Below are 57671 nucleotides of genomic sequence, written 5' to 3' on the forward strand. Positions count from 1 at the left end.
TGCACCACTGTCGAGTGCAGCATTCATGCCGTCGACGGTTCTAAAGCCACCAGTCACCATGATATGGCAATTGACTTCCTGACGGATCTTTTCGGCAAAATCGAGGAAATAGGCTTCACGGGCAATGGTTGAAGCTTTGTGTTTGTCTTCTTTTACACCAGCCATGGCAGGCGCTTCATAACTACCGCCGGATACTTCAATGATATCAATCCCGGCTGCATCCATCGCCTTAAAGACATAGATCACATCTTCTTCACTCATACCACCGCGCTGAAAGTCAGCGGAATTCAGTTTGACTGAAATAATGAAATTTTCTGAGCTTGCAGCACGGACAGCCTGATAGGTTTCCAGCAGAAAACGGGTACGGTTTTCAATACTGCCACCCCATTGATCCTGACGCTTATTGGTCAGCGGTGACAGAAACTGGCTAATCAGATAACCATGTGCCCCATGCAACTGGACGCCTTCAAAACCGGCCTTTTCACAAATTTGCGCTGAAGTGGCAAAGCGCTGGATAATCTCCAGAATTTCAGTTTCAGTCAGCGCACGCGGTGTGCCGAAGCTGACGGCCAATGCCGGACTAAAAGGCACGGCCGACGGCGCAACTGTTTCTTTATTTAAGCCTTTGGGACACTGACGACCCGGATGTGACAACTGCACCAGTTGTACCATACCCTGCTGCTTGCCCACTTCCGCCCAGACTTTAAGCTGCTCCAGATCACGCTCGGTTTCTACCACCACCACGCCCGGCTCATTCTTGGCACGAAAGTCCACCATGACATTGCCGGTAATGGCACAGCCCAGTCCACCTTTGGCCCAGGCTTCATACAACTTGAAATGTGCCTGATTGGGCTGGCCGGCATCATTGGCCAGCGCCTCACTCATAGCGCCTTTAATAATACGGTTTTTGAAATTGGTATGACGAATTTGAATGGAATCGGCCAATTGGGTCATGATCTGTCCTGATATTACTTTTATTTTGTACTCGTTTATAACGCAAGTCAGGATAATTGACAATTCAACTTGTCAAATTTACACAATTTTCATCTGCTTATTTTTACGATGATTAAAAAGTTCCGTGATTTATTGTCTTGGATCAAAAGCATCACGTACTGCTTCGCCAATATACATCAGCAAACTCAGCACAATGGCCAGACTAAAAAAACCTGATAAAGCCAGCCACGGCGCATTTAAATTATTTTTGGCTTGCAGCAACAGCTCTCCTAAAGAGGCTGTTTCCGGTGGTAGCCCATAGCCTAAAAAATCCAGAGCCGTCAGTGCGGTAATATTGGCAGTCAGCATAAAGGGAAGTTGTGACAGACTTGAACCGATGACATTCGGCAATATATGCCTGAACATGATTCGCCCATCTCCTGCACCCATACTTCGTGCCGCCCAGACGTATTCCAGATTGCGTGCACGCAGAAATTCAGCCCGTACCATGCCCACCAGAGTGGTCCAGCCAAACAACAGCATGATCAGAAATAGCCAGTAAATATTGGGACTAAACAGACTGACCAGCACCATGACCATAAATAGCATCGGCAAACTGCTCCAGACTTCAAGCAGGCGTTGCCCGATCAGGTCGATCCAGCCGCCATAATAGCCCTGCACAGCCCCCAGCAAAACTCCAATCGCCGCCGACAATAAAGTCAGTGCAAAACCAAATAAGAGTGAAACCCTCAAGCCATACAGAATCCGCGCCAGCACATCACGACCCTGATCATCTGTTCCGAGCCAGTTTTGTGTACTTGGTGGCGAAGGCACCGGAACAGCCAGTTCCAGATTCGGGCTTTGATATGAAAATGGAATAATTGGCCAGATCGCCCAGCCTTTTTCTGCAATCAACTGTTGAACGGCAGGATCTTTATACTCGGCTTCGGTTTCAAATACCCCACCAAAAACGGTTTCCGGATAAGATTTTAAGATAGGTAAATACACTGCATGATCATATTTCACCAGCAAGGGCTTATCATTGGCAATCAGTTCTGCGCCCAAGGACATGATAAAAATAAGGCCAAACATAATAAAACAGCCAAATCCCAGCTTGTGCTGCTTAAAGCGTTGCCAGCCTAATTGCATCAAGGACGACATTAGGAGGATCCCCGACGTGAACTGAAATGAATCCGTGGGTCGATCAGTTGATACAGCAAATCGCTTAATAATCGCAATATCAGACCAAGCAAAGTAAAGATAAACAGAGTACCGAAAATCACCGGATAGTCGCGCTGGATGATCGCCTCAAAACCCAAAACACCTAAACCATCGAGATTAAATATAATCTCAATAAACAGGTTGCCGACGAAAAACACCCCAATTAATACTTCTGGCAAACCTGCGATCAACACTAACATCGCATTTCGGAACACATGCCGATATAGCACTGCATTTTCATTTAAACCTTTGGCCCGCGCAGCCAGAACATATTGCTTACTCAGCTCTTCCACAAAAGAAAATTTCACCAGATAAGTCAAACTGGCAAATCCACCCAGCACCATGGCCAACAATGGCAATGCCATATGCCAGAAATAATCCTGAATTTTCCCGAAAAATGAGAGTTCGGCAAAATTTTCAGAGCTGAGTCCCTGTAAGGGAAACCATTGCAGAAAAGATCCACCGGCAAAAAATACAATCAGTAAAATCGCAAAAATAAAGGCTGGAATGGCATAGCCCACAGCCAGCATTAAAGAGGTGATCTGATCAAAAACACTGCCATGTTTTCTGGCTTTGCCGATGCCTAAAGGGATAGACACCAGATAGATGATTAAGGTACTCCACAGACCTAAAGACAGCGATACCGGTAGTTTTTCCCAGATCAGATCAGTCACAGCCTTGTCTTTAAAAAAACTAGTGCCCAGATCAAACTGGGCATAGCGCCTTAACATGTCCCAAAAGCGGATATGGGCAGGCTGATCAAAACCATATTGAATATTGATCTGCTCGATCATCTCAGGGGTGAGGCCTTGCTGCCCCTGATACTGTAATCCGGTATGTGTCAAGCCATTGACCTGTTGTGCCTGATAAATCGCTTGTTCCACCGGCCCACCCGGTGCCAGCTGGATCACCATAAAGTTAATCAGCAAAATGATCAGCAAGGTTGGAATCATTAGCAACAGACGCTTGAGTATATAAGTGCTCATGGCACTCCCTGATAGGCTTGGAGCTTAATGCTGTTTGAAATAATTGGCCACACGTTGAGCCTTTGCCGCATCGACCCACCAGTAGTCAATGCCCGCGGAGAGCTTAGGTTTAAGCTTGGGCTGCTGATACATGTTCCAGTAAGCATACCAGTATTCACCCGTACCATAAGTCGGAATATGATAATAACCTGCCCGCAGCAAACGGTCTAAAGCTCGGGTACTGTCAATCACCTGCTCCCGGTTCTGCGCCTGAATTACTTGCTTAATCACCGCATCAATAGCAGGATTCTGAATACCGGCATAATTATAGTTACCGACCTGCTTGGCAGCCTGACTGCTCCAGAACTGTTTTTGTTCCTGCCCCGGTGTCAGGGACTGTGGCATGCTGTCGACAATCATATCAAACTGGTAATTTCGTAGCCGTTCATAATACTGCGCGGTTTCGACCATACGAATATTCGCCTGAATCCCCAAACGTTTTAAATGACGTAAATAAGGCATCAGATGACGCTGCTGTTCCACCTGATGCAGCAAAAATTCAATCTTGACCGCTTGACCGGAAGCATTGACCAACTGCCCCTGTTGATAACGATAACCGGCTTTTAACAGCAATTGACGGGCTTTTAATAAATTCTGCCGGTTAAACCCTGAGGCATCGGATTGAGGATATTGCCAGTCCTGAAGTACAGCCTGACGCTGAACCGGATGAAGCTTCTGCAAATGAGGCTTTAAAATTTGCAGCTCTTGGGCACTCGGCCGTCCACGAGAAGCCAGCTCGCTATTGGAAAAAAAGCTGTTCAGACGTTGATATTCACCATAGAACATGGCTTTATTCAGCCATTCAAAATCGTAAGCGAAACTTAAGGCCTGACGGAAGCGAATATCGGCAAAGGGCTGACGCCGGGTATTAAAGACCAGACTCTGGGTCGGGACCGGATTTTGATGCCGAAAACGATAACGTTTGACTTGTCCTTGCCGAACCGCAGGAAATTGATAATCCCTGATCCAGCGATTGACCTGTTTTTCCTCATGCAAAGTAAATTGGCCCGATTTAAAGGCTTCGAACTTGATTTCCGGACTACGATAATAACGATACTGGATCCGGTCAAAATTATAACGACCGCGATTCACCAATAGATCTTTTCCCCAGTATTGAGGATTGCGCTGATACGAAATACTGCGGCCGGGATCTATGCGTTCAATCACATAGGGCCCTGAACCCAGAATCGGTTTCAGCGTCAGGTCTTTAAAATCACGCCCTTGCCATTGCCGTTTAGAATAAATGGGCATCTGCGCGACAATCATGGCCATTTCCGGATTATGCCCGGATTTAAAATGCATTTTGATTTTTAAAGGTGACAGCACTTCCAGCTTGTTTAAATCTGCCAGATACATTTGCAGACCGAAATTAGACTGGGTCTGATAAAGCTCAAAGCTATATTTGACATCTTCCGCAGTTACGGGCTGACCATTGCTAAAGCGCGCTTTCGGATTTAAATGGAAAATGATAAAGGTGGTTTTCTTGGGGTCAAAACTGACTTTTTCCGCCAGCAAGGGATAATACACCCCGGGCTCATCCAGTGATTTCGACAGCAAACTGTCAAAAATATAGTTGATCCCTTCAGTGACATTGCCTTTGCCATTCATGCTATTTAAATTATCAAAGCTGCCATCGGCCGCCAAAATCAGTGCACCACCTTTGGGGGCTTGCGAATTGGCATAAGGTAAGGATTGCAGATGGCTATATTTCGGTGGGCTATGTAGCGCAATATAAGGTGTGGTGATCAGGGCTGCCCAACTGGTATTCATTACCAGCGGGACAACCATGCTTAAAACAAATAAACTAAAAAATCTCACGATGAATGAATTAGTTTGGCACTTTAATCACATCCCCAATACGTAATTGTGTATTCGGTTTGAGATCATTCATTTCCGCCAGTTGATTGCTGTTCATGCCGTAACGTGAGGCCAGACCGATCAAGGTATCGCCGCGTTTGACTTTATAATCAGTCACCAGTTTTGGAATCTGGATGGTTTGACTGACACGCAATCCGGCACGTGGACTGAGATTATTTAACTCGGCCAGTTCGGTGACCGTAATTCCTAAACGGCTGGAAATCGCATTCAGGGATTCGCCTGACTTGACGGTATAAGATTCAGTTGCTCTAGAAGACACAGGCTTAGCTGCCACTTTCACGTCTTCTGCTTTTTTATCCGTCGGAACATCACCCACAATTTTTAAACGCTGACCAATACGGACGTTGCCATTGGCATTCAGGCCATTTAAATCGGCCAGATACTTGACCTGAAGATGATACTGACGCGCAATAGAGCTTAAGGTTTCCCCGGATTTCACCACATGCGAATCGGATTTCACATGTTTCGACACCGTTTCAGCCACAGACTCACGCACGGGTTCAGCTGCCTCACCCGTCAGCTTTAAACGCTGACCGACGCGCAGGCCGGCATGACGAGAAATACCATTCAGACTCGCCACCTGATCCATCGACAGATTGTATTTTGCGGCAATGCCGGTCAAGGTATCACCCGATTGAACTGTATAAGTTTCAGGCACCTGACTGCCGGCTGGAATCTTGATGGTCTGGCCTATACGTAAACCGCTATTGGCCGCAAAACCATTTAAAGCTGCCAGCTCAGACACACTGAGCTTGCTTTGACTGGCAATGCTATACAGGGTTTCACCGCGTTTGACCTGATAATTTTCAGTTGCTGTCTGATCAACTTTAACATTTTCAAATGTCTGTTCAGTCTTTTGGGTCGATGCGGTCAGTGCTTCAACTTCCTGAAGTGGCACATTGATTTTCTGTCCCACCATCAAACTGCTACCCGCAGTTAAACCTGAGGTGAATGACGCCAGTTCAGCATTTGACAGTCCATAACGATCGGCAATCAGTTTCAGATATTCACCGCGCTTGACGGTATAGGATTTGGTTTGAACTTTGGCAGCTTCAGCTTTTTTAGCATCTTCTACTTTGGCTTTAGCTGCAGCCGTTTCTTTCAGCGACAGCTTCTGACCGACAAATAAACCACTGTTGGTACTTAAACCATTAAAATCAGCCAGCTGTTTGAGACTTAAACCAAACTGGCTTGCCACACTGGTTAGAGAATCATTGGCCTGAACCACATAAGATTCCGGCTTTTCTTTGGCTTTGGTTTGTTCCTGCACCGGCTTGGCATCATACAAATAAATCGTGGTGCCTACATATAGCGTAGAGTTTGGATCGATCTGGTTCCATTTCGCTACATCACGCCAGTTCACCCCATTTTTTGCTGCAATCAGTGCCAGATTATCCCCCGGTAAAACCTTATAGGTACTACGCTTGCCCTTTGGTGCAACCACCACCACTTCAGAATCAGTCTTGACGTAATTTTTACCCTGGTTCAACTGGGCTTCGACCGAAGTCGCTGTGGTATTGTCAGCAACTTCTTTCGGATAAGAGAAGCCTTTGGTAAGTTCCTTGCCTTGCTGCTCAGCCACAGACAGGCTGGTTTGAATAGCCGTCAGCTTGATTTTACCATCATAAGGATCGACAATTTCTGTGCCTGCCGGCGCCAATGCTTTCAGCTCTTCAACTACCTGAGCCTGCTCTGCCGGTGTTGCAACAGGCTGCAGAACGTCATCCACAGTTTTGTCAGTTTCCTGCGCGGTGACGACCTGCTGAACTTGCTGACGCTCGGCTGCAGAAATCGGTGGTTCGACCTGAATCTGTTTCGCTGGCGCTGCCGGTGTCACTGCGACCGGAATACGTGGCGCACTTGGAATCGGCAAATCACTTTGGGCAGCAAAACTGGCCAAGGCAGATGAGCCTCTAGGCGTTGAAATCTTTTTCGTGGTCTGTGCCACTGTATTTGCCGTTGTCACCACAGGTGCAGTCGTTGCAGGCCGAGTACTGGCAAGAACGGGTGGAGTCTGTTTTGCCGGTGTAATCGTTTTCGCATTTAATACGGGAGGCGCAGCTTTGGTCGGCACCACTGGGGTGGTGTTTTTCGGCAGATTGCTGGCACTACTCGCAGATAATCCGCCGGAACCAGATAGTTTTTTCAGCTTTTCATCAACTGAAGGACTGAGGTCAGCAGGAATCAAAATACGACGCGGACTGGTAGGGTCAATATGATCACCACGATGCCCCGGGTTCAATTGATACAGCTCCGCACGGCTCAAACCGGTGATGGCTGCAATTTCATTTAAATTGGCCACGCCTACAGGCACTTCACGGAAATGCGGACGGTTGGCAATTGGTGGCAGGCTCACCCCATACTGACCTGGAGTTTTAATAATTTGTGCAACTGCCAGGAAACGTGGCACATAGCTCATGGTTTCTTGTGGCAATTTGAGTGACCAATAGTCGGTCGGCAGACCTGCTGCCTTATTGCGGTTAATCGCCTGCTGAATACGTCCCGGGCCAGCATTATAAGACGCCAGCGCCAGCTCCCAAGAACCAAACTGGTTATATAAACTGCCTAAAAACTCATAGGCTGCACGAGTCGATTCCACCACATCACGACGACCGTCGTATAAAGGGGTCTGCTTTAAACCATAAATACGGCCTGTGCTTGGAATAAACTGCCATAAACCTGCCGCTGCCGCACTACTGGTCGCTGCCGGGTCATAGGAACTTTCAATAATCGGTAATAGCGCCAGCTCGGTCGGCATACCACGGCGTTCTGCTTCTTTTACCGTGTAATATAAATAACGTGAGGCACGCGCACTTAAACGATCCAGATAAGGCTGACGTGAAATAAACCAGCCGCGCTGCGCATCAATCCGCGGATTCCAGACACTTAAATCCATCTTGAAACCCACAGTCATGCGTTTCCAGACATCACCATGTTTCAGAACCAGTAAACGGTCGCCTTCAACTGCACGCATATCGGTTGCAGAAAGCAGATCTTCCAGTCCATCCAGACCGCTTGCATCCAGATATTGTGATCCAACTTGCTTGCTTGCTGCTGTTTGGGATGTACTTTGCGTAGATGAACAGCCCGTCAATCCCAGAGAAGCAAGTGCAGTTCCCAGTACAGAAGATTTTAAAAATGTTGGTAATGTCGGCTGCCACAAGATTGCGGTTGGTTTATACATAAAGAAATCCAAACAACTCGTATATAAATTTATTTTTTAGATCTGCCATTGTAGTGAAGCATGTTGCAGACACAAGGCAATAATTTACCGTGATTTCACGTTAAATGTTACAAGAAATTAAAAAATCCGGGACATAGAGATTGATCGACTGCATTTGCGCTATACAATAAGCCTTCCAGCGTGTTCTCTTTTGATCGGATTTTAATTTATGTCACACACTATCACACTTTATGTTGATGGCGCTTGTCGCGGCAACCCGGGTTTAGGCGGTTGGGGTGCGTACATTATTAACGGCCAGCAAGAACACAAAATCTGTGGCGGTGAAGACCATACCACCAATAACCGCATGGAACTGACGGCTGCCATCGAAGGCATTCTGTTCTGTGACAAACAGGATAAGCTGGTGATCTATACCGATTCCAATTATGTCAAACAAGGCATTACCGAATGGATTCACGGCTGGAAAAAGAAAAACTGGAAAGACGTCAAAAACCCTGACCTGTGGCAAAAACTGGATGCAGTCTGTCAGGGACGAGAGATTGAGTGGCACTGGATCAAGGGTCACGCCGGGCATGCCGGCAATGAAATGGCCGATCAGCTGGCCAATCAGGGCGCCGATGAAACCCTGAAAAAATCCAAGCAAAGCCCTTCAATATCTGAAGATAAAAAAAAATCTGAACCCGACTGGCTGCTAGATGATCCTTTTGGTCTGGATCTGGCCGAGAGCGAAGAAGAGCTGGACGATATGCAGGAAGAAGAAATCATTGAATTGAATGAAGTTGCCGACACCGAGCAAAGTGATCCAGCGCTTCAAGAGGTGGATGCAACCGTTGCCAATAGTTCGCAACTACATCCCCAGATTGTGATTACCCCCGCAACCTTACAATTGCATGGCCCGCGACAATTAATTCTGGATACCGAAACCACCGGTTTTTATTATCAGGATGGTGACCGGATTATTGAAGTTGGCGCGCTGGAAATGATCAACCGCAAACTGACCGGCAGCTCGATTCATATCTATATCAATCCGAAAACACCGGTCGGCGACTCGGTCAATGTCCACGGCATTACCGATGAGTTCCTGCAAGACAAACCGTTATTTGAGGAAATCTCTCAAGTATTGTTTGACTATTTGCACGGTGCCGAAATTATCGCGCATAACGCCAGCTTCGATATGAACTTCCTGGATATGGAATTCAAACGGGCAGGTTTTAAAGCCCTGTCCGAAGTTTGTGAAGTAACCGATACCCTGGCAATGGCCAAGTCCAAGCATCCGGGGCAGAAAAACTCGCTGGATGCCTTAGTGCGCCGCTACGAGATTCCAAAGCGTGACCGTACGTTCCACGGTGCCTTGCTCGATGCGGAAATCCTGTCTGATGTTTATCTGGCGATGACCGGTGGACAGGTATCTTTTGATATCGATGCTTTGTCTCATTCTGACGATCAGAACAACCGTTCAGGCATGGCCAGAGTTGAAATTGAACTGCCGGTGATTCTCCCCTCAGAACAAGAATTGCAGGAACATGAGAAATGGATCAAACAATTCGAAGAAAAACATGGAACTGCTTGCCTTTTCTCGAAATAAAATCTACATTTCCGAGCATGCTTTAGGTTAAAAACTACAGTTCTTCAGTTATAGTAAATACAAAGAGGTTCCGCAGCTTTAAGCGGGGCTCATATATAGATAATACTTCAGGAAAGGTGCAGATCCATGTCTTACCAAACCTCTATACATTTTGATCCAACAGCCTTACTGATAATAAAAAATGAGGTTGATAACTCGATCAAGTTAGTCGAATCAGCAGTAAGCACCTTGGTAGAAGATCAGACTTTACCTTTTGGCATTGATGATGCATTAAATCAGTTCGAACAATGCGCCCAGGTTCTGGCACTCATCGACATGTCCAGCCTGGCAAAAGTCGCTCATTATTCAGCAGAACTGATGCGCAAGATTATGGGGAACCCGGCACAGGTAAATACGCAGGACGTCATTGCCCTGAGTGAAGGCACCACCATGCTGAAACGCTATATCGAATTTATCTGCCTGCGTGAAGTAAAAATTCCACAGTTCCTGCTCGACACCCTGAACCGTCTGGAAATTGCGCTGGGTAAACCGCTCACCAGTGAAGGTCAGCATATTGAATCCCTGCTCGATCTGATCACGCCTGACTTTCAGTTACCACAAGCACCCGGTCTGGAAAAATCCAAATATGTTCAGCGCCTGTACAAGCTGTCCCTGAACAAGCTGCTTAAGCAGGAAGAAAGTGAACTGGATCTGCAGGCGATTAAACTGGTGGGGGCTTATCTGGCTGGGCTCGCTCAATCGCACACCAGCAAACAGTACTGGAATCTGGTTTTCGTTGCATTCAGCAATATTGATCACTTGCTGATTAATGAGCCACGTCTGCGCACTCTGGTGAGTATCGAGCGCAACATGGCACAATATTTTGGCTCGCCGGACAGCTTCAAGGCTTCACTTGCAGACCTGGCCAATGTCCTGAGTCTGTGTATTAGCCAGGAAGATGATACTGCACAACATATCCGCAGTCAGCTCAATATTGGTGAAGACCTGCTGACCGATATGCAGTTACAGGTCTTTAGTCGCCACCTGTATGGTCCAGACTTTGAAACCATGCATACCATTAGCGAACTGGTGACCACAGAAATGGCGCAGATTCGTAATGACATCGAGTTTAACTATCAGAACATGAGTCCTGAAAAAACTCAGGAATTGCAGGCACAGCTCAATAATCTGGCCAACATCTTCAAAGTATTGAACCTGAATGAAGCCTATCATGACCTGAACCGTCAAGCTACTTCACTGAGCCAGACTGAAATCCTGAAAGATCCGGGTTTTGCCCAGCAGTTGATGAATGTGATCCTGTCTGCCATGAACTCGATTGGGGTACTGGAACGTCATCACACCTCGAGCCGTTTGCAGCTGCGCGTCAACAACATGAATATTTCTCTGGACCGCCTGGATGAAGCACATGCGGCTTTACTCACTGAAACCAAGGCCCTGATCGAGCTTTCCAGCCAGATTCTGAGCAACTATCTGCAAGATCAGGACTTGGCTGCACTCGAACCTGTGCCAGTACAATTCTGTGAAATTGGCGGGGCGATGCTGTTCCTGAATGCAGAACATGTTCGTACTGCATTCACCACCACTGCAGCATTCATCAAGAACCGTATTGATCTATCAATGGCATTAACGCCGGAAGAGATTCATCGTGCTCTGGATACTCTGGCGAGTGCCGACATGATGATTGATAACTTAAAGAACAAACAGCCTGTTTTACAGGCTATGTTTAAGGTAGCATTGGACAGTAGTGAAAAACTCAAAATAGTTGCCTAATGTCCAAATTATCACTTGCTTATATTTTTCAGCAGCAGCAACTGCTGGTCGATCAACATTTTCAGCTTCCACAGGTTGAAGCCCTCGCAAGTGATTTGTTACTCCACACGGGTGATCAAGTGATTGCCCGTGACCTGCTTCCCGATGAGCCGATTCCTGCAGGCTTGCAACTGGTACCCATCCGCCAGTTATTACAGTTCTGGAATACCCAGCAATTCGAACAGGCCAGCCGTGCGGTACAGCTTTTAGAATGGCGCCGGAATCACAAATTTTGTAGTCATTGCGGTACAGCCACCGAAGCACATCCGCTTGAACATGCGATGCTCTGCCCATCCTGCAACTATCGTCAGTATCCACGGGTTCAGCCTTGTGTCATTACCGTCATTACCAAAAACGAAGACGAAATTTTGCTGGCCAAAAACGCGCGCAACACCAAAAGCCAGATGTATGGCCTGATTGCCGGTTTTGTTGAGGTAGGCGAAACGCTGGAAGAGGCAGTACGTCGTGAAACGCTGGAAGAAGTCGGTTTAGAACTCAAGAATATCCAGTATCTGGCCAGCCAGCCCTGGCCGTTTCCAAGCAATCTGATGATTGCCTTCAAGGCTGAATATGCCGCGGGTGAAATCAAATTACAGCAAGAAGAAATTAGCGATGCGCAATTCTTTAAATTCGATCAGCTGCCCGAAATTCCGTTCAAGGGCAGTATTGCCCATGCCATGATTATGCATGTGACTCAAGGTACGGCAGTCGCAGACGATACCAAGACCTGGCTCTAGCTCTTATTGAGCTCAAGTTTGGCTGAACCAATAAAAAAAGAATCCAAGGGAGATAATCTCTTGGATTCTTTTTTATGCCTTACTACTGGGTTAAATCCCGCTATCAGTCTCGAGATCTAAATGCATCCTCGAGTGCCCAAAGCACCTGCGCTTTGGTCTGGAAATAGCGACTGAACAAACTGGAGAGCGAACCCACGATCGTAATATGGCCAAGTTTCGGAATATGAATCAAATGGCTATGATTGCCCTTTTCTCGCAATACCCGATCTAGATCCTGACTATTAAAATGGCCAACGATGTTGTCCTTTTCGGCAATAAACAGATAATGTCGGGTTGGGCTATTTTTAACAAAATAATAAGGCATGACCTGCTGATATGGCACCGTCTGATCAAAAGCATCAGCACAAATCGGATCATTTTTATAATCAAAATGATAAGGCCCCGCCAGACCAATAATCGCACGGATTAGACTGTGGTCAATGCTGGCAGATTGCGGATGATACAGTGCAGACATGACATTGAATGCCCCAGCCGAATGTCCCATCAAAACCAGGTTTTCAGCACAGATATCTAACCGGCCGGCAGACTGCTGCAAGTGGTTCAATAATAAATGCAGATCATGAATATAGGCTGGGAAAATATGTTGTGGTGCCAGATGATAATTCATCACCACCACATCATAGCCTTCTTTGGCAAAGGCCTCACCAATGAACTGATAATCCTTTTTATCCCCATGCAACCACGCGCCGCCATGTACAAAAACAATCAGGGGGCGATGGGGCAAAGGCTGCTGGCTACGGAACAGATCAAAGCGTTGCCGTGATTTTAGACCATAAGCCAGCTGAGTTTCGATCGTGTAACCCTGTTTAGGCGTTAAACGATTCAACGCATAACTGCCAAAATCATAGAGTCTAAATGCTTTATAGCGTTGCTGGACTTCCAGAATCTGATTCGACAATTGGTTTTTAAAATGACCGACCTTATGGAGCATCGGTTGGTTCAACCGTATCAGGATCTATCGCAACCGGCGTCTGTTCGATACCGGGCTGTGCATAAGCAGGTGCTGCAAAGTTCTGACTGCTCAGATTTGAAGACTGTTCAACATTATCAATCAGGGTCACAATTTTGGTGACATTGCCCACTTGCTGCAATACCTGATTCAGGTCAGCAATTTCTGCGCTGTTCAAACGTCCCATCACATACAGCACGCCATCTTCAGTATGCACATGTACTTTACTGTCCGCAACCACAGTGGCTTTCATGATCAGGCCACGGGTATTCGCTGTGACCGCAGTATCCTGCATGATGGTGCTATAGCTGATCTGGTTGCCTACAGTAATAAAATTATGTACCGCTTTGACATCGCTCATGGATTTGACATTGTCTTCTGCCAGCTGCTTGAGATGTGCATCGGGCACCTGACCGGTCAGCAAGACATTGCCATGAAAACTTTCAATATTGACCCGGGCCTGTTTGAAGCGCGAATCTAGTTTATAAAGATTAATTTTTGCAGTACGGACAATCGAGGAATCAATAAACACCTGCCCCAAGGTACGCGCCCCACTCTCAGTTCCTACAGGAGCCGTACCTGTGCCGCTAGAAATAAAACTGGCACAACCTGATAAACTTGCGACACACAGCATTGTTATTGCAATACGCTTAACCACTCAGCAAGACTCCTTCATTTTATTACGTCTTTTTCAATCTAATAATCTGTCTTCAAGCTCAGATCATGGCAACTCTGCTTGAACTTTACAATGATCTTGAGGCAAATATAAGCATCTTTAGACCTTATTTTATTCACAGATTAATAAACTCTTGATCAAAAGTAAAAGCATTTTCAATCCATTCCAGATCATAAGGGTATTGCGAAAAGTCATGCTGTAGGGTTTTTGCAAATTGCTGTTTAAAATCAAAACAAATCACGTCAAAACGATAGTAATAGTGTGCAAATTGTGGATTTTTCTGAATAAAGCACATTGCCGTCTTGAGCATCTTGCCCTGTTTTGCTTTCGACACCGACTCGATCGCTTGCGCATATCCGGTGTGTGCACGAGCTTTGACTTCAACAAAGATCAGCTCCTGTTCACGTACCAGAATCAAATCCAGTTCACCATAACGGCTGTGATAGTTAGCTGTAAGCAATTGAAATCCCTGCTGCTGCATCAGTTGGGCGGCTTGCTGTTCTGCCCATGTACCTAATTGCTGTCGCATTATTCTCTTTCCCTGTTAGAGCAGCTTTACACCTGTGCCACTGTACTGAAAACATTGCGGAGTACGCTGAACACCGTGTTCAGTGATCTGAATCCGGCCGGTTCTGCCCTGAAATTCAATCGCTTGCAGCCGCGGTTGAGATAAATACTGCTGGGTGATATGCCAGGCATCGCCGCCAAAAGCAATCAGGCGCTGATAAGACAGATTAACCGGTTCCTTGGCATAAGCTTGCAGCACATCCGGCCAATCCGCTAAGTAAAGCACTGGAACATCACAAAACTTGATCCCTTGTGGCAGCTTGTGCTGTTCGCTCATGGCATTGGCTACGGTATACATCCGTGAACGATTTAATTCAGGCATGACAGCCATCCATTCTGCATTGCCCAGAAACAATAATCCCTGCTTGGGCATTAAAAATCGTGGTGGTTTATCTACGATTTTAAATTTCAGATCACTCTGGCTCAGCAAGGACATCAACAACAGTTCATGCTCCGCTTCACTGCCCGGCTGGCGTAAAATCAGCAGTTGCCGAATCCCGTCTTTGAATAAAAGTGCTTTTAAGGCAGCGGCATCATCTTTCTTGGATAGACTGAACTGCCAGACATTGGGAGAGACATCAGCCACTTCATTCAGGCTGAGGGTACGTACTTTGGGTTTGCTGTTCAGCAGTTGTTCCACGTCGCTACGTGCCAATGGCCCCACCACCATTCTGGTCTTTTTATTGACATGCTGTTTAAGTAGCTGGGAGATATTTTTCTGATTGGTATTGACCCATTTCAGCGGAATCTTGTGTCCTGAAGCGGTATAGGCACTGAGAAAACCCTGTTTGATACTCGATGCAGCTCGCGCCAAAGGCCCGGATTCGGGTAGAATGATCAACACTTCTGCTTGAACGCTGCTGATGCAGGCCAGTAACCCCAAGCCCAAAATTTTATTTTTCATCTTCCATTTTTTATTATTCAATTTATTCCACATGGAGAAACCTATGAGTGCTCAGTTATTTGTTGTTGCGACTCCAATCGGGCACTTAGATGATATTAGTTATCGTGCAATTCAGGTGTTGAAGTCGGTGAGTCTGATTGCTGCTGAGGATACACGAACTTCGGCACAGTTGCTTAAACACTTTAATATTCAAACACCTTTGACTGCATGTCATGAACATAATGAAAGCAACAAAATTGAGCAGCTGATCCAGCGTCTGCTCAATGGCGAAGATATGGCCCTGATCAGTGATGCTGGCACGCCCTTGATTAGCGATCCTGGTTTTAAATTTGTTCGGGCTGCTCAAGCGCATAATATCCGTGTTATTCCTGTGCCCGGTGCTTGTGCTGCGATTGCGGCCTTAAGTGCGGTCGGCTTGCCGAGTGACCGTTTCAGTTTTGAAGGCTTTCTGCCATCCAGACAAAGTCAGCGCCTGCTGAATCTGGAAAAACTCAAAGATGAAACCCAGACCTTAATTTTCTATGAAGCACCGCACCGGATTCTGGAATGCGTTAAAGATATGGCGAGCATATTTGGAGCAGACCGTCCTGTTGGCTTCGCGCGTGAAATTACCAAGACTTTTGAAACCATCAAGAAAATGACTTTAGGTGAACTGGTCGAATTCATTGCTAATGATCATAATCAGCAAAAAGGTGAAATTGTTCTGGTGATTGGCGGAGCAACCGAAGAAAAAGATCTGGATCAGGAAAAGCTGGATAAATTATTGAATCGCTTATTACAGGATCTGTCAGTCAAAGCAGCTTCACAACTGGCAGCAGATTTAACCGGTATCAAAAAGAAAGTGGCTTATCAACGTGCTTTAGAACTGACATCAGCCAACGATTAATATTCTAGCTATCTATCACTTTTATTTTTGCAAAAAAACACCACAACTGATGTGGTGTTTTTTTATAAATCCAAGTCAAGGAATGACTTATTCTTTAGCTACTGACTCATCTGCCGGTACTTCAACGATACGGCCGCCACTTGCGAGGAAAGCCGCAATTTCGTCTTCAAGTGCCTGACGCTTCTTTAACTTTGCAGTCACGGTCAAAGTTTCAGCTTCTGCAAGATCGGTATCATTGACGACCTCTGTACTCTCTGTTGCGCCTTTTTCAGCTGCTTTTGCTTCATCATCGTCAACGATTGAATCTTCAACGTCGTCATCATAATCATTCATGTCTGTCATTTGCATCTCCCCCAAAATGAGCGCTCGCTTTGTATTTAAAGCCAGGTGTCGAATTAAGTGAAATTTAGCAATCTATGTGGCATTCGCCTAGTACCAAATATTAAAAAATCGTATTTTTTTTAAACAAAATCGTTACTCTTTATGGATGTTTGTTTAAAAAATTTACATTTCTCCCTTAAGCTGCATAGCGTGTGTCTTTAAGTAAACTCAGACCATTGGCCTGTGCCATAAATGCATCTTTTAACATTGGCTGATTTTCTACCTGTTTCAGACCGAAATTACGTGCCCAAACCATCGGGAAAAATGAAGTCGTTTCCATCCAGCCAATCGCAGACATGCTGTGCATCATGGCATCGTTTTGTCCTTTACGGCGGTGCTCATAACGCTTCAGGCTTTGCTCATGTGCCCAAACACCACGTGACTGATCATGCAGCAATACATCACAGAGCACGGCAGCATCCAGACAGCCAATATTCACCCCTTGACCTGCCAGCGGATGAATCACATGGGCAGCATCACCAATCAAAGCCAGACCATCTTGAACATAGTGTTGGGCGGCACGTGCTTTTAATGGAAAAGTCGCACGTGGTGTCGCTTGTACGACCTTACCGAGCATATGATGACTTTCACGGGTCAATAGCTGTGTAAAGTCAGCATCTGACAACCCGGCATATTCTTCAGCATAATCATCCGGCAAAGTCCAGACGATGGATTGCCAATGTCCCTGCTCTTCTTTTTTTAAGCTGGCCATCGGTAAAAAAGCCAGAGGGCCGGTTTCCAGAAAAATCTGGCGCGCCATATGCTGATGGGGCTGTGCAGTTTGAATCGCACAGCTGATCCCGGCCTGTTGGTAATCCAGCACATCAATATCAATGAAAGCTTGCTCACGGACAAAGGAGTTGGCACCATCTGCACCAATCACCAGTTTGGTTTTAAGCTGTGTGCCATCGGCCAGATGAATGATCCAGACACCGACTCCACGTTCTACCCGGCTGACTTTAACCTGAGTACGGTAATCCTGTACATCGTCAAGCATCTTTTGCTGAATAGCCAGATTCAGGATACTCGGTTCCACCATCGAACCTAAGGCTTGTTCTACTGAGGGTGTTTTTTCTGAAGGCTGGCCGAAATTAATGTCACCATAGCCATTTTTATTCCAGACCTGCATACCGGTATAAGGCTGCTGACGTGCCAGTTTTTCCCATACACCGACTATTTTTAATAGGTGAATGGTTGCCTGACTCAGCGCCAAAACACGTGGATTCGCCACACCTAATGCCTTATCTGCATCTAAAATTGGGGCAGCGTCTAAAACTGTAGGCTGCACACCACCTTGCGCCAGCAGAAGTGCAGTCAGTCCACCGACCAGTCCACCGCCAATAATGACCACATCCAAGATTTCGTTATTTTGATTTAAGCTCATGCTTTTAATCCCATGGCATAATTTGCAACCAAAGGTTTAATGCCTGGAATATTTTCAAAGCAGATTAAGCCTGTGTTACGCATCAGTTTGAGGAATGGATTCTGGTTACTAAAACCGCGTACCACTGAATCACAGAATTTAATGACCCGCTGCTGATCTTTCAGGCGTGATTTTTCGTAGTCCTGTAGCATGGCTGCATCACCTAAATCAGCACCCTGCTCAAGCTGCTCTGCCAAATAGCGATTAAGCACATAAGCATCGCGCATACACAGGTTAAAGCCCTGTCCGGCGACAGGATGGATGGTATGTGCAGCATTGCCCATCAATACCACACGGCCAACGGCCTGTTTTTCTGCCAGGACTTGAGACAATGGGAAGCTAAAACGGCGACCGGTTTTCTGGAATTTTCCGGCACGATCACCATAAGTGTCCTGCAAGGCATCAAGAAAATGCTGATCATTTTCATCGCCCAACCATTCACCTTCTGTGCCTTTTTTTACCGGCCAGACAACGGAACGGCGATATTCACCCGGCAATGGCAATAACGCCAAAGGGCCTAAATGACTGAAACGCTCAAAACCGACATGACCATGGGGCTTCGAGGTTTGTACTGTAGTCACGATCGCGACCTGATTATAATCGTGTTCTGAAGTACCAATGCCCAATGCTTTACGGCAGAAAGAATCACGACCGTCTGCGGCAATGACCAGTTTAGATTGTAAAGTCAGCTCAGATTCACCACGCTGCGCCTGAATATAAGCACAATCGGCATCTTGGGTCAGCGATGTGACTTGTACACCATCAATCAGTTCAATCAGCGGCTGTTGTTTCACTTGGGTCAGCAGCACACGGCCGAGCCAGGCATTTTCAATCACCTGACCGAAACTTTCGACTTTTTCCTGTTCTGCTTTTAGGCATGCCTTACCAAAGCTGCCTTGTTCGGTAATATTGACTTCCAGAATTGGTGTGGCATGTTGCTGTAGTGCATCCCAAAGGCCGAGTTCCTGATAGATCTGTACACTACGGCGCGACAAGGCACTGTTACGCGCATCAAAACTGGAATGATACGGGGCAAGATGTTCATCATCATAATCTGGATATTTGATGGCTTCCAAAAGTTTGACTGCAATATTGGTTTTCGCCAACATCAGTGCGAGGCTTAAGCCCACCATACCACCACCGACAATGATGACTTCTTGTTGCATGCTGTAATCCTTTCAATGTCGTATCTAAGTCAATAGATACTTATAATCATGATGGATTTTATATTAGCTCAAAAAAATTCTTTTTTATAATGAAATAGCGTGTCTCGCCTCTGATGTTTATTGTTTCCGGGTGGCCAACCAGCACAGAATTGCTCCAGCCGTAACCATTGCCACACCCTGCCAAAAACCAAAAGACAAAGACGTACTCAGCAATAATGCTGCAAATAAAGCAGATAACACCGGAGTAAAATAGGAAGCACCCGCCATTAATGTCATGTTTCCAGAAATAATTCCAATATTCCAGGCACCATATCCCAAACCTAAAGCTCCGGCTGCCATAATCAAAGTGACGGTATTATCATAAGTAAAATTAAGCGCTGCTCCATTCATCAGGAAATATTTGATCCAGAGCACAACCGCAGCAAGGGCAAAGAATATCGTGACCAAGTTTTTACCTTGAGAAGTTTTTACGGTCACGGAACAATATGCAGCCCATAAAACCGCTGCAGCAAAAGCTAAACCATAACTAAGAGGATTAGCTTTCAAATTGCTCCATATTTGTAAGAGATCAAAGCCGGTATCTCCGCCTAAAACCCAACAAATTCCAACCAAGGCCAATAGGCAACCAGGAAGAATTAAGAGATTGGCTTTAACGTTGTTAACAATGATTGCAAATAATAAGGTAAAAGTCGGCCATAGATAATTAATCATCCCTACTTCAATGGCTTGCCTACTATTTTGAGCATAACCAATAGAAAGGGCAAAACATAATTCATAAGCAACAAATAAAAGACTTCCCCACCATAAATAAGGCTTTGGAATAGTAGAAAGCTTGGGTAGACCGATGGTAAAAAATAAAATAATGGATGCCACACTGTAAATCAGGGCAGCACCTGCGACCGCTCCAAAACTCTCACTGACACTACGAATTAAGCCAACATTCGTACTCCAGAAGATGACCGCAGAAAGACCAATTAAAGTCGCGACATTTCGATTAAATACCGGTAGAGCGTTTAAGAGCATGGGCTATTTACTCAGAATCAAAGATATTCAGATATATGCTTTTTTAGTTTTAAAGATTAATTTTTCGACTCATTCAAATCATGCAGTGAATCAGAATGATAGTAAATAATGCAGACTTAAATTTTAGATAAGAACTGTAACTTTCAGCTAAATTTATAGTTTTGTATGACTAAAATTGGCACAACATTTATTTTTTTAAATCGTCGCTTAGCTTTTAAGGAGAACTAAGATCTACAGCTTGGAGGTAAAAAAATCATTTGTTTATGGACGTTTTTTCCTCATAACTCCGCTATTTTATGGCTATCCAAACACCCAAAATGCCGTCTCTGTCAGCCAGTCATCTAGCTCAAATCACCATAATAAAAACGGAGCCTCAGCTCCGTTTTATTGATAACTATTCCATCCACTCAAGCCGAATTTTAATTATTTAAAATCAACCTTGTAGGGATGTAAGTCATATAGATTAATCGTTGGCGTATTAACGCACCACTCGGCTATGCGGCTCAGTGTGATGCACTGTTTTTCCTAATTTCGTACCGGTATAGATCAGGTACAATGCCGACAAACCAACCAGTACATAAACAATTCGAGAAAGCGCAGTCATATCACCAAAGATTGCAGCAACCAAATTAAAGTCGAATGCACCAATTAAACCCCAATTGATGCCACCAATAATTGTTAAAGCATAAGCAATCCAGTCAATCGTATTTAGTCTCATAAGTATTCTCCTGCTGTTCTTTAAGTTTATTTAAGGATCAGAGAAAGTATGAGAAGCAAAGCACATTTAATATGTAGCTTTGATGCTAAAAACCGATTTTCTGTGTTGAATTCCTGTCAATTTTTAAGCTGCAAATTTTAACTGGGTGAGTTTTATTTGACTTGTTCGTGATAAATGTAATTGAAATCTTTTTTACTATCGTTGCGCAATCTCTCAAAAGATCTGGCTTCAAATCTATTAGAGCAGTCATAAAAAAAGCCGATCTAAGGATCGGCTTTTCATGTCTCTAAAATTAAGCAGCCTGTGCTTTCGCCATTAATGCTTCAATGTCTTCTACCGTTTTCACGACTTTCGCGGTTAACACCAACGGGCCATTTGCAGTGGCCACGACATCATCTTCAATCCGGATGCCAATGCCACGCCATTTTGCATCCACAGTTTCATCATCAGGTGCAATATATACACCCGGCTCAACGGTGACCACCATGCCTTCTTCATACGGACGCCATTCACCATCGACCTTATACGCGCCAACATCATGCACATCCATACCAAGCCAGTGACCCGTGCCATGCATGTAGAACTGGCGGAAAGCTTCTTTTTCTATAATGTCGTCGATATCACCTTGCATCAAGCCAAGATCAAGCAGACCTTGCACCAGGATGCGCACAGCAACATTGTGCGGTTCTTTATAGGAGTTGCCAATTTGCACGGCATTGATCGCAGCGATTTGGGCATCCAGTACCACGTTATACAAGGCTTTCTGTTCCGGACTGAATTTACCATTCACTGGAAAGGTACGGGTAATATCTGAAGCATAAAGCTGATATTCAGCCGCGGCATCAATCAACACCAAATCACCATCTTTCAGCGCTTTATCATTTTCTACGTAGTGCAGGATGCAGGCATTTTCACCGCCACCGACAATACTGTTATAGGCCGGAACACCGCCATTCTTGCCGAAAATATAATTCAGCTCGGCTTCGAGTGCATATTCCATCATGCCCGGACGTACTGCTCGCATCGCTTGAGTATGTGCATCTGCCGAAATATCTGAAGCAATTTGCATCAGTTCAATTTCATTGTCATCTTTATGCAGACGCATTTCGTCAATAATACGATCCAGCTGAATCACTTGAGCAGGTGCAGACGTACCACGCCGGCTTTCACCACTTGCAGTCGCAATCCATTTCGCTACACGTGCATCAAAATCCGCGTTGTGGCCAATGCGATAAAATAACTGGTCTTTATTTTGTAATTTTTCCAGAATTCCTTCATCTAGCAGATCAATCGGATAGGCTTCATCTGCATCATAATCCTGCATCGCCCCATCAATCCCTGCACGATAGCCATTCCAGATTTCCATTTCCCGGTTACGTTCCCGGCAGAATAAACTATAGCTATAGCCTTCTTCTTCAGTGTCAAAGGTTTCAATCACAGCCACAGCTTCAGGTTCTGAAAATCCGGTTAAATAGAAGAAACTACTGTCTGCACGGTATTTATAATCTGCATCACGGTTACGCATCGCCACCGGACTGGTCGCGATAATCGCAATACTGCGTAAACCAATTTCCCCTGCGAGAATACTGCGACGTTCCTGAAAATCAGCTTGTGTTAATTTCTTCATTACACCTTACTTCTTGTCAATTCATGCTTTTATTGAAATATTCTCTTGAAAACAGAACATATATTCTAATGAAACAGCAAAATATATGCCTGATTTCAAGCAGTGTGATGACATAGCTAACTATTTAGTTAGCTTGGACGTTTAGGCGAGAAAATTTCGACCACGCTTTGCGCCTCTGTAGCAGAAACCTGAGGCTGCACTTTTTGTGTCAATTGCTGCAAGAGTGGCGTTTCCTCAACCTCCACTTTCTTACGTCCCAAAGACAGGCTCACTGGAATCAGGCGCACAAATTCATACAATTCCTGATAGCTTTCTTCACCTTCGGCATCATCGTCTGAGTCTTCAAACTCAACCGCGGCTACATCTTGTAAATGTTCAATCAGTTCTACTTCGTCCTGACGAATATGACCAGAAGCCAGACCAAAACCTAACACCACGCCTGCGCACCAGTCCGCCAATGCCTGCACACGTTCTGAGAGCACATGCTCATCATCTGGAAGCAAAGGTAAATAATCCAGTTCATCTTCAGACAATGCATGGAAAACATCTTCAGCTTCGCCAGTCAACAGTTCTAATGCTTCGGCATCCAGTTCAGGCACATCCAGTGTTTCTAAAATCTGTAACCATTCTTCACTGCTCGGTGCCTGGGTGACACAAACAATCCCGGTCAGCAAACCATGCAGTTCACTCGGGCTAGAAATTTCCTCAATTGAAGAAAAATTGCGGTGCCATTCGGTCCAACCTGAAATATCGTCTTGCATTCGTTTATCCAATCTCTATACTGCTTATATATTACCTCTGTTTGCAACACTGTGCGACCTCGATATGTTAGAAGAATTACAGCGTCTACAAGTGCAGATTGGCGTGTTAAAAACGCGACTCGCACGGCTTGAAAGTGAGAATTCCAGTTTGCGCGAAGAGCAAGACTCTTCCATGGTGCAACATCAACAGCAAATTGAACAAAAGAACAGCGTGATTGCGCAAAAACAACAAGAAAATGAACACCTGACCGAACAGCTGACAGATTCTCGTGCCCAGTTTCAACTGCTCAATAATGATGCAACTGCACTGGCAGACCGTTATGGCCGTCTGGAAAAAAGCTGTACCGATCTGAAAAACCGTTTTCAGGAAATTCTGGCTGAACGAAATGAACTGCGGGTTTTGAAGGAAAAGATGCTGATCGAACAGCGTCATGCCCAACAGGAAATTCAGCGCCTCAATCAGGAATCTGAGCGTTTAACCCAGAAAAATGAAAATGCCAAAGCCAAAGTTGAGGCGATTATTCAACGTCTGGCAATTCTCGGCACTGCGCAGGATCATCATGCACAAGAAATCCAACAACTGGCCCATCCGACTGAAGTAACTGAGGAAGCCTCATCATGAGTGAACAAATTGCAATTGATCTCAGAGTATTGGGGCATAGTTTCCGTTTGGCCTCTACTCCTGACAAGCAGGAAGAATTAGAGCGCGCGGCACAGTTATTGAATGATAAATACGATGAATTTCGTCGTAAAGCACCACGCATGGAACCCAGCAAGCTGATTATCATGGTGGCACTTGAGCTGATGCAGGAAGTCTTGAACATGAACAGATCACTTCAACAATATGCGCATTGCGAGCGTTTGTTACAAACCATTTTAGAAGAAGTTGAGGAACTAACAGAATAATCTCATATTCTGTTTAAACTTCGGCCATTTGGCTGAACTGTTTACAGTTCATGAACAGCATAGAGTTGCCACACCGACATTATCGTTTATAATTAACTTATCTCTGAGGTGTTCGCCAGCGGGTCTATATCCCTGCCGATACTTATATCTCCGGATGCGTTCTGCATATTTAGAGTGTATGCCTGCCTTCGTGCAGGAAACCCAGCAAGTATGCGTCGCGTCCACCTTGAACTCATCGGGTTCAGGGTAACGACATGCAGCGGCATCTTCGGAGTACTTTAATTTTTTGCTTAAAATATACTTATAATTCTCTTAAAATCCTTTCTAAACTTTCTCTCAGTTTTATATTTCAGTATTTATCTCGGTCATTTCTCAAAGTTCATTTTATTCATACCATTATCTGGTAGGCCTATAAAATGCTTAACAAGAAAATCGCTTTAACTTTCTTTTAAATACACATTGAATTTTCAAGTTATTTGATCTCGATCTAAAATAAACATGGCCCAGATTGCGGCAGGAATCCAGCCTAAAATTGAAATCTGCAGCATGAGACATATTGTTGCTTCAACCGGTTTGTGAATGGTCATAAATAAGGACCAGGGGAAAATAAAGGCAATCATCAACTTCATTTTAAATACCCTCTTGTGTTCGTGTTTGCAATTTTAATATCCAGTTTTTACTGGACTCTGTGTTCGCTCTTTTTAGTGTTATCAAAAAAAATATGCATGCTGTATCATTCTAAAAAACATCTCAAAAGCCTAATTCAGTTAGCTTAAATGCAGCTTAAAAATTATTTTAAATCAGCTTAGCGAACTTATATTTTCAATTATCGTCTTGACGTTTTTATGAAAAAGACCTTGCTTTCACTCGCGCTGCCCAGCAGCTTTTCACTCGACTGAAACCCCTCATCTTTGGGCTGTTTAGGTGAAAACTGATTGCTACTTGGCAGCCGTATTCAAGGGTGATACCCGCCAAATCACGTCACCGACATCATCAGCTACTAAAATGGCGCCTGCAGAATCTACGGTTACACCAACAGGGCGCCCAAATGCTTTGCCCTGCTCGCTTAAAAATCCGGTTAAGACATCTTGAGGCTGACCGAAAGGCTGGCCATTTTGAAAGGGAACAAAAATCACTTTATAGCCACTATGCGGTTTGCGGTTCCATGAGCCATGCTGGCCAATTAGTGCACCATTTCGATAATGAGGCATTAGATCTGCTGTATAAAAACTTAAGCCCAATGATGCTGTATGATTACCCAAAGCATAGTCTGGTGGAATTGCCCGTGCCACCCGTGCAGGGTTTTGCGGCTTGACCCGTGTATCTACATGTTGGCCATAATAACTATAGGGCCAGCCATAAAAAGCACCGTCTTTAACCGAGGTGAGATAATCTGGAACCAGATCATTGCCGAGCTCATCACGCTCATTGACTACCGTCCAGAGTTTGCCACTCTGTGGTTGCCAGTCCATACCATTCGGATTACGAAGTCCGGTCGCAAAAGGTCGTGCTTGAGCATTAGCCAGGTCAAATTCCATGATCAGTGCCCGGCCTTCTTCTTGATCCAAGCCATTTTCAGCCACGTTACTGTTGGAACCTACCGTAATATAAAGTTTGCTGCCCGTAGGATTGGCAATGACATTTTTGGTCCAGTGATGGTTTAAACGACCCGCCGGTAAATCCAATACTTTGGTGCCGGTTGCAGTAATTTGAGTAGCACCTGCTTGATAAGGAAAGCGCATCAGGGCATCAGTATTGGCCACATACAACATATTGCCGACCAGTACCATGCCAAATGGAGAGTTGAGATTCTGTAAAAATACAGTTTTTTGTTCAGCGACTCCATCACCATTATTGTCACGAAGCAGACTAATGCGGTTAGCACTCGGATGCGATGAGCCGGCTCGCTGCATTACCCATTTCATGATTTTGCCTTTAATTCCTTTGCTATCATCAGGCTTAGGTGGTGCATCGGTTTCGGCCACCAGCACATCACCATCTGGCAATACATAGATCCAGCGCGGATGCTGCAACCCTTTGGCAAATGCCTGAACTTTTAAACCTGTAGCGGGAGTGGGCATTTTGCCCTCAGGCCAACCTTTGGCAGGTGCAATATTGACTGTAGGCAGCAAGCTGGATTTTGGTTTGGGTAACTGTGGCTGGGAACCATAACTGTCAGCAATTGGCGACTTGGAGGGCATAGTACAAGCCGTCATCGCCAGCAGAAGTGCCAAGCCTGCACCAGGCAAAAAAAAGTGAACCGGCTGAATAGGCATTTTTATCTCTTGTTATTTTTTATCGTCATCGACTTACTTTAAAAAACAATTAGAGATGCCACTAGTGGCTTGATGTTTTTTCTGGTTATGAATTGGTTATCAATTTTGAAGTAGATTTGTTTTTTTGTCGTAGCAGCATGATGCACAAGAGCTAAAAGAATTCTGATCAGCCATTCGATTCAGGGATTGTTGTAGTTCATCCAAGCACAGCTCCGTTTTAAGGTTTCATATAACTGTTCAAAATAAAAGCCCATCTTTTGATGAGCTTCTACGTGCAAATCAGACCTGAATGATCCTAAACCTAGAGAATCTATGAATAAGAGAGTCGGATATTCGTCTGAAATACTTCAAAAAACAATTAAGGGAAGTCCTCCAAACAGCTGGGTAAGATTGTGCTACACAGCCAGATCCACTGGAATGAAAGATAAGATCCGTGGCTCTCAACCACGAAATGCCGCTTCAATCGCGGAGATGTCAATTTTCTTCATGGTCATCATTGCATCAAAGGCGCGTTTGGCGGCGGCACGGTCAGAACTGGTCACTGCCTGAATAAGCACAATTGGCGTAATCTGCCAGGAAATGCCCCACTTGTCTTTACACCAGCCACACTCGCTTTCCTGACCGCCATTGCCAACAATTGCATTCCAGTATCGGTCGGTTTCTTCCTGATCTTCAGTTGCCACCTGAAATGAGAATGCTTCGTTATGCTGGAATGCCGGGCCACCATTTAGTCCAATGCAGCTAATACCCAGCACCCTAAAATTAACGGTGATGACATCGCCTTCTTTTTCCAGAAGGATAGTCTCCGGGTGCAAGGTTGATCGCGCCAATTGAGGAGTCAGGAAATGTCTCGGCATAAAATCGTGCAGCAGCTTCAGCGTCATTATCATACCAGAGGCAGATGGTGTTCTTCGCAATATTCATCATGTTCAATCTCCATTGATTTAGGTCTTACGCGCTCTGCCTAGGCACAATGTGTTAGATCTATTGGGTTAATCAGAGATCTGATCCCTTATCTATAATTCACTCAAAAACACAAAAAATCGATTTTAGATTTGTACCTTTATTAATCAAAATCTGTTTCATGATCATCAAAATGATGACTTAAAAACGCATGCTTCACAGAAAATAAAAAAATTATGACATTTTAAGCAGCCAATAATTCAATGCCTTTAATTGACCAATTTTAATCAAGTTTTTAGAGATGAGATTCATTATGAAATTTGCTGAACTTAACCAAGTTGCTACCTCGTCATATGAGAATCAAGATCACAATTATTTTTTACTTTTCCCGAATTCCCACTTAGACTAGAGCACACTTTTGTCAGATCTGCTTTTGCCCTATGACCATTCAAGAATTAAGAAGATACCTGCGTAAAACACGTCGTCATCTTTCTAAATTTGAGCAAAGGCAAGCTTCACAAAAAGTTTTAAATCGCCTTATACGTAGCCCGCAATTTATTCATGCCAAGCACATCGGCATTTATCTGCATGCTTTTGGTGAGATTCATACCCACACCATTATTGAACGCTGCTTTAAACTGGGCAAACAGGTCTATCTGCCTGCGATTTGCGACATGAATCAACAGCTAGTCTGGATCCGAATCAGCCAGCATCAATATCGCAACAAGCGCTTTGCCTATCATCGGCTGGGAATGCGGGAGCCCATGACGACACGTGGTACTCATGTTTCTAAGCTGGATTTATTGATCATGCCGCTGCTGGCCTGTGATCATTCAGGGACACGAATCGGGATGGGTGGCGGTTTTTATGATCGAACCCTGGCTTCTGCGCCCGGGCTTCCATTCCGTCTGGGACTGGCGCATGACTTTCAACTGCTTAGCCAGTCCTTAAAACGGGAAAAATGGGATCAACCCTTGGATGCTCTTATTACCCCGACAGTTTTTTTAGCTTTCAAACGCTAATTTTTCAATTTCCCTGTTGTGAACTACTTTAAAATCACATAATTAGTCATTTTTCATACAATTTAATCTTAACGCCCCTTGTATTTTTTAAATTACCCATCACTATTAAAACATGGCAACACCGTTGTCACTCATTAGGAGTGCTCATGTCTGAAATTATTATGAATCAAGAAACCTTAGAGCCTCAGGTTCCAAGTGTACTACCCCTTTTGGCGCTGCGTGATGTGGTGGTTTATCCGCATATGCAAATTGCGCTGTTTGTCGGTCGTGAAAAATCGATCAATGCAGTTGATGTGGCTCGTAACAGTGACAATCTAGTATTTGTAGTTGCGCAAAAAGATTCGCTTACAGAAGAAATTGATCACGACAATTTATATCAATACGGTACTGTCGCGAAGATTGTGCAAGTTGTGAATCACGAAAATGATGAAAACTGTATCAAAGTCCTGATTGAAGGACTGCACCGTGCCAAACTGAAAACCATCATTGACGAAAATGAGTATCTGACAGTAGAACATGAACTCAGCCCAATGACCGTTACGGTGGATGAAGACACTCAAGCCGTGCGCTTGCAAGAATTACGTGCGCTTTTTGCTCAATATGCAGAAGCGAAACTTCGTAATGCGCGTGAACTGATCACCGCAGCCAACAAAATTGAAGACCTGTTACAGTTATTATTCTTCGTGGCGACCCGTGTTCCATTGAATATTGATGTCAAACAAAAATTCCTGGAACATGATGAATTCGAAGCGCATTTAACTGAGCTGATGACTTATCTATTGCAACAATCTGAAGAACAGCAGATTGAGCAAACCCTGCATGACTCTGTTAAACGTCAGATGGAAAAGAACCAGCGCGAATACTTCCTGAATGAAAAAATGAAAGTCATTCAGCGCGAGCTTTCTGATATGAACGGCGGCGCGGAAGATGATGTCGCTGAAATTGAAAAACGTCTTGCTGAAGCTGATTTGCCTGAGCATGTACGTAAAAAAGCAGAAGCTGAATTCCGTAAACTCAAAGCGATGCAGCCTGCCTCAAGTGAAGCAGCAGTTGTTCGCAACTATCTGGAAGTGATTCTGGATACACCGTGGAATAAAGCCAGCAAAGTCAGCATTAACCTGAACAAAGCACAGGAAATTCTGGATGCAGACCACTATGGTCTGGACGATGTCAAAGATCGTATTGTGGAATATCTTGCGGTTCAGTCGCGTGTGAAAAAATTGCGTGGCCCAATTCTATGTTTAGTCGGTCCTCCGGGTGTTGGTAAAACCTCACTGGGTGAGTCGATTGCTAAAGCAACTGGTCGTGAATTTGTGCGTATGGCCCTTGGTGGTGTACGTGACGAAGCCGAAATTCGTGGTCATCGTCGTACCTATATCGGTGCGATGCCAGGTAAAATCGTGCAGTCATTGACTAAAGTTGGGGTGAAAAACCCGTTGTTCCTGCTCGATGAAATCGACAAGATGGCGCAAGACTACCGTGGCGATCCGGCTTCTGCAATGCTTGAAGTGCTTGATCCATCACAGAACAATAAGTTTAGCGATCACTATCTGGATCTAGATCTGGATCTGTCTGAAGTAATGTTTATCTGTACCGCAAACAGCATGAACATTCCTGAGGCCCTGCTAGACCGTATGGAAGTGATTCGTCTTCCGGGTTATACCGAAGAAGAGAAAGTCAATATTGCAGACCGCTACCTTGTTCCTAAAGCCATCAAGAACAATGGTCTACGTGCCAAAGAATTGACCGTGCATGAAGAAGCGATTCGTGACATCGTGCGCCGCTATACACGTGAAGCCGGTGTACGTAACCTTGAACGTGAAGTGTCAAAAATTGCACGTAAAGTGGTCAAAGAAGCGGTTAGCAAGAAAGCCAAAAACCTTCAGGTTGAAGTGACCGCAGGAAATCTTCCAGAATACTTAGGTCCGCATAAATTTGACTACGGTATGGCGGAAGAAGAAGCGCAAATTGGCCGTGTAAATGGTCTGGCTTGGACTTCTGTTGGTGGTGAATTACTGACCATTGAAGTTGCAGCAGTTCCAGGTAAAGGCAAGTTCATTACCACCGGTTCTCTTGGCGATGTCATGAAAGAATCGATTACCGCTGCGATGACTGTAGTGCGTACCCGTGCGGATGAACTCGGCATCGAAGCCTCGCGCTTTGAAGAAACCGACGTGCATGTGCATTTACCTGAAGGCGCAACACCGAAAGATGGTCCATCAGCAGGTTTGGCTTTGACTACAGCATTGGTATCTGCTTTCACAGGTATCCCGATTCGTCCGGATATCGCGATGACAGGTGAAACCAGTCTGGGTGGTCGTGCATTACGTATTGGCGGTTTGAAAGAGAAACTTCTTGCAGCCCATCGTGGTGGCATCAAGCTGGTCTTCATTCCACAGGAAAACGTACGTGATTTGGCGGAAATTCCTGAAAATGTAAAAGATGGTTTAGAGATTAAAGCCGTGAAATCGATTGATGAGATTTTACCGCTGGCCCTCATCTCTTTGCCAAAAGCCTTGGTGAAAGCACCGATTGTAAAAACCAAAGAAGAAGCGAAAGCAGCCCGTCATTAAGATAAGCTGATTTGCCAAAACCCTGCTCCGGCAGGGTTTTTTATTGTGTAAAGAAATTGATTAAGGTTGCAAGGCCATCGCTACCAGCCCATCAATCACATAGGTCATCTTCCTCAGATCCAGTTTATCCAAGGTGTCCAGCTCAGTATTATAATAAGGGTTACGATAATGCGCCGTATCAGTAATTAACATGGTCGAATAATTGAATTTGGCATAATTCAGATAACCAGAAAAATTCATGTCCTGAGCAAAAGTTGGACTGATAAAACGTTGACATTCCAGACGGTTAAGACTTTGCATGGCAGTACAATAATCTCCGGTCATTCCGGTCGAGGCCAAATGACCAATCGCGGCAATAAAGTTCCCATGATCTGGATAAATCCATTTCAACCCCACCGGATAAGTCTGCACCAGATTTTCATCAAAATAGCCAATTGAATCCAGAATCACCACACCTTTCAGCTTCTGCTTTTTTTTCTTGAGCGACTTGGCATGAATATAGCTGCCCATATGTTCTGTCTTGAAAAAAGGCGGCTCTTCCAAGGTATAAAAAGCAAATTCGATCTCATGTTTGAGCTTGGATTTTTGCAAGGCCAATAATCTTGCGGTTTCCAGTAAACCTGCCACTCCCGAGGCATTATTGTCAGCACCATATCGATCACTAAAGACATCATAATGCGTGCCCATGACCATTTTGGTTTTGGCCTGAGCATTTAAATGGCAAATGACATTTCGATAGCTTAGGCTATTAACTATATAGACCTGAAACTGACAGGGAATGCCAAAACGCTGCATCTGTCCTTTAATCCATGCAGACACTCGATTCAGTTCTTTAACATTCTTGTAATTTCGAAATTCATCGACACTCATGATCTGGCTGAAAAACAATTCCAGATGAGAAATTTGAGCGCGTGTGTTGGTATTGGCGGTACTGAGACTTGAGCCGATTAGACCGGTGACCAACAGCAGCAAAGTACAACATCCTTTTATGATGACCTTAGTCCGCATTTATTATTATCCATTCCTTTATCAAGCGGAGACTTGAACTCAGGACATTAAAGCAGCACTAAATCCTTCATTTCAATTTCAATTTGTTTCCTGACTCAACTTCGTGTTGTTTGATCGTTATAATGAAGTATCCAATTATTGATCTGTCTGTATGAAAATCCGTATCCTGACCATTGGTCAAAAAATGCCAGCATGGGTGCTGACTGGTTTTGAAGATTATTTCAAACGTATTCAGCCCTTTGTACAGACCCAGATTATTGAACTGCCCATGGCCAAGCGCGGCAAAAACGATTCTGAAGCGGATATCCTGAAATATCGAAATATTGAGGGTGACAGCATTTTAAATGCACTCAAGCAGAACGAAATCCTGATTGCGCTAGAAGTGGGTGGACGTGAGTTCAGTACCGAAAAACTGGCTGAAACCATGAAAGGCTGGATGCTGGAAGGCAATGATGTGGTACTGGCGATTGGCGGGCCAGATGGTCATTCGGAAGCAGTACGTAAAGCTGCTGCATGGCATTGGTCCCTGTCTAAGCTCACACTTCCCCATCCCATGGTTCGGGTGATGCTGATTGAACAACTGTACCGTGCAATGACCATTAACCATAACCATCCCTACCATCGTGCAGGTTAATGACGTTGCTGAAGCGTTCTGTTTATGCAACGTTTTGTTGAATAATTCCTCCTGCTTTTTTCGCTATTTTTAATGCATTATTGAGACATCTTCTAGATGTGGTTTGACTTATGAACTTACAAACGTTGCCCGGCTTATTTATTTCTCATGGCTCTCCTATGCTGGCGCTGAATCCTGAGCAAGTGGGTCCTGCCTTGCATCGTTTAAGCGAAAACCTGCCACGCCCGGAAGCGATTATTATCATGTCAGCGCACTGGGAAAGTGAGGCACTGGAAGTCAGTAGCGGTATTCGACCAGAGACCTGGCATGATTTCCGTGGTTTTCCGCCAGAGCTGTATCAATTACGCTATCCTGCACCAGGAAATCCTGAACTGGCCGAGCAGATCTTGGGTTTGCTGGCCAATGCCGGTTTTGCTGCACATGCCAATAGTACTCGTCCACGTGATCATGGCGTATGGATGCCGCTGCTGCATATGTATCCGGATGCGGATATTCCAGTGGTTGAAATTTCCTTGCCCATGTCGATGAGTGCCGATGAAATCTATAAAATTGGTCAAAGTCTGGCACCGCTACGTGAGCAGCAAATCCTGCTGATTGGTTCAGGCAGTATCACGCATAACCTACGTGAACTGTCTTGGGATGGAACGGCGGCTGATGTACCGGTATGGGCATCAGATTTCCGCAATTTTGTCGTCCATAAACTGGCCCATAGCGATTATGATGCGATACTGGACTGGTCCAATATTCCACACATGGCGCGTAATCATCCAACACTGGAGCATTTTGCCCCGATCTTCTTTGCGATGGGGACCGGAAGCCGCTTTAGTCTGGTGCATAGCAGTTTTAGCATGGGTTCTCTCGGCATGGATGTCTACCGCTTCGATTAATCTTGATTGAAAACTCAAAATTTTAACTTTTAAATTTGGATACATTTTGCAACCAAAATCTGCGATATGTATCCATATCTTTTAGAAATGCATCCGTTATCATTTCAATTCTTTGTTCTTTATTATAAATCCATGAAATTAAAATTTATTGTACTGGCATTATTACCTTTAACTTTTGCAGCCTGTCAGTCGGGTGATATCCAGCAGGCTGGAGATCGTACAGTGGCTACCCTACAACAAAAAAGTGCAAATCAGCTTCTTTCTGCCTACCACTGGCAACTAGATCGCGGGCTGGAACGGCCAATCGTGCTCAGTTTCGATGCTCAAGGCCGCCTGAGTGCCGTGACGGGCTGTAATGGACTCAGTACAAACTGGTCAGTGAAAGATAATATTATCAGCACCAGCGAAGTCATAGGAACCGAAATGGCCTGCGATACCGCACTGATGCAACAGGAACGCTTTGTCAGCCAGCTTTTACAAAAACGTGCAATTCCTTTTGCGCTCAATACCACGAACCTTGACCAGCCGACCCTAACGCTTTCCGCTGCCGATGGTCAAAAATATGAATTTACCGGGAAAATGACTCCGGAAACCAGACATCAGGGGCAAGCTGAAACAATTTTTCTGGAAATTTCCCCAGATACAAAATCATGTACCGGTGTGGCTCAGCAAAGCTGCTTGCAAGTTAAACAGGTTAAATATGATCAAAACGGTCTGAAGACCCAGGTCGATAAGGACTGGACATTATTCTATGACCAGATTGAAGGTTTTCAGCATTCACCGAATGAACGCCAGATTATTCGGCTAAAACGTTTTGAAATTAAGAACCCTGCGGCAGATCAATCTAAATATGCTTATATTTATGACATGGCAGTCGAGCGCGAAGCCGTGAAAGGTTCATTATAAAATATCTATCCATAAAAAAACCGAGGCTATGGCCTCGGTTTTTTTAAAGCGACACTCAATCAGACTTAGAATACGCCTTGAGCAAGCATTGCATCAGCCACTTTTACGAAGCCTGCAATGTTGGCACCGTCTACATAGTTCACAGTACCGTCTTCTTTGGTACCGAATTTTACGCAGTTACGGTGAATTTCTTTCATGATCGCATGTAAACGCTCATCAACTTCCTCAAAGGTCCAGCCTAAACGCAATGCATTTTGCGACATTTCCAGACCAGAAGTGGCAACACCACCTGCATTTGATGCTTTACCTGGCGCATAAAGCGTTTTCGCTTCAATGAATTTCTCTACAGCAGCCAAGGTTGAAGGCATGTTTGCACCTTCAGCGACACAGATCACGCCATTTGCGAGAAGCTTTTCAGCATCCTCCGCATCCAGTTCGTTTTGAGTCGCGCATGGCAGTGCGATATCACATGGAATACCCCAAGGACGTTGTCCTTCCAGATATTCAAAACCATGTTTAGAGGCAAATTCTGAAATACGACCCCGTTTTACGTTTTTAAGTTCCATCACTTCAGCAAGCAATGCTTCAGTGAAACCGTCTTTGACGTGAACCGTACCCGCAGAGTCAGAAAGTGAAACCACTTTCGCGCCCAGATACAACGCTTTGTCAGCAGCATATTGCGCAACGTTACCAGAACCTGAAATTGCGACAACTTTGTCTTTGAAGCTTTCGCCACGAGACTTGAGCATTTCCTCAGCGAAATACACAGTACCGTAACCCGTTGCTTCCGGACGCGCCAATGAACCACCGAAGGTTAAACCTTTACCGGTGAATACACATGCAGTGTCGTTACTTAATTTTTTCATCATGCCGGCCATATAGCCCACTTCACGACCGCCCACACCAATATCACCTGCAGGGATATCTGTGTTCGCACCCAGGTGACGATATAGCTCGATCATTAAAGCTTGGCAGAAACGCATGATTTCGCCTTCTGATTTGCCTTTAGGGTCAAAATCAGAACCGCCTTTACCACCACCCATAGGAAGTGTGGTTAAAGCATTTTTAAATGTTTGCTCAAAGCCTAAGAATTTTAGGATTGAAAGATTCACTGAAGGGTGGAAACGCATACCACCTTTAAATGGACCGATCGCTGAGTTGTATTGTACGCGGAACGCACGGTTTACCTGAGTTTGACCTTGGTCATCTACCCAAGAAACTCGGAACTGGATCGCACGTTCTGGCTCAACTAGACGTTCTAGCAAACCATGTGCTGCGTATTGTGGATTCTTTTGAATGAATGGCCACAAACTGGTCATCACTTCTTCGACAGCTTGAAGAAATTCTGGTTGGTGTGCATCACGTGATTTTACGTAATCTAGGAACTCATTAAGTGTGTTGTATTTCAACGCTTAATCCTCAGCAGAAAATGGATCAAAATTGGTCAAATTTACAATCAATGTTAAATTTTGGCGCAAAATATTAAATATCTTTTGTAACTAATCTACAATACTTTTTTTGAAAATACTTTAAAATTAATTTGATAACAAATATTTATATTGATTATGAATATTTTTTCTATGTCAGGAAATGCCAATTGAATCAAGGCTTAGATTCAGATTTATGCCTAGTAATAAGGCATAACTTGACCCTTAATTGCGCACGACTTAGGAGTTTAAAAATATGTTAAAATGCATAACTCGACATATTTTGTTTCACTTACTGCAAAGCTCAGCATGAGCAGCTCTGGTTATTCATGAATTCGCCAATTTCTCTGGTCCAATCGATTGATGCTTTACTCCCTCAAACCCAATGTGGACTCTGTGGTCATCGTGACGGATGTTTACCTTATGCCCAGTCGATTGCTGAGGGTGAAAATGCCAATAAATGTGTGCCAGGCGGACAGCCTGTTGCCGATGCTTTGGCTGCATTATTAAATCGTCCTGAACTTGTGGCAGAAGAAAGTGTCTGGCCCATTCAAGCCGACGGTCGCCCGCAGCGCATCAAAGCCGTAATTCGTGAAGATGAATGTATAGGCTGTACCAAATGTATTAGCGCCTGCCCGGTCGATGCGATTATTGGCGCCGGCAAACTGATGCATACAATTCTGACCGATCTGTGTACTGGCTGCGAACTGTGCATTCCACCGTGTCCGGTTGACTGTATCGATCTGGTCGAAGACCCACAGCCTTTGCCGACTGAAGCACAGCGTATTGCTGAGCAGGACGATTTACGTCAGCGCTATTATGCGCATATCCAGCGTGAAGAAAAACGCCGTACTGACCGCAAGGGCCCAGTCGTCCGTGCAGAAATCAATACTGCCCTGTTTGCCCAGTTCTCTGCTTTAAATGAGCAGCTTCCTGTGATTGAAGTTGTGAATAAGCCGGCGAATACTCCGATTACGCTAGATTCTAAAACCACGATTGAACTGGCAAAACTACGCACCCAAATTAAAAAGCTGGAAAAACAGCTTTCGGTTCGTGAAGATGCCAGCAAACGCCTGCAACTGACAGAATTAGCTGAAAAATTACAGACCTTACAGGGATAAGTACATGACCACTGCGAGCACAAAACCTGTAAAAAACATGACCAAAAAACAGATTCAGACCTTTTTTGAACGCCTGCGTGAACAGCGCCCCAATCCGAAAACCGAGCTGAATTATGCCAATCCCTTTGAATTACTGGTCGCCGTGACTCTGTCTGCCCAAGCCACCGATGTCAGCGTGAATAAGGCCACGGACAAACTGTTTCCAGTCGCCAATACACCGGAAACGATTTATGCGCTTGGTGTGGATGGTTTAAAGGAATATATCAAGACTATTGGTTTATATAACTCAAAAGCAGTTAACGTAATTAAAGCCTGTGAGATGCTGATTCAGAAGCACAACAGCGTGGTACCGGATAATCGTGCGGATCTGGAAGCCTTGCCGGGTGTGGGACGGAAAACGGCCAATGTGGTGCTGAATACTGCCTTTGGTCAACCGACCATGGCGGTGGATACACATATTTTCCGGGTTGGTAACCGTACCGGGCTGGCTACAGGTAAAAATGTGCTTGAAGTTGAGCATCGACTGGTCAAAGTGATTCCGAAAGAATTTATCATTGATTCTCATCACTGGCTGATTTTACATGGCCGTTATTGCTGTATTGCCCGTAAACCGAAATGTCATGAATGTGTGGTCGCCGATGTGTGTAACTGGCCTGATCGTTTTGAATTTGGTGCAGCGCGCGCAATTGCAGTGAAGAATATCGCTATTTCTGAATAGAATTGCAGAACTAAAATAAGACCGAAAAAAAGGTGATCAATACCTCACCTTTTCTACAATTTTCAGCATACCGCTTTTATTTAAAACTGGACTCAGCTTCCACTTAAGCATGCCGAATTATTTATTCTGATCGTGTTCAGCCTGTTCCTGTTCTTTTTTGCGCTGTTCAAGCTCCGCCTGCAATTTCGGGTGCAACTGGCGTTGTGGATGCTTGGCTGCATTTTCTGCACGTTCTTCCTGACGTACTTTATTCAGTATTTTAAAACTCATATAAAACAGACCCATCAACACTGCCAGAAATATAACCATCAACACCAACACGCCAAATTTCATAGCCACAGCACCTGTTCAAATACGCAATAAAAAAGAGCCCTAATATGACTTAGGGCTCTTCGATTGTCAAAATCATCGTTAGCCGATTATTTTGCTTGATCCAGAATCGCGAAAAGCTCAGTCTGAACCTGATCGATTGGACGCAGACCGTTTAACTTGTTGTAAGTCGGTGCATTTTCACCTGATGCTGCACGGCCCTGATAGAAGCCCACCAGTTGCTCAGTTTCAGTATGGTAAGAACCTAAACGCTTACGAATTGTCGCTTCCAGATCATCTGGACGCTGAACCAGATCTTCACCCGTTTCGTCATCTTTACCTTCCACTTTTGGCGGGTTATAAACGATGTGATACACACGGCCAGATGCCGGGTGCTGACGACGGCCAGAAAGACGTTGTACGATCTCTTCATCTGGAACATCGATTTCAATCACGTGATCGATGTTGATACCTTCGTTTTCTAAAGCTTCTGCTTGAGGAATGGTACGCGGGAAACCATCAAAAATACAGCCATTTACACAATCAGGTTGCGCAATACGCTCTTTGACCAGACCAATGATCAACTCATCAGAAACCAAACCGCCATTGTCCATGACACTTTTAGCTTGTAGACCTAATTCAGTTCCTTCACGAATTGCAGCACGGAGCATATCACCGGTTGAAATTTGTGGGATATTGTAGCGCTTACAGATCAACTGAGCTTGTGTACCTTTACCTGCTCCAGGTGGTCCGAGTAAGATAATGCGCATATATAAACATCCTCATTTAAACAATATGTATGACGCCACGACCACAATCGCCCGATTGTGTCCCCCGGCATCTCATTATAAGAAAGCCACAAACAAATGGATTAAACCCGCGACAAAACCGGTTACCCCACCCAATAAAATCAGAATCCATTCATCTTCCTGAAATGCAGGACGTAAAAGATTCTGAAACTCCTTCGGAGTCAACTCGCGTATGCGGTCTCTAAACATTTGATAGATTTTCTGTGCACGGCTCGCATTAAATGCTGGGTCGCATACAGGCACCATCGTAATTTCAATCGAGCGATCGATCAAGTCCGTCTTGAGTTTTGCATACTCTTTTGGCCCTAAAGACAGCTGTAAAGAGGTCCGAACCAGGGGTGTTTCCATAATTTCATTAATATGACGTTTGACAATGCGGCGGGTTTTGTCTTTTTTCCCGCCATACATCATCTCGGTCATGATCGATTTTAACGTAATCAGATCTTCTGTGACTACACTTGCGAAAACATCAGAGACTTCATCCTGACGTTTCATAAATGCGCCTTGTATGTTATAGGTGCCAATACGCGGAATGACAGGTTTAATCCATGGAAACTTGCGACTTGTGGTACGGCTAAAGAATTGCGGGTACTTTACCGGGTGCGGATAGAGCGGGTTGAATACCATCCAGATTGCAATCCAGTTAGTCAAAAAGCCCCAGATGGCAGCCCAGAACGGGACAGTCCAGTGCCACGGCACCACGAACCAGACAATCATCTGGAAAATACCAAAGAACATGCCGATGAGTGCACTGATATGCCAAATAAAATTGATTTCTTTTTGGCCCACTTTCAGGAACATGCGCACCATTAACCGACGGTCACCTTCCATCTGGCTGACCACCATTTCACGCATATCGACAAGTGACTCGACGTTCATGGTCAGCTCGGTCACCAATTCACGCAAAATTGCCGGCATTTGTTTTTGTGCCTGTGCATAAATTCTGCGTTTGATGGCAAAAGGCAGGTTTTCCCAAAGGACTGCATTACGATCCATCATCACTTCATCAATCAGATGTTCCAGTTCGAAACCGACCTGTTCACCAATGATCCGTGCCATATCATCTGGATCCATGGCCTCTAAAAATTCGCGGATGGAACCTAGTTTAGACAAAGTGTTATCGGTAATAATGCCTGAAATACGGCCAGCTTTGCGTGGCACGATCCCCTGCCAGCCGACAGGTACAGGACCGAGATGGACACCCCAAAAATTGATCGGATAAAACACCATTTTCAGTGCCATCCAGACGTGAGCCCACGTTACAAATGCGGTCACCGGAATAATGCTGAGCACGGCCCAAAAATCCGGGCGATTCACAAAGGTTTGCCACAATTCGTTGACGTACTCAAGCATGCATAAGTTCCATATTTAATTTTTTGTTCACAGAATACACATATTTATAAGGTCAAATATTTTGTCTATAAACCGATACTTAAAGTATAGGAAAATTGTAGTCGCGGTTCAGTTTCGGCCACCACACGACCATTTCGATCTTCAAATTTCTCTCCGGCACCAATGCCGACACTAAAACTGCTGATTCGCTCTGAACTCAACAAAACATAGGCCAAATCAATTCCAGCACCTAAGCGGGCCTTGTATTCATTGTCGACGCGTTTGCTTTCAATATGACCCGCATAGCCTCCGACATAATACCCATTTTTATCCTTGCCGGTCAGATGTGCAGGATAACGAAAGCCTACTTGTCCCCCTATCGTTCGATCATCATCCAGAAAAACCCCACCTTTCACATAAGCAATCCCATAAGGATTAACCCATTCAGTATTTAAATGTACCAGCTTCCGGGTAAAACCAGCCCCAACATGAAAGGCTTTTGCCTGAGTAGCTTCTACTTTATCTGCAGTATTATTGATTTGATCATGTGCATAGGCCCCGTTCGCCCACAATGCAAACGCCAACAAAGGGTAAACCTTGTTCATTCCTTCACCATCTTCCTTAATTATAGTTTTTGGTATAGTCCTATTTTTATTCGATTTTACTGTATCAGAATTATCACAACTCTTATATACAGCACTTTACAATTTTCATGTCTGCAAAGTCAAAGCTTAAAGGAACTGATCGTAATGGCAGTTTTTCATTATCAAATCAAGTCCAGTTGCGTTAGAATATTCCACTTTGATTCTTTCCTCCTTTCCTCAGGTCTCAAGTCGATCGCGTATGAAGCAGCACTTTCCTTTAAAAAATGCACAACAAGAAAAGCGCATCTATCGTAGTCGAGTATGGATTTCTGTTGGAATAGTCATCTTTTTTATGCTGCTGCTGGTTAGCCGCTATGCCTATTTACAACTCTTTAATTTCGAGACCTTCAGTACCGCTTCTGACCAAAACCGGATTCGTCTGCAACCTCTGCCTCCAGCGCGCGGTTATATTTATGACCGTAACGGCGTATTGCTGGCCGATAACTACCCGGTTTTTACCGCAACTTTAAGCCGCGCCGATGTGCAGGATATTGACCAGACTTTGGAACGTCTGAAGCCTATTCTGGAGCTGACTGAAGAAGATATTGAACGCTTCCAAAGCCGGATCAAAACAGCACGTAGAACCGAACGGGTTTCGATCAAGCTCAACCTGAATGAAAATGATATTGCCCGTTTTAGCGAGGTCAAATATCAGTTTCCGGGCGTGAATATTGAAACCCAGATGACCCGCTATTATCCGCATGGCGACCTGTTTGCCCATGTGATTGGTTATGTGGGCCGGATTAATGACAAAGAACTCAAAGCCATTGACAAGGATCTGTATGCCGGAACCAACCTGATCGGGAAAATCGGGGTAGAAAAATCCTATGAAGAACTTCTGCATGGGGTGCCAGGAAATGAATCGGTAGAAGCAGACGCTTTTGGTAATGTGCTACGGCATTTGGGCCGTAAGGATCCGGTGCGCGGTAATGATCTGTTCTTGTCACTGGATTATGGTTTGCAGGTGGTGGCTTCAGAGCAACTGGCTGGACGCCGTGGTGCGATTGTCGCGATGAATCCGAAAACTGGGGAAATTCTGGCACTGGTTTCCAGTCCAAGTTTCAATCCAAATCTGTTTGTAACCGGTATCAGTCATAAAGATTATAGTGATCTGCGTGATAATCTGGATCAACCTTTATACAACCGCGCCGTGCAAGGGGTTTATCCTCCTGGTTCAACCATTAAACCGATGTTTGCATTGGGCGGCCTGCATTATGGTCTGGTGGACTGGGATACCACTATTTCTGATCCGGGCTATTTCAGTCTGCCGGGCGATAGTCACCGCTTCCGTGACCATAAAAAATCCGGGCATGGCGCAGTCAACATGCACAAAGCTCAGGTCGTTTCTTGTGATACTTATTTCTATGTCATGTCCTACCGCATGGGCATTGAGAAAATGAACACCTGGATGCGTCAGTTTGGTTTTGGTGAAAAAACCGGCGTGGATTTACCAAGTGAAAGCTCAGGACTGTACCCGAACCCGGAATGGAAGATGCGTACCCGTAACGCCAAATGGTTACGAGGTGAAACTATTTCGGTGAGTATCGGTCAGGGGGCTTTCACTTCAACGCCGTTACAACTGGCCATGGCAACGGCCATTACCGCCAACCATGGCAATAAAGTCATTCCGCATGTGTTACGTGAAAGTCGCGGTGCCAAAACGTTCAAGGTACATAATGGTACCCACGGCAAAATCGATTTTAATGGTCAGGAAGAAGACTGGATCAAGATGCGTGATGCCATGGTCGACGTGATTCAATCTGGTACAGGCCGAGGCATCAAAAGTGGCTTACAATATTCCATTGCAGGTAAAACTGGTACAGCTCAGGTGAAGAGTATTGCTCAAGGCAAGCGTTATAATGAATCCTTATTGACCGACCGTCAGCTGGATCATGGCCTGTTTGTCGGTTTTGCACCTGCTGAAAATCCTGAAATTGCGATTGCGGTCATTCTGGAAAATGGTCGTGGCGGTAGTGCAGCCACTGTGCTGGCTCGTCCGATTTTTGATTATTGGTTGCTGCATAAAGATAAGAAGCCGGTACGCCCGCAAGGTCATCAGCTCAGTGGTGGTCTGATGACAGCCGGAATCAAGCCTGCTGAATTGCCAAGTGGTGCAGGCATGTTGAGTCAAGATGCAGCAACTGTAGCTCCAGCCAATATTCAGCCACCAGATCCTGCCACCAATCCATCTGCAAATGCAGCTGCTCCAGCTGTAGCGCCTCCTGCTCCCACACCGGTAGAACGAGACTAAAATGAAAAACCAACTTCGAATTATTGGGGGTGACTGGAAACGTCGTCAACTACCTTTTGCCAGCATTGAGGGTTTACGCCCGACGCCTGATCGAGTACGCGAAACCCTGTTTAACTGGCTTATGTGGGACGTACAAAATGCACAGGTTTTGGACATTTGTGCAGGATCTGGTGCCTTGGCTTTTGAAGCCTTATCGCGTGGTGCGGCCTCAGTCGTCATGATTGAACCAGATCGTACTCAGGCACAATTCCTGACCCAGAATCTTGAACTATTACAAGTCACCAAAGCACGCGCCCAATTGAAAATAGCAACGGCGCAGCAAGCGTTAACCAGCCTGCAAACACAATTTGATCTGGTTTTTCTCGATCCACCGTATAGCCTGAACTTATGGGAAGAGCTGGCATTACAGGCGGATCATCTGGTGAAAAATAATGCTTATATTTATGTGGAAGCAGACCGTGATCTACAGTTGCTTAAATTACCAGTGTCATGGCGACTCATTAAAAATACCAAAGCCGGTACAGTGCGTGCAGGGCTTTATCAAAAAAGTGTTTCTTAAATAAAGTCACAATTAAGACCCATTAAAAAAAGGATTCCGCGGTGGAATCCTTTTTTGTCAATAATAGTCAAACTGAAAGACGCGAGAAGTATTTTAGTCACGATCACGGCGCCAATCACGGTTGTCACCTCTGTCACGCTTCCAATCCCGATGATCTCTATGCTCCCGATTTTTCCAGTCACGATCCTTGTGGTCTCGATCATAATGTCCGTTGCGATCCCGGTGATCACGAGAACCATCATCCCATGGATCAACCACACAACCAGTTAATGACACTGCCAATACAGAAAGTAAAATCGCTTTTTTAATCATGTCCCTAATCTCTTTACTGCACCCTATCAGTATCAGGCGAGTTCATGGAGACTAAACGAACTCATTGTTGCTCTGTTGTAGTGATTTATGCATTTTTATGCAGGAATAAAAAACTCATTCCTTATTTTCGTTTTAATATTTTACGCACATTTGAACTTTAATTTGCATAAATACAGCTAACTAAAAGCTTGGCTTTTGCCCTGATCTTTAGAATACTGCTGCCTTTCCTTCTGACCTGACCTTTATGACCTGGCTGTTATTTATTCTTGGTGCAATGGTCGCTGGTTTCGTACAGGGGCTGACCGGTTTTGCCTTTGCCCTGATTGCCATGTCATTCTGGGTCTGGGTATTGGCTCCGCAACTGGCAGCGCCCTTGCTGGTATTTGCTTCTATCTGGAGTCATTTAATTTCACTGACGCAGGAACAGAAGCCCCCAATATTATCTAAACAGTGGCTACTGCCTTATTTAGTGGCTGGTCTGATTGGCGTACCGCTCGGCACTTACCTGCTGCACATCATCCAAGCTGATACATTTAAATTGGTTTTGGGCATTTTTCTGGTGCTCTGGTCTCCGCTGATGCTGCTCAATCCACAAATCAAAACCATTCAGCGCTCGGGAAAAATAGCCGACAGTAGTATCGGATTGATGGGTGGAATATTAGGTGGACTCGGTGGTTTCTGCGGAGCTATCCCTTCAGCATGGGTGATGTTGAAACAACTCCCGAAAGCCCAGCAACGCTATATCTTGAGGCATTTTAATTTTGCAGTTCAGGTCTTCGCACTCGGTACCTATCTATGGCAAGGTATGATCGATCAAAGTCATTTACCCTATATGGCAGTGTTAATAGTTTTTGTCAGTATTCCGGCCATTTTAGGGGCAAAACTCTTCTATAAAATTTCTGAACTGCTGTTTAAACGCATTATCCTGAGTTTGCTGTTCAGTGCCGGCTGTTTTCTTCTAGCGTCCCAATTCATTTAAGCCCAATCTCATGCAGAATCCGTTTACTTTGCCTCAGGCTTGAATCCGCTGACATAACTGCTATGTTAGGGCCAATATTTCGTAATATAGATCATCATTATGCAGATTCGTGATCAGATTGTTCTCGTTACCGGCGGAGCACGTGGCTTGGGCTTGGCGATTACTCAAGCCCTATTGGCAGAAGGTGCTCGCGTCGTCGTCAATTATCATAGCAGTCAGCAAACCGCCGAACAGCTTGCGCAGCAGTATCCTGAGCAGGTTTTTATTTATCAGGCCGATGTCACTCAGGCTGATCAGGTACGGACTTTATTTGCTGCGGCAAAAAACCATTTCGGGGAAGCGATTCATGCGGTCGTCAATAATGCGCTGATTCAGTTTGAATTTAATGGGGATGATCGTCCTAAGGTTGAAGATTTAACTTGGGAGACCATGTCACGTCAATTCAGTGGTGCAGTACAGGCTGCCCTCAATACCACGCAAGCCGCACTAGATGATATGAAGCACACGGGTTTTGGCCGGATCATCAATATCGGCACAAACTTGGTGCAAAATCCGGTGGTTCCTTATCATGACTATACCGCAGCAAAAGCGGCTTTACTGGCCTTTACCCGCACTACGGCGCAGGATTTGGGACAATATGGTATTAATGTCAATATGCTCTCTGGCGGCCTGTTACAAACCACAGATGCCAGTAAAGCCACACCAGACTTTGTTTTTGATCTAATTGCTCAATCAACTCCTTTACGCCGCGTGATTACACCAGAAGAGTTTGCTGCTGCAATCCTGATGTTTTTATCGCCTTATTCACGTGCCGTGACCGGACAAAACCTGATTGTGGATGGCGGCTTGGTTAAAGGTTAACTGACCAGAGAATAGACCGGGATTTTTAGATTCTATTGTTCTATTTTTTGACCATCTGGTAGATTAAAAAGGTTTTGTGACCGGATTTTACTTCTACAATACGGTGTTCCCATAAAACCTTTTGTCTATTTTCTATGAAATTTATCACGACATTGCTCAGTACCCTATTGCTGGCAGGTTGTATGTCTAGCGATCTGAAAAAATCGGAACAGCTGCTGCAAAATTTCCAGTGCTCCCAGATCGAGATGTCACAGATGTCGCATACTAGTATGACCGATTATTATCAGCATTCGCTCTATAGCACAAAATCCAAGGCCGAAGCGTATATCGAGCATTATCACCAAGGTGAAAAGTTATTTGATATTCCCTTATCGGAAGTTGTGCAACAGCAATATGAGCTGTATAAAAGTGCCTGTCAAAGCCTCGGTGGAATTTTACCCGCTTCTGAAAACTAAGTAGTATTTGTCTGATATTCTTAATTCTTAGACAATAAAAAAGCAGGGAAAATACCCTGCTCTTTTTACAACGCAATTTTAATTCTGATAATAACGCTGATCGACACTGAAACATTCAGGGAATTTTGGCTGAATATCTGCATAAAATGCCATGATTTCCCCCATATCTTTTTCATAATCCCCTGTCGGATAAACAATTTTACCTACGCCAGTTTTCTTCTTGGCATAGTCCATATAGGCCAATGCAATCGGCACACCGGCATTAATCGCTACATGATAAAAACCTGTCTTCCACTGTTCCTGTTTGGCACGAGTTGCTTCTGGCGTCACCAACATCACCAGTTTAGGATGGGTCTTGAATAATTCCGTCATCAGCTGAACCATGCTCGGACGAGGCTCACCCGGCTGTTTAGGACGGCGATCAATCCCGATACCGCCCATAGCACGCACAAAAGGCCCAAATGGCAATTTCATGTAACTGTCTTTAATGGTTAAGCGAACATTCACGCCTAATGCTTTTAAGGCCAGTCGCGCATAGAGTGCATCCCAATTACTGGTATGAGGAGCAGCAATCATGACACATTGGTCTAAATCTAGGGGCCAATGGTTATCAATTTCCCAACCCATCAGGTTCAGGCTTTGTTCTGCTAACTTCTCAAACACGTCACGCACCAATTCTATTCAAAATTGCGCGAATTTTAGCAACCTCGGCAAATATAGATAGTGCTCTATGATCAATAAATAAACAATTAATCTATATTTGTATAATTAGAATTTTTAAATGAATAGTTGATTATTTTTTCCACCTTCAACTTATCTTATACATCAATTTACGGATAGTTCAGATTGCTTCCCCATATAAATAGGAATTTCTTTCCAATATAAAGGATTCATACATTAAAAAGCTCTTAACCTCCCAATTTGAGGATATGGAGAATTGATATTTCTTTTTATACTCCTACTTACAGGATAAAGCTCAGGAAGATTAATATGAAAAAAACTTTAATTTGCCTCGCCTTAGCAGGAGTATTAACTGCCTGTGGCGGGTCTGATAATAATGATAGTTCACAGACAGAAAACCCACCGCCTTCATCCTCAAACAAAATTGGTGTTTTGACAGATGGCACTATTCAAGGAGCTAACTATAGCATTAACGGGGTTATTAAACAGACCAATGAACGGGGTGAGTTTGAATACCAGGAAGGTGATGAAGTTACTTTTAGTATAGGCGAGATCGTGATTGGAAAGCTTAAAGCTGCCAGTCGGATTACCCCTCAAGAATTAGCAAACGATGAAGATACCCGGCTTAATTTAATGATTTTCTTACAGTCATTAGATAAAGACGGTAATCATGACAATGGGATTGAAATTCCATCTAACCTTACTCCGTTGTCTTCCGCAAAAATCGATTTTTCCTTACCTACGTCAGAGTTTATTGAAGTTCTGGAAACCGAACTGAGTAAAATTCCAGAATTAACAAACCCTGTAGTAGTAACACCTGAAGAAGCACAAGAAAACTTCCGTAAAGCCATTTTTAAAGATATTGCTGGTATTTGGTCTACAACAACCAATGATGACGGCGAGTCCTCAGAAGTGATCTTGGTGATTGATGAAAATGGTCACTACACATTAGGAGAAGCTATTCCTCAAGATTCAGACAATGAAGGGAATGGTCTTGAGAAAGGAGAAATTTCTCTAAATTCATTAACTGGTGATTTTACTGCTAGCACCTCTATTGATACCAATACAGATTGGGGACTGGCTGATCCAAATCAACAACGTACCATGACATTGGCATTTGACGGTAGCCAGTTAACGATTCAGGAGAAGTTAAACCCGCAAGAAGGCGCCACTTTTAACCGCTTGGAAAATAACGTCAATGGTATTATCGGAGCTTGGCAAAGTGCTACTGACCATCTCTTTATCTTTAATGCCAACAATACTTATTTCCTACTAGATCCTGTAGGTGATGATCAACCGGATGAAGAAGGCTCTTGTGGCGATCCAGGAATCGAGTTTGGTAAATACCAAGTCAGGGATAACAAACTCTATATTGACTCACGCGATATTCTGGTCGATACCAATGGCTGTGCTGGCCTGTCCGAAACTGGCGCCAGTTCAGGCCTAACCCTGAATATTCAAGCCAATACCCTGTCCTTTACCGTTGAGGGTGAAGGCACCTTTAGCCTCAACCGTTATAAATAGTTTATGTCAAACGAACCTAATCCAATATTTATATTGGATTAGGTCACTGAATATGCTCAAAATATATCATACAGCCCATCAGCAGATGCATCAGTTCAATTTGAGAATTACAGCCGGTTTTCTCATAAATATTCTTAAAATAGGTTCTCACAGAACTGAGGGTAATCCCGCAGTGCTCCGCAATTTCTTCCAGCTTATAAGCATTCAATAACAGCTCGCACAGCTCAAACTCCCGATTCGACAGCCGGTAACACTGCTGCAAATAAGCCTTAGACAACGAATAATGCTGGTTTTTATCGGTGATCAATAAAGCAATCCGATGCCGCGCTTCATCCAGCTGGGGTGTTGGACTAAAATGCTTAAAAGGCACCGCCGTCAGCATTAACTGCTGCCCATCTGGCCCTTTTAGTGCCAATGCACCACCAATCTCGGTATGCAATGCCACATCTTGCAGCAAGGCACTGGCTAAGAGCTGTTCTAGTGCCTGCTGGTCAGAAGGACTGGTTTTCAACCGGTTATGCAGATCCAGTTCCAGACAGCGCTGTGCACCCATCATCTGCTGTGCCACCAGATTGGAATAACAAACGCACAGTTTTTGGTCTAGCAACACAATGCCAATTTTTAGGCTGTCCAAAATCATATACAAACTGGCATTATGCTGTTCAACCAGACTGATCTGGCGGTGAATCTGCAATGCCCGACGTAAATGAATACCAATACGCTTTAAAAAATCCAGCTGTTCCTGCGCAAAAGGTGGCATATACGGCGCACGATGAATACCTAGTACTGCCCAGCGATAATTTCCCCGATCCAGCAAGACTCCTGCCATATAGCAAATACCGGTAGGTTTTAAGCATTTTTCATAAAATAGATACTGCTCGGTTCCAGGCAAGTCAGCATAATACTGACAGTCCTGATTCAGCACCTCCCCAGTATCAATTTTATTCCAGAGCGGCATATGCAGTTTCATATCTATCACCCGAATACGCTCATCTTGATAAGCTTTCAGGCTTTGCTGCGGAATATTGTGAGTATAGACAAAATCATAGCCTGGATTAAGCTGATCCAGACCGGTAAAGATTGCACTCTTACTTTTAGTGTAGCTCACGATATCTTCGATCACCTCCAGCCACAAAGCTGGCAATAATGCAGCATCATAAATTTTTGCAATAAGATTATTTTCTTGTTCTAATTTCATTGCTGCCTCATTTTTTATAGTTCTTTCTTAATCATAGCGCCAAGCAGCCCTTGGTGAAACGACATAAAATGCCTTTAATATTTTATGAAAATCCCTGAAGTCTATTGATTGATGAATAACTTTGATCTGATTCACCTAATGAATCAAACTTTAACAAGATTGCTCTATTTATCTATACAGACTGCTTTTAATGTAATTAGCTAACAAATAAATCCATAGGATCAAAACAATGAAGAAATTTATATTCACCGCTGCGATGGCAGTCGCTATTTCATCAACGTTGACAGCATGTTCAAAACAGAATGACAATGAGCCAATGAATCATAATGCACCATCCAGCCCAGCGATGACGGAGCAAAATAACCCCGGTACCAATCTGACTCGGGCTGATAGCGCAGAGACCTCATTAGATTGGGCAGGTGAATATGAAGGTGTATTTCCTTGTGCCGACTGTGAAGGCATTAAAGTCGAGTTACAGCTTAATTCAGATAAGACTTATGAACTGAGTGAAGAATATTTAGGGAAAGCTAATAATAATGAATTTGAACTCAAAGGCAGTTTTAGTTTTGATCCTCAGGATCCGTCACTCATCACATTAGATAACAAAGCTGAAAACCGTAAATTCTTTGTTGGCGAAAATTTTATCGAAGCACGTGATGTTGAATCAGGTAAAAAAATTGAGAGTAATTTAAATTATAAATTAGTTAAAAAGTCTTCATCATAATTTTGTAAAGAATAAAAAAATCCCCGCTATTGCGGGGATTTTTTTAAGATCGGATGATCAACATGAATTACATCATGCCGCCCATACCACCCATGCCGCCCATATCAGGCATTGCAGGCTTGTCTTCTGGAATATCCGTGATCATACATTCAGTTGTCAACATTAATGCAGCAACAGAAGCAGCATGCTCAAGTGCAGAACGCGTTACTTTTGCTGGGTCAAGAATACCCATTTCGAGCATATCGCCATAAACACCTGTTGCCGCGTTATAACCGAAGTTGCCTTCGCCATTTTTCACAGCATTGATCACCACTGAAGGCTCATCACCCGCATTCGATACGATTTGACGAAGCGGCGCTTCAATCGCACGACGTAGAATGTTGATACCTACATTTTGGTCATCATTCGCGCCAGTTACGTTATCCAATACTTTCGCTGCACGTACCAGTGCAACACCACCACCTGCAACCACACCTTCTTCAACCGCAGCACGCGTTGCATGAAGGGCATCGTCTACACGGTCTTTCTTCTCTTTCATTTCAACTTCAGTCGCAGCACCGATTTTGATCACTGCAACACCGCCTGCCAATTTAGCAACACGTTCTTGAAGTTTTTCTTTGTCATATTCAGACGTCGATTCTTCAATTTGCGCACGGATTTGCTGAACACGTTCAGAAATTTGACCTGCATTGCCCGCACCATCCACAATCACTGTGTTTTCTTTAGATACAGTCACTTTATGTGCAGTACCTAAATGTTCAAGTGCAGTTTGATCTAGCTGCATGCCAATTTCTTCAGAAATCACCGTACCGCCAGTCAAGATCGCGATGTCTTGCAGCATCGCTTTACGACGATCACCAAAACCAGGCGCTTTTACTGCACATACTTTGATGATGCCGCGCATGTTGTTGACAACCAAAGTTGCCAACGCTTCGCCTTCAACATCTTCAGCGATGATCAAAAGCGGTTTACCTGTTTTCGCAACTGCTTCAAGCACTGTGATCAACTCACGAATGTTGCTGATTTTTTTGTCAACCAGAAGAATGAACGGATTTTCAAGCTCCGCAGTTAGCGTGTCTTGCTTGTTTGCGAAGTATGGCGAGATGTAACCGCGGTCAAACTGCATACCCTCTACCACATCTAGAGAATCTTCAAAGCCTGAACCTTCTTCTACAGTGATGACGCCTTCTTTGCCCACTTTTTCCATTGCTTGCGCAATCAGTTTACCTACAGTGGTGTCAGAGTTTGCAGAGATCGAACCGACTTGTTCAATCGCTTTAGAATCAGACGCAGGTTGAGCAGTTGCTTTAATTTCAGCAACCAAAGATTTAACTGCAATATCAATACCGCGTTTCAGGTCCATTGGGTTCATACCCGCTGTCACTGACTTGATGCCTTCGTTCAAAATTGCTTGAGCCAATACAGTTGCAGTGGTTGTACCATCACCTGCGATGTCATTGGTTTTAGAAGACACTTCACGAACCAGCTGAGCACCCATATTTTCGAATTTATCTTTTAGGGTGATTTCTTTGGCAACCGTTACACCATCTTTGGTGATGTGCGGCGCACCGAAAGAACGGTCGATCACAACGTTACGGCCTTTAGGACCTAGTGTTACTTTCACTGCATCTGCAAGGATATTCACACCAGCAATCATTTTGCTGCGCGCTGAATCACCAAATTTTACGTCTTTAGCTGACATTTTTGACTCCAAATACTTTTGATATCTTTTAAATTCTGATGAATATAAGACGACTTTAAACGGAAATTAAGCAAATACCGCTAAAATGTCAGATTCTTTCATAATAAGAAGTTCTTCGCCGTCAACTTTCACAGTTGTACCCGCATACGTACCGAACAATACTTTATCGCCAACTTTTACATCTAGTGCACGTACACCATTGTCAGTGATTTGACCATTACCTACAGCAATGATTTCACCTTGAGCTGGTTTTTCTGCAGCAGAACCAGGAAGTAAAATACCGCCAGCTGTTTTAGTTTCTTCTTCAACACGACGAATAACAACGCGGTCATGTAATGGACGAATGTTGCTCATATTTAACTCCATCAGACTAAGTCTTTTTTAGGTCACTGATGACGACTTAATTATTCCATGGGTCATCATCAAAAATTTTTGATGTCACTTTTATGGAGATGGAATAAAACGCTTCAAGGGCAAAAATGAAAAAAAATTGCTTTTTTTTAACGAATACTGATTTTTCGTCTATTTATTCAACATATCAGGCTTTAACAGAAAGGACTGGGTCACGTCATCGAATAAATACTGGGAAATTTTTCCTGATGCATCAATCAGATTAAAACTATTTGGCTCTTTTTTATGTAGCCGATGCGAGGCTGAAGTACCTGCATGTACATCATAAACAGGATGATCTGCCCCCAACTCAAAGATCAGGTTCAAATCATAAACCGCAGGTTGATGCAGATGTCCATGCAAGACTGCAAACAGGCCATGTGCTGCCCAAGCCTCTAAAGCAATTTTGGCCATCAATGGACTATCCTTAAAACCGCGCTTATTTTGAAAAGGCACATAGAACGGTTGATGGCTGACAATAATTTTTAATTTGGAAGAAGGCGCTTGGCCTAATTTCCGATCAATACGCTGAATCTGCTCAAGCGATAAATGCCCTTTGGTGTGATAGCGGCGCCGGATTGAGTTCACCCCCACCAGATAAAAGTTGTCTGTTTCAAGTGTGGGTTCAAGTTCACCAAAAAAAAGCTGATAACGGGTAAATGGATTAAACAGCCGATTCCACAAATGATAGAGCGGAATATCATGATTACCCGGAATTACCAGATAAGGTGTCTCAAGCTGATCTAAAAACCGTTTACAGGCCAAAAACTGACTTAAACGTGCGCGTTGGGTCAGATCACCACTGACGACGACCGCTTCCAGAGGATGAGTCTGACAGAACTGTCGAATTGCCTCTAAACACTCGGGTTTTTCTGTCCCAAAATGCAGATCAGACAGATGCAGGATCATGCGGCACCCTTACACTCAGGCTGTTTTTTAAAACAGAAATATTGAGGGGCGGCGCCATTTCTACGATTTCGCCATCAATCGCCACCATCAATTTCTTGGATCTAGATTCGATACGGACTTGATCGGCAGCAAAACTGTAAACATCCGAAGCCTGATCAATCTTGCCACGAACCAACTGATACACAAGCTTAAATAAAGTTAGCTTATCACTTTTAGAAACCACTACTCCTGCGACTTTACCCTGCTCTGCTGCTTTGGCAATCTGCATTTTCATATCTGCCAGTTGCAAGGGATTGTTGCCAAAAAAGATCAGGGGTGTTTTTACCGGATATTTCTTGTGATCTACCCAGATTTCCAGTTTCAGTTCCTTACGGTCGCGAATCAGCACATCCAGTGCGGAAGTATAGGCATGTAACGGCAATCGACCAAACCGCCGGTTATAATCTTCACGTTTTTTGATAAATAAGGGATACAGGCCCAAACTGGCATTATTCAGATAAATATCCTGATTAATTTGGGCTACATTGATACGTTTAGATTGTCCCGTGGCAATCACTTTAGCGGCTTCAATTAAATCCAGGGGAATATCTAATAATTTGGCTACATAATTAAAAGTACCCAAGGGTAAAATTCCGACAGAAATTTGCGTATTTAATAAATGCTTGGCGACTGTATTTAAAGTACCATCCCCACCTGCTGCCACCACGATGCCTGCTTCATCCGACGCTAAATGTCGTGTCAACACCTCCGCCATAACGTGATCAAATTGCTGTGAATCATTGATTTCATAAGCTTTAGTCTGATAACCTTGCGCTGAAAATATATCGATCAGCTGCTCATAAATGCCTTCTGGCCCCTGTATGCGAAAACCAGCATTATGATTATAAATAAGCGATAAGGGTTTAGATTGATTAGACATTTTTCGCACAACTTTATGAAGCCTATTGGCATTTTGTCCAATTCATAGACAATTAACAGTAGCTTTATGTAAAATTCAAATGGCAACCATTTATTTAATCAATAACGAATATGAGACGTGCTATAAAATTAATAAATTGATTTTATTAATAATTTTTAAAATAAATACCACCCATAATTAAAATAAATAACCAAGGTAATTCAAATATTTAGTTTTATCTTATTGTTTTCATTATATTTACAAATAAAATAGCATTATATGCCAAAAGAAATCTAGTGCTTCTTTGGTCTTATTTTTTTTATCATTTTATGCTTTAATACAGCCACTTTTTTTCATATATCATCCGGGCAACATTTTTATTGTTCGGATTGTACTTTGTACATCCTTTTTGTACACATTTGAGATAGGCCTCACCATGACCCAAGTGAACGCACCAGAATTCGTTCGTCACCCTAAGCTTATTGCTTGGGTGGAAGAGATTGCTAAATTAACAAAACCAGCAAAAATTGAATGGTGTGACGGTAGCGCAGAAGAATATCAACGTTATATCGACTTGATGATCGCTAACGGCACAATGCAAGCACTGAATCAAGAAACTCATCCTGGTTCTTATCTTGCGAATTCTGATCCTTCTGACGTTGCTCGTGTTGAAGGTCGTACTTACATTTGCTCTGAAAACAAAGAAGACGCTGGCGCAACCAACAACTGGGAAGCGCCTGCTGAAATGCGTGCTCGCCTCAACGGTTTGTTTGACGGTTCTATGAAAGGTCGTACTTTGTACGTTGTGCCTTTCTCTATGGGTCCTTTAGGTTCTCATATTGCACACATCGGTATCGAATTAACAGATTCTCCTTACGTTGCTGTAAGCATGTCTAAAATGGCTCGCATGGGTAAAGCTGTTTATGACGTTCTAGGTACTGATGGCGAATACGTTCCATGTGTACATACTGTGGGCGCTCCGCTAGAACAAGGCGAAAAAGACGTTGCATGGCCTTGCAACCCTGAAAAATACATCGTGCATTATCCAGAAACTCGTGAGATCTGGTCTTATGGTTCTGGTTATGGCGGTAACGCATTGTTGGGTAAAAAATGCCTGGCTTTACGTATTGCATCATTCATGGGTCGTCAACAAGGCTGGTTAGCTGAACACATGCTGATCCTTGGCGTGACCAATCCACAAGGCGAAAAACACTATATCGCAGCAGCATTCCCATCTGCATGCGGTAAAACAAACTTCGCGATGTTGATTCCACCAGCGGGCTACGAAGGCTGGAAAATTGAAACTGTAGGTGACGATATTGCTTGGATCAAACCAGGTGAAGATGGTCGCTTATATGCCATCAACCCTGAAGCTGGTTTCTTCGGTGTAGCGCCGGGTACAAATACCAAGACCAACCCGAACTGTATGGCAACATTAACTAAAGATGTGATCTATACCAACGTTGCTGTAACTGACAACGGCGAAGTATGGTGGGAAGGTCTTTCTAAAGAAGTACCTGCTAACCTGACCAACTGGAAAGGTCAACCTCACACTGGCGAAGAAAAAGCTGCGCATCCAAATGCTCGCTTCACTGTTGCTGCTGGTCAATGCCCTTCGATTGACGCTGACTGGGAAAATCCAGCAGGTGTTCCAATTTCTGCGTTCATCTTCGGTGGTCGCCGCGCGGACACAGTGCCTCTAATTTCAGAAGCATTTGACTGGGTTGATGGTGTTTACAAAGCTGCAACCATGGGCTCTGAAACCACTGCTGCTGCTGTTGGTCAACAAGGTATTGTTCGTCGTGACCCGTTCGCGATGCTTCCTTTCGCTGGCTACAACATGGCGGATTACTTCACGCACTGGTTAGAAATGGGCGAGCAAGTTGCTGAGAAAGCTGAAGCTGCTGGCAACAAACTTCCTGGGATCTATAACGTGAACTGGTTCCGTCGTGACGCTGAAGGTAACTTCGTATGGCCTGGTTTCGGTCAAAACATGCGCGTTCTTGAGTGGATCATTGACCGCTGTGAAGGTCGTGCAACTGCTGTTGACACACCAATTGGCCGCGTTCCAACTTATGAACAGTTGAACTGGACTGGTTCTGACTTTACTAAAGAACAATTTGACCTTGTGACTGCTCAAGATAAAGATCAATGGATCAAAGAACTTGAAAGCCACACTGAATTGTTCGACAAACTTGGTGGTCGTTTGCCAGAAGCGTTAAAACAACGTCAAGCAGAATTAATTGCTGCGGTTAAATCTGCTTAATTGCTGATTTGATTCAAAAAAGGTCGCGTAAGCGGCCTTTTTTATTAAATGGATAAACAATTGATCACAATTGACCAGAGCAGCAGTTGAAGCAAACTATGGCATAATTAGCGCAAGACTTTAGGAAATATAAATATGAAAAGAACAACAGTCATTTTAGCTCTGGCTGCAAGCAGCTTCATGTTGAGTGCGTGTCAGACGGCACCACATCAGTTCAACGGAAAAAGTGGCTATGAAATTCTGGAACGTTCAGGCAATACAGCAACCTTGAGCTATACGCTCTCAGGACGGCCCAATCAGGATGAAAGAAAATTGCAGGCAGCCTGTCAACAGACTTTGGGCGGTTCAAAAACCTATAATATCCAGATTTTAAGCACCAATGAAATTTCTAATCCACTTGCGGAGCAGGAACAATATGGCCGCCAATTAGGTAATAGCCGCACGCAAATCAGCTTAAGCAACACCCCAGATCTATATAATAGCGAGAATCTCGGTGCACGCGAAGCCTTAGACGCCCGCCCAACCACGATGCGTGTCATTCGTTATACTTGTTCTTAATATCCGATATATTCAAAGCAACACAATAAAAAGGGCTTATTGCCCTTTTTATTTTTCAAATTCAACGTGTTTTATAAAAACTGACATTACGAAACTCTGGTGATTCATCCAGGTCTGGCCAGGTCGTCGCGCTACGTTCATCCAGCTTTATATACTTTGGATGACTAAAATTTTTGACTCGACTGTCTGCTACCCATACTTCAGGTGCGAATTTTAAAAATTCATCCAAGAAAAAACGGTTGCATTGATCATAGAGCACATCTGCGGCTAACAGAATATCTAGCTGCTCTGCCTTATACAAATCATTCAAATATTCAAGCTCAACATCATTCAGCTCCGCATTGGCACGACAGGCATCCAGACTAACTTGATCGATATCACAGCAAATCACACGTTTTGCGCCCGCCATTTTTGCT

At 44.2% G+C, this 57671-nt stretch carries 54 protein-coding genes, 1 other RNA gene and 1 pseudogene (2 of these 56 cut by a window edge); 23 read left to right on the plus strand and 33 right to left on the minus strand.

What is annotated here, in order from left to right; translation table 11 throughout:
- The 5 genes from FTU40_RS01245 to FTU40_RS01265 all read right to left on the minus strand — a co-directional run.
- A protein-coding gene (locus FTU40_RS01245; RefSeq protein WP_180039461.1) for an NADH:flavin oxidoreductase/NADH oxidase family protein crosses the window boundary here: on the minus strand, positions 1 to 954 show its 5' portion. Its footprint begins 291 nt before the window's first position; only the first 954 of its 1245 coding nucleotides appear in the window; it begins with the start codon at positions 952 to 954; its stop codon lies off the left edge, out of view.
- A gap of 129 nt (positions 955 to 1083) precedes the next feature.
- Positions 1084 to 2094 carry an ABC transporter permease gene (locus FTU40_RS01250; protein ID WP_005171841.1) on the minus strand — a complete coding sequence of 337 codons (1011 nt, stop codon included), beginning with the start codon at positions 2092 to 2094 and terminating at the stop codon, positions 1084 to 1086.
- On the minus strand, positions 2094 to 3140 hold the full coding sequence (locus FTU40_RS01255; RefSeq protein WP_005096376.1) for an ABC transporter permease subunit: 1047 nt from the start codon (positions 3138 to 3140) through the stop codon (positions 2094 to 2096). The genes FTU40_RS01250 and FTU40_RS01255 overlap by 1 nt, the downstream gene beginning before the upstream one ends.
- A gap of 24 nt (positions 3141 to 3164) precedes the next feature.
- Positions 3165 to 4967, minus strand: coding sequence for an extracellular solute-binding protein (locus FTU40_RS01260; protein WP_180039463.1), 1803 nt, complete (start codon positions 4965 to 4967; stop codon positions 3165 to 3167).
- Between the two features lie 40 nt (positions 4968 to 5007).
- Positions 5008 to 8241, minus strand: a complete 3234-nt coding sequence (locus FTU40_RS01265; RefSeq protein ID WP_180039465.1) for a LysM peptidoglycan-binding domain-containing protein — start codon at positions 8239 to 8241, stop codon at positions 5008 to 5010.
- A 208-nt stretch (positions 8242 to 8449) separates the two neighbouring features.
- Here FTU40_RS01265 and dnaQ point away from each other — a divergent pair, with 208 nt between their 5' ends.
- The 3 genes from dnaQ to nudC all read left to right on the plus strand — a co-directional run bounded on the left by dnaQ (position 8450) and on the right by nudC (position 12372).
- On the plus strand, positions 8450 to 9826 hold the full coding sequence (dnaQ, locus tag FTU40_RS01270; protein ID WP_100328781.1) for a DNA polymerase III subunit epsilon: 1377 nt from the start codon (positions 8450 to 8452) through the stop codon (positions 9824 to 9826).
- A 126-nt stretch (positions 9827 to 9952) separates the two neighbouring features.
- Positions 9953 to 11596 (plus strand): hypothetical protein, encoded by a 1644-nt coding sequence (locus FTU40_RS01275; RefSeq protein WP_005096371.1) that lies wholly within the window; start codon positions 9953 to 9955, stop codon positions 11594 to 11596.
- Positions 11596 to 12372, plus strand: a complete 777-nt coding sequence (nudC, locus tag FTU40_RS01280) for an NAD(+) diphosphatase (protein ID WP_180039467.1) — start codon at positions 11596 to 11598, stop codon at positions 12370 to 12372. The genes FTU40_RS01275 and nudC overlap by 1 nt, the downstream gene beginning before the upstream one ends.
- Positions 12373 to 12475: 103 nt before the next feature.
- On the opposite strand, the gene FTU40_RS01285 is transcribed toward nudC, so the two are convergent.
- The 4 genes from FTU40_RS01285 to FTU40_RS01300 all read right to left on the minus strand — a co-directional run bounded on the left by FTU40_RS01285 (position 12476) and on the right by FTU40_RS01300 (position 15561).
- Complete coding sequence (locus tag FTU40_RS01285) at positions 12476 to 13363, minus strand: alpha/beta hydrolase (protein WP_100328783.1); 888 nt, start codon at positions 13361 to 13363, stop codon at positions 12476 to 12478.
- Positions 13353 to 14039 carry a BON domain-containing protein gene (locus FTU40_RS01290; RefSeq protein WP_005096366.1) on the minus strand — a complete coding sequence of 229 codons (687 nt, stop codon included), beginning with the start codon at positions 14037 to 14039 and terminating at the stop codon, positions 13353 to 13355. The genes FTU40_RS01285 and FTU40_RS01290 overlap by 11 nt, the downstream gene beginning before the upstream one ends.
- Before the next feature lie 133 nt (positions 14040 to 14172).
- The gene (locus tag FTU40_RS01295; RefSeq protein ID WP_005096365.1) at positions 14173 to 14586 is read right to left on the minus strand and encodes a YraN family protein; all 414 of its coding nucleotides are present in this window, start codon (positions 14584 to 14586) and stop codon (positions 14173 to 14175) included.
- A gap of 15 nt (positions 14587 to 14601) precedes the next feature.
- A complete protein-coding gene (locus FTU40_RS01300; RefSeq protein ID WP_180039469.1) occupies positions 14602 to 15561 on the minus strand; it encodes a penicillin-binding protein activator in 960 nt (319 codons plus the stop codon).
- Positions 15562 to 15571: 10 nt separating this feature from the next.
- On the opposite strand from FTU40_RS01300, the gene rsmI reads away from it, so the two are divergent.
- Positions 15572 to 16414, plus strand: a complete 843-nt coding sequence (gene rsmI / locus FTU40_RS01305; RefSeq protein ID WP_005096362.1) for a 16S rRNA (cytidine(1402)-2'-O)-methyltransferase — start codon at positions 15572 to 15574, stop codon at positions 16412 to 16414.
- Between the two features lie 87 nt (positions 16415 to 16501).
- Here rsmI and FTU40_RS01310 read toward each other — a convergent pair whose 3' ends face one another.
- The 7 genes from FTU40_RS01310 to FTU40_RS01340 all read right to left on the minus strand — a co-directional run bounded on the left by FTU40_RS01310 (position 16502) and on the right by FTU40_RS01340 (position 23513).
- A complete protein-coding gene (locus FTU40_RS01310; protein ID WP_180039471.1) occupies positions 16502 to 16756 on the minus strand; it encodes a hypothetical protein in 255 nt (84 codons plus the stop codon).
- Between the two features lie 175 nt (positions 16757 to 16931).
- On the minus strand, positions 16932 to 18179 hold the full coding sequence (locus FTU40_RS01315; protein WP_180039473.1) for an FAD-dependent monooxygenase: 1248 nt from the start codon (positions 18177 to 18179) through the stop codon (positions 16932 to 16934).
- Complete coding sequence (gene ubiH / locus FTU40_RS01320) at positions 18176 to 19384, minus strand: 2-octaprenyl-6-methoxyphenyl hydroxylase (RefSeq protein ID WP_179999439.1); 1209 nt, start codon at positions 19382 to 19384, stop codon at positions 18176 to 18178. Before ubiH ends, FTU40_RS01315 begins: the two co-directional genes overlap by 4 nt.
- A 117-nt stretch (positions 19385 to 19501) precedes the next feature.
- Positions 19502 to 20407: an aromatic amino acid DMT transporter YddG gene (gene yddG, locus FTU40_RS01325; protein WP_180039475.1), complete on the minus strand. Its 906-nt coding sequence runs from the start codon at positions 20405 to 20407 to the stop codon at positions 19502 to 19504.
- Between the two features lie 478 nt (positions 20408 to 20885).
- Positions 20886 to 21125 (minus strand): DUF378 domain-containing protein, encoded by a 240-nt coding sequence (locus tag FTU40_RS01330; protein WP_005096354.1) that lies wholly within the window; start codon positions 21123 to 21125, stop codon positions 20886 to 20888.
- Between the two features lie 292 nt (positions 21126 to 21417).
- Positions 21418 to 22752 (minus strand): Xaa-Pro aminopeptidase, encoded by a 1335-nt coding sequence (pepP, locus tag FTU40_RS01335; protein ID WP_005096353.1) that lies wholly within the window; start codon positions 22750 to 22752, stop codon positions 21418 to 21420.
- Positions 22753 to 22880: 128 nt separating this feature from the next.
- The gene (locus FTU40_RS01340; protein WP_005096352.1) at positions 22881 to 23513 is read right to left on the minus strand and encodes a UPF0149 family protein; all 633 of its coding nucleotides are present in this window, start codon (positions 23511 to 23513) and stop codon (positions 22881 to 22883) included.
- Positions 23514 to 23577: 64 nt separating this feature from the next.
- Between FTU40_RS01340 and FTU40_RS01345 the strand changes: the two genes are divergently transcribed.
- The 3 genes from FTU40_RS01345 (at position 23578) to ssrS (ending at position 24697) form a co-directional block, all read left to right on the plus strand.
- Positions 23578 to 24135, plus strand: a complete 558-nt coding sequence (locus FTU40_RS01345) for a hypothetical protein (RefSeq protein ID WP_100328787.1) — start codon at positions 23578 to 23580, stop codon at positions 24133 to 24135.
- Complete coding sequence (locus FTU40_RS01350) at positions 24132 to 24419, plus strand: cell division protein ZapA (protein WP_004279505.1); 288 nt, start codon at positions 24132 to 24134, stop codon at positions 24417 to 24419. Before FTU40_RS01345 ends, FTU40_RS01350 begins: the two co-directional genes overlap by 4 nt.
- Before the next feature lie 97 nt (positions 24420 to 24516).
- A non-coding RNA gene (gene ssrS, locus FTU40_RS01355) (6S RNA) lies at positions 24517 to 24697 on the plus strand.
- 189 nt (positions 24698 to 24886) lie between these two features.
- On the opposite strand, the gene FTU40_RS01360 is transcribed toward ssrS, so the two are convergent.
- The 3 genes and pseudogenes from FTU40_RS01360 to FTU40_RS01370 all read right to left on the minus strand — a co-directional run bounded on the left by FTU40_RS01360 (position 24887) and on the right by FTU40_RS01370 (position 27619).
- The gene (locus tag FTU40_RS01360; protein WP_005096350.1) at positions 24887 to 25048 is read right to left on the minus strand and encodes a YqaE/Pmp3 family membrane protein; all 162 of its coding nucleotides are present in this window, start codon (positions 25046 to 25048) and stop codon (positions 24887 to 24889) included.
- Positions 25049 to 25357: 309 nt separating this feature from the next.
- Positions 25358 to 26635, minus strand: a complete 1278-nt coding sequence (locus FTU40_RS01365; RefSeq protein WP_257223506.1) for a sorbosone dehydrogenase family protein — start codon at positions 26633 to 26635, stop codon at positions 25358 to 25360.
- A 500-nt stretch (positions 26636 to 27135) separates the two neighbouring features.
- Positions 27136 to 27619, minus strand: a pseudogene (locus tag FTU40_RS01370) (VOC family protein).
- 419 nt (positions 27620 to 28038) lie between these two features.
- On the opposite strand from FTU40_RS01370, the gene FTU40_RS01375 reads away from it, so the two are divergent.
- Both FTU40_RS01375 and lon read left to right on the plus strand, forming a co-directional pair.
- Positions 28039 to 28620, plus strand: coding sequence for a 5-formyltetrahydrofolate cyclo-ligase (locus tag FTU40_RS01375; RefSeq protein ID WP_180039479.1), 582 nt, complete (start codon positions 28039 to 28041; stop codon positions 28618 to 28620).
- A 146-nt stretch (positions 28621 to 28766) separates the two neighbouring features.
- Positions 28767 to 31193 carry an endopeptidase La gene (gene lon, locus FTU40_RS01380; protein ID WP_180039481.1) on the plus strand — a complete coding sequence of 809 codons (2427 nt, stop codon included), beginning with the start codon at positions 28767 to 28769 and terminating at the stop codon, positions 31191 to 31193.
- 60 nt (positions 31194 to 31253) lie between these two features.
- Here the strand turns inward: lon and FTU40_RS01385 are convergent, their stop codons facing one another.
- Positions 31254 to 32201: a M28 family peptidase gene (locus FTU40_RS01385; protein ID WP_180039483.1), complete on the minus strand. Its 948-nt coding sequence runs from the start codon at positions 32199 to 32201 to the stop codon at positions 31254 to 31256.
- Between the two features lie 151 nt (positions 32202 to 32352).
- On the opposite strand from FTU40_RS01385, the gene rlmH reads away from it, so the two are divergent.
- From rlmH to FTU40_RS01400, 3 genes are all read left to right on the plus strand, one after another.
- Positions 32353 to 32835, plus strand: coding sequence for a 23S rRNA (pseudouridine(1915)-N(3))-methyltransferase RlmH (rlmH, locus tag FTU40_RS01390; protein WP_005096341.1), 483 nt, complete (start codon positions 32353 to 32355; stop codon positions 32833 to 32835).
- A gap of 110 nt (positions 32836 to 32945) precedes the next feature.
- Positions 32946 to 33722, plus strand: coding sequence for a class III extradiol ring-cleavage dioxygenase (locus FTU40_RS01395; RefSeq protein WP_005096339.1), 777 nt, complete (start codon positions 32946 to 32948; stop codon positions 33720 to 33722).
- A 132-nt stretch (positions 33723 to 33854) separates the two neighbouring features.
- The gene (locus FTU40_RS01400) at positions 33855 to 34628 is read left to right on the plus strand and encodes an META and DUF4377 domain-containing protein (protein WP_218951618.1); all 774 of its coding nucleotides are present in this window, start codon (positions 33855 to 33857) and stop codon (positions 34626 to 34628) included.
- A 65-nt stretch (positions 34629 to 34693) separates the two neighbouring features.
- Here FTU40_RS01400 and gdhA read toward each other — a convergent pair whose 3' ends face one another.
- Positions 34694 to 36037 (minus strand): NADP-specific glutamate dehydrogenase, encoded by a 1344-nt coding sequence (gene gdhA / locus FTU40_RS01405; RefSeq protein WP_074383062.1) that lies wholly within the window; start codon positions 36035 to 36037, stop codon positions 34694 to 34696.
- A gap of 347 nt (positions 36038 to 36384) precedes the next feature.
- On the opposite strand from gdhA, the gene FTU40_RS01410 reads away from it, so the two are divergent.
- Positions 36385 to 37176 (plus strand): RnfABCDGE type electron transport complex subunit B, encoded by a 792-nt coding sequence (locus FTU40_RS01410; protein WP_100328793.1) that lies wholly within the window; start codon positions 36385 to 36387, stop codon positions 37174 to 37176.
- 4 nt (positions 37177 to 37180) lie between these two features.
- Positions 37181 to 37894 (plus strand): endonuclease III, encoded by a 714-nt coding sequence (gene nth, locus FTU40_RS01415; RefSeq protein ID WP_100328794.1) that lies wholly within the window; start codon positions 37181 to 37183, stop codon positions 37892 to 37894.
- Positions 37895 to 38011: 117 nt separating this feature from the next.
- On the opposite strand, the gene FTU40_RS01420 is transcribed toward nth, so the two are convergent.
- The 4 genes from FTU40_RS01420 to FTU40_RS01435 all read right to left on the minus strand — a co-directional run bounded on the left by FTU40_RS01420 (position 38012) and on the right by FTU40_RS01435 (position 40949).
- On the minus strand, positions 38012 to 38227 hold the full coding sequence (locus FTU40_RS01420; RefSeq protein WP_005096331.1) for a DUF3149 domain-containing protein: 216 nt from the start codon (positions 38225 to 38227) through the stop codon (positions 38012 to 38014).
- Positions 38228 to 38313: 86 nt separating this feature from the next.
- The gene (adk, locus tag FTU40_RS01425; protein WP_005096329.1) at positions 38314 to 38973 is read right to left on the minus strand and encodes an adenylate kinase; all 660 of its coding nucleotides are present in this window, start codon (positions 38971 to 38973) and stop codon (positions 38314 to 38316) included.
- A gap of 75 nt (positions 38974 to 39048) precedes the next feature.
- Positions 39049 to 40365 carry a hypothetical protein gene (locus FTU40_RS01430; RefSeq protein ID WP_005096327.1) on the minus strand — a complete coding sequence of 439 codons (1317 nt, stop codon included), beginning with the start codon at positions 40363 to 40365 and terminating at the stop codon, positions 39049 to 39051.
- 65 nt (positions 40366 to 40430) lie between these two features.
- A complete protein-coding gene (locus tag FTU40_RS01435; RefSeq protein WP_180039487.1) occupies positions 40431 to 40949 on the minus strand; it encodes a hypothetical protein in 519 nt (172 codons plus the stop codon).
- A gap of 238 nt (positions 40950 to 41187) precedes the next feature.
- On the opposite strand from FTU40_RS01435, the gene mrdA reads away from it, so the two are divergent.
- A complete protein-coding gene (mrdA, locus tag FTU40_RS01440; protein WP_005171906.1) occupies positions 41188 to 43239 on the plus strand; it encodes a penicillin-binding protein 2 in 2052 nt (683 codons plus the stop codon).
- A gap of 1 nt (position 43240) precedes the next feature.
- A complete protein-coding gene (gene rsmD / locus FTU40_RS01445; protein ID WP_100328796.1) occupies positions 43241 to 43798 on the plus strand; it encodes a 16S rRNA (guanine(966)-N(2))-methyltransferase RsmD in 558 nt (185 codons plus the stop codon).
- A gap of 93 nt (positions 43799 to 43891) precedes the next feature.
- Here the strand turns inward: rsmD and FTU40_RS01450 are convergent, their stop codons facing one another.
- Positions 43892 to 44110 carry a hypothetical protein gene (locus tag FTU40_RS01450; RefSeq protein WP_005171910.1) on the minus strand — a complete coding sequence of 73 codons (219 nt, stop codon included), beginning with the start codon at positions 44108 to 44110 and terminating at the stop codon, positions 43892 to 43894.
- 244 nt (positions 44111 to 44354) lie between these two features.
- On the opposite strand from FTU40_RS01450, the gene FTU40_RS01455 reads away from it, so the two are divergent.
- From FTU40_RS01455 to FTU40_RS01465, 3 genes are all read left to right on the plus strand, one after another.
- Entirely contained in the window at positions 44355 to 45089 is a 735-nt protein-coding gene (locus FTU40_RS01455; protein ID WP_180039490.1) for a sulfite exporter TauE/SafE family protein, read from the plus strand.
- Between the two features lie 99 nt (positions 45090 to 45188).
- The gene (locus FTU40_RS01460) at positions 45189 to 45950 is read left to right on the plus strand and encodes a 3-oxoacyl-ACP reductase (protein ID WP_180039492.1); all 762 of its coding nucleotides are present in this window, start codon (positions 45189 to 45191) and stop codon (positions 45948 to 45950) included.
- Positions 45951 to 46084: 134 nt separating this feature from the next.
- Entirely contained in the window at positions 46085 to 46405 is a 321-nt protein-coding gene (locus FTU40_RS01465; protein ID WP_005096317.1) for a hypothetical protein, read from the plus strand.
- A gap of 78 nt (positions 46406 to 46483) precedes the next feature.
- On the opposite strand, the gene FTU40_RS01470 is transcribed toward FTU40_RS01465, so the two are convergent.
- Complete coding sequence (locus FTU40_RS01470; protein WP_180039556.1) at positions 46484 to 47032, minus strand: 1-acyl-sn-glycerol-3-phosphate acyltransferase; 549 nt, start codon at positions 47030 to 47032, stop codon at positions 46484 to 46486.
- 363 nt (positions 47033 to 47395) lie between these two features.
- Here FTU40_RS01470 and FTU40_RS01475 point away from each other — a divergent pair, with 363 nt between their 5' ends.
- A complete protein-coding gene (locus tag FTU40_RS01475) occupies positions 47396 to 48610 on the plus strand; it encodes a hypothetical protein (protein WP_180039494.1) in 1215 nt (404 codons plus the stop codon).
- A gap of 43 nt (positions 48611 to 48653) precedes the next feature.
- On the opposite strand, the gene FTU40_RS01480 is transcribed toward FTU40_RS01475, so the two are convergent.
- On the minus strand, positions 48654 to 49808 hold the full coding sequence (locus FTU40_RS01480) for a helix-turn-helix transcriptional regulator (protein WP_180039496.1): 1155 nt from the start codon (positions 49806 to 49808) through the stop codon (positions 48654 to 48656).
- A 229-nt stretch (positions 49809 to 50037) separates the two neighbouring features.
- Between FTU40_RS01480 and FTU40_RS01485 the strand changes: the two genes are divergently transcribed.
- Complete coding sequence (locus FTU40_RS01485) at positions 50038 to 50532, plus strand: copper resistance protein NlpE (protein WP_005096313.1); 495 nt, start codon at positions 50038 to 50040, stop codon at positions 50530 to 50532.
- Positions 50533 to 50599: 67 nt separating this feature from the next.
- On the opposite strand, the gene groL is transcribed toward FTU40_RS01485, so the two are convergent.
- From groL to FTU40_RS01505, 4 genes are all read right to left on the minus strand, one after another.
- Positions 50600 to 52234, minus strand: a complete 1635-nt coding sequence (groL, locus tag FTU40_RS01490) for a chaperonin GroEL (RefSeq protein ID WP_005096312.1) — start codon at positions 52232 to 52234, stop codon at positions 50600 to 50602.
- 66 nt (positions 52235 to 52300) lie between these two features.
- A complete protein-coding gene (gene groES, locus FTU40_RS01495) occupies positions 52301 to 52588 on the minus strand; it encodes a co-chaperone GroES (protein WP_005096311.1) in 288 nt (95 codons plus the stop codon).
- A gap of 168 nt (positions 52589 to 52756) precedes the next feature.
- Positions 52757 to 53533 carry a metallophosphoesterase gene (locus FTU40_RS01500; protein WP_005096310.1) on the minus strand — a complete coding sequence of 259 codons (777 nt, stop codon included), beginning with the start codon at positions 53531 to 53533 and terminating at the stop codon, positions 52757 to 52759.
- The gene (locus FTU40_RS01505; RefSeq protein ID WP_180039498.1) at positions 53514 to 54452 is read right to left on the minus strand and encodes a diacylglycerol kinase family protein; all 939 of its coding nucleotides are present in this window, start codon (positions 54450 to 54452) and stop codon (positions 53514 to 53516) included. Before FTU40_RS01505 ends, FTU40_RS01500 begins: the two co-directional genes overlap by 20 nt.
- Before the next feature lie 415 nt (positions 54453 to 54867).
- Between FTU40_RS01505 and FTU40_RS01510 the strand changes: the two genes are divergently transcribed.
- Both FTU40_RS01510 and FTU40_RS01515 read left to right on the plus strand, forming a co-directional pair.
- Complete coding sequence (locus tag FTU40_RS01510) at positions 54868 to 56697, plus strand: phosphoenolpyruvate carboxykinase (GTP) (RefSeq protein ID WP_005096308.1); 1830 nt, start codon at positions 54868 to 54870, stop codon at positions 56695 to 56697.
- Positions 56698 to 56832: 135 nt separating this feature from the next.
- Entirely contained in the window at positions 56833 to 57255 is a 423-nt protein-coding gene (locus FTU40_RS01515; protein WP_159138049.1) for a hypothetical protein, read from the plus strand.
- Positions 57256 to 57316: 61 nt separating this feature from the next.
- Here FTU40_RS01515 and FTU40_RS01520 read toward each other — a convergent pair whose 3' ends face one another.
- On the minus strand, positions 57317 to 57671 hold the 3' portion of the coding sequence (locus FTU40_RS01520) for a methyltransferase (RefSeq protein WP_180039501.1). 314 nt of this gene lie beyond the right edge of the window; only the last 355 of its 669 coding nucleotides appear in the window; the start codon falls outside the window, past its right edge; the stop codon is at positions 57317 to 57319.

This window comes from Acinetobacter sp. YH12100 (assembly GCF_013419135.1).
Classification (GTDB): domain Bacteria; phylum Pseudomonadota; class Gammaproteobacteria; order Pseudomonadales; family Moraxellaceae; genus Acinetobacter; species Acinetobacter pseudolwoffii.

What these genes read in the sequence shown, in the direction of transcription:
- nth (WP_100328794.1), top strand. Translation starts at nt 37,181, where the DNA reads ATGACCACTGCGAGCACAAAACCTGTAAAAAACATGACCAAAAAACAG.
- FTU40_RS01365 (WP_257223506.1), bottom strand. Translation starts at nt 26,635, where the DNA reads ATGACGGCTTGTACTATGCCCTCCAAGTCGCCAATTGCTGACAGTTAT.
- FTU40_RS01265 (WP_180039465.1), bottom strand. Translation starts at nt 8,241, where the DNA reads ATGTATAAACCAACCGCAATCTTGTGGCAGCCGACATTACCAACATTT.
- FTU40_RS01450 (WP_005171910.1), bottom strand. Translation starts at nt 44,110, where the DNA reads ATGATTAAAAAAGCGATTTTACTTTCTGTATTGGCAGTGTCATTAACT.
- FTU40_RS01360 (WP_005096350.1), bottom strand. Translation starts at nt 25,048, where the DNA reads ATGAAGTTGATGATTGCCTTTATTTTCCCCTGGTCCTTATTTATGACC.
- FTU40_RS01385 (WP_180039483.1), bottom strand. Translation starts at nt 32,201, where the DNA reads ATGCGGACTAAGGTCATCATAAAAGGATGTTGTACTTTGCTGCTGTTG.
- FTU40_RS01400 (WP_218951618.1), top strand. Translation starts at nt 33,855, where the DNA reads ATGAAATTAAAATTTATTGTACTGGCATTATTACCTTTAACTTTTGCA.
- FTU40_RS01470 (WP_180039556.1), bottom strand. Translation starts at nt 47,032, where the DNA reads ATGGGTTGGGAAATTGATAACCATTGGCCCCTAGATTTAGACCAATGT.
- FTU40_RS01510 (WP_005096308.1), top strand. Translation starts at nt 54,868, where the DNA reads ATGACCCAAGTGAACGCACCAGAATTCGTTCGTCACCCTAAGCTTATT.
- nudC (WP_180039467.1), top strand. Translation starts at nt 11,596, where the DNA reads ATGTCCAAATTATCACTTGCTTATATTTTTCAGCAGCAGCAACTGCTG.
- mrdA (WP_005171906.1), top strand. Translation starts at nt 41,188, where the DNA reads ATGAAGCAGCACTTTCCTTTAAAAAATGCACAACAAGAAAAGCGCATC.
- groES (WP_005096311.1), bottom strand. Translation starts at nt 52,588, where the DNA reads ATGAGCAACATTCGTCCATTACATGACCGCGTTGTTATTCGTCGTGTT.
- FTU40_RS01430 (WP_005096327.1), bottom strand. Translation starts at nt 40,365, where the DNA reads ATGCTTGAGTACGTCAACGAATTGTGGCAAACCTTTGTGAATCGCCCG.
- FTU40_RS01465 (WP_005096317.1), top strand. Translation starts at nt 46,085, where the DNA reads ATGAAATTTATCACGACATTGCTCAGTACCCTATTGCTGGCAGGTTGT.
- FTU40_RS01295 (WP_005096365.1), bottom strand. Translation starts at nt 14,586, where the DNA reads ATGCGACAGCAATTAGGTACATGGGCAGAACAGCAAGCCGCCCAACTG.
- FTU40_RS01475 (WP_180039494.1), top strand. Translation starts at nt 47,396, where the DNA reads ATGAAAAAAACTTTAATTTGCCTCGCCTTAGCAGGAGTATTAACTGCC.
- FTU40_RS01300 (WP_180039469.1), bottom strand. Translation starts at nt 15,561, where the DNA reads ATGTGGAATAAATTGAATAATAAAAAATGGAAGATGAAAAATAAAATT.
- FTU40_RS01460 (WP_180039492.1), top strand. Translation starts at nt 45,189, where the DNA reads ATGCAGATTCGTGATCAGATTGTTCTCGTTACCGGCGGAGCACGTGGC.
- FTU40_RS01255 (WP_005096376.1), bottom strand. Translation starts at nt 3,140, where the DNA reads ATGAGCACTTATATACTCAAGCGTCTGTTGCTAATGATTCCAACCTTG.
- groL (WP_005096312.1), bottom strand. Translation starts at nt 52,234, where the DNA reads ATGTCAGCTAAAGACGTAAAATTTGGTGATTCAGCGCGCAGCAAAATG.
- FTU40_RS01315 (WP_180039473.1), bottom strand. Translation starts at nt 18,179, where the DNA reads ATGAGCTTAAATCAAAATAACGAAATCTTGGATGTGGTCATTATTGGC.
- FTU40_RS01455 (WP_180039490.1), top strand. Translation starts at nt 44,355, where the DNA reads ATGACCTGGCTGTTATTTATTCTTGGTGCAATGGTCGCTGGTTTCGTA.
- dnaQ (WP_100328781.1), top strand. Translation starts at nt 8,450, where the DNA reads ATGTCACACACTATCACACTTTATGTTGATGGCGCTTGTCGCGGCAAC.
- lon (WP_180039481.1), top strand. Translation starts at nt 28,767, where the DNA reads ATGTCTGAAATTATTATGAATCAAGAAACCTTAGAGCCTCAGGTTCCA.
- FTU40_RS01395 (WP_005096339.1), top strand. Translation starts at nt 32,946, where the DNA reads ATGAACTTACAAACGTTGCCCGGCTTATTTATTTCTCATGGCTCTCCT.
- adk (WP_005096329.1), bottom strand. Translation starts at nt 38,973, where the DNA reads ATGCGCATTATCTTACTCGGACCACCTGGAGCAGGTAAAGGTACACAA.
- FTU40_RS01250 (WP_005171841.1), bottom strand. Translation starts at nt 2,094, where the DNA reads ATGTCGTCCTTGATGCAATTAGGCTGGCAACGCTTTAAGCAGCACAAG.
- FTU40_RS01350 (WP_004279505.1), top strand. Translation starts at nt 24,132, where the DNA reads ATGAGTGAACAAATTGCAATTGATCTCAGAGTATTGGGGCATAGTTTC.
- FTU40_RS01420 (WP_005096331.1), bottom strand. Translation starts at nt 38,227, where the DNA reads ATGAAATTTGGCGTGTTGGTGTTGATGGTTATATTTCTGGCAGTGTTG.
- FTU40_RS01485 (WP_005096313.1), top strand. Translation starts at nt 50,038, where the DNA reads ATGAAGAAATTTATATTCACCGCTGCGATGGCAGTCGCTATTTCATCA.
- rsmD (WP_100328796.1), top strand. Translation starts at nt 43,241, where the DNA reads ATGAAAAACCAACTTCGAATTATTGGGGGTGACTGGAAACGTCGTCAA.
- FTU40_RS01260 (WP_180039463.1), bottom strand. Translation starts at nt 4,967, where the DNA reads ATGGTTGTCCCGCTGGTAATGAATACCAGTTGGGCAGCCCTGATCACC.
- FTU40_RS01340 (WP_005096352.1), bottom strand. Translation starts at nt 23,513, where the DNA reads ATGCAAGACGATATTTCAGGTTGGACCGAATGGCACCGCAATTTTTCT.
- FTU40_RS01410 (WP_100328793.1), top strand. Translation starts at nt 36,385, where the DNA reads ATGAATTCGCCAATTTCTCTGGTCCAATCGATTGATGCTTTACTCCCT.
- FTU40_RS01515 (WP_159138049.1), top strand. Translation starts at nt 56,833, where the DNA reads ATGAAAAGAACAACAGTCATTTTAGCTCTGGCTGCAAGCAGCTTCATG.
- pepP (WP_005096353.1), bottom strand. Translation starts at nt 22,752, where the DNA reads ATGAAGAAATTAACACAAGCTGATTTTCAGGAACGTCGCAGTATTCTC.
- FTU40_RS01480 (WP_180039496.1), bottom strand. Translation starts at nt 49,808, where the DNA reads ATGAAATTAGAACAAGAAAATAATCTTATTGCAAAAATTTATGATGCT.
- FTU40_RS01345 (WP_100328787.1), top strand. Translation starts at nt 23,578, where the DNA reads ATGTTAGAAGAATTACAGCGTCTACAAGTGCAGATTGGCGTGTTAAAA.
- rlmH (WP_005096341.1), top strand. Translation starts at nt 32,353, where the DNA reads ATGAAAATCCGTATCCTGACCATTGGTCAAAAAATGCCAGCATGGGTG.
- FTU40_RS01330 (WP_005096354.1), bottom strand. Translation starts at nt 21,125, where the DNA reads ATGAGACTAAATACGATTGACTGGATTGCTTATGCTTTAACAATTATT.
- rsmI (WP_005096362.1), top strand. Translation starts at nt 15,572, where the DNA reads ATGAGTGCTCAGTTATTTGTTGTTGCGACTCCAATCGGGCACTTAGAT.
- yddG (WP_180039475.1), bottom strand. Translation starts at nt 20,407, where the DNA reads ATGCTCTTAAACGCTCTACCGGTATTTAATCGAAATGTCGCGACTTTA.
- ubiH (WP_179999439.1), bottom strand. Translation starts at nt 19,384, where the DNA reads ATGCAACAAGAAGTCATCATTGTCGGTGGTGGTATGGTGGGCTTAAGC.
- FTU40_RS01275 (WP_005096371.1), top strand. Translation starts at nt 9,953, where the DNA reads ATGTCTTACCAAACCTCTATACATTTTGATCCAACAGCCTTACTGATA.
- FTU40_RS01500 (WP_005096310.1), bottom strand. Translation starts at nt 53,533, where the DNA reads ATGATCCTGCATCTGTCTGATCTGCATTTTGGGACAGAAAAACCCGAG.
- FTU40_RS01505 (WP_180039498.1), bottom strand. Translation starts at nt 54,452, where the DNA reads ATGTCTAATCAATCTAAACCCTTATCGCTTATTTATAATCATAATGCT.
- FTU40_RS01375 (WP_180039479.1), top strand. Translation starts at nt 28,039, where the DNA reads ATGACCATTCAAGAATTAAGAAGATACCTGCGTAAAACACGTCGTCAT.
- FTU40_RS01285 (WP_100328783.1), bottom strand. Translation starts at nt 13,363, where the DNA reads ATGCTCCATAAGGTCGGTCATTTTAAAAACCAATTGTCGAATCAGATT.
- FTU40_RS01310 (WP_180039471.1), bottom strand. Translation starts at nt 16,756, where the DNA reads ATGACAGACATGAATGATTATGATGACGACGTTGAAGATTCAATCGTT.
- FTU40_RS01435 (WP_180039487.1), bottom strand. Translation starts at nt 40,949, where the DNA reads ATGAACAAGGTTTACCCTTTGTTGGCGTTTGCATTGTGGGCGAACGGG.